Source organism: Streptomyces lavendofoliae, from assembly GCF_014649735.1.
In the GTDB taxonomy this organism is placed as follows: Bacteria; Actinomycetota; Actinomycetes; order Streptomycetales; family Streptomycetaceae; genus Streptomyces; species Streptomyces lavendofoliae.
The window spans coordinates 286,498-343,312 of the sequence record NZ_BMTP01000008.1; the positions used below are offsets into that span (position 1 = coordinate 286,498).

Genomic DNA, 56,815 nt, shown 5'->3' on the forward strand with positions numbered 1-56,815 from the left:
GCCCCAGCCCCAGACGCCGACCGGGGCGAGCGCGATGCCGAGGGCGAGCACCGCCCAGGTGCGCATGGCGGCGTGGGTGTGGTCGAGGATCACGGAGGCGACGAGCGAGACGGCGAGCACGGCGGCCCAGTACAGGTGGATGCGGAAGGTGGCCGGGCGGTCGGGGCTCGCCTCGCCGCCCTTGGGGGTGACGACGAAGCGGCCCTGGGTGCGCAGCAGGGCCGAGGACAGCGACTTGAGGTAGATGGGCGCGCAGAGCGCGGACATCGCCATGCCGGCCAGCCCGCCGGAGCCCTCCGGTTCGTGGGGCGAGACGTTGTGGCGCCGGTTCCACAGGTAGAGGCCGATCTGGAGCGCGGCGGCGTCGCTGTAGAGCATCAGCCAGACGGAGGTCGACACCTGGGTGCCGGAGGCGCCGAACCAGAGGAACAGGACGCAGGAGAGGACCCCGAGGAACCAGTTGACGGCGGTCATCGGGTAATAGACGAGCATCAGGGTGTAGTTGAGCAGCCGGCCCGGCGGCAGCCGGAAGAACGCCTTTCCGTACTGCTGGAGGAGGGTCTCGTACGTGCCGCGCGACCAGCGCAGCTGCTGCGTGAAGAAGTCCGTCCAGGAGGCGGGGCCCTCGCCGACGGCGAGGACGTCGGGCGTGTAGACGGAGCGCCAGAGGTGGCCGGTGCGCGGGTTCACGGTGCGGTGCAGCTCGAAACCGGTGGCCATGTCCTCGGTGATGGAGTCGTACAGCCCGCCGATCTGCTTGAGCGCGCGGACGCGTACGACGTTGTTGGTGCCCACGAACATGGGGGCGCGGTAGTGGTTGCCGGCGCGCTGGATGAGGGCGTGGAAGAGGAACTGCTGGGACTCGGCGGCCTTGGTGACGGGCGAGGTGTAGTTGCCGTACACCTGGGGGCCGACGACGAAGGCGACGTCGGGGTCGCGGAAGTAGCCGAGGGTCCGCTCCAGGAAGTTGGGCAGCGGCACGTGGTCGGTGTCGACGGAGGCGAAGAAGTCGTAGTCGTCGCCGTGCATCGCGATCCAGGCGTTGTAGTTGCCGTGCTTGGTCCTGGCCTTGTGGACGCCTTTGGAGCGGTTCCAGGCGGGCACGCCCGCCCGGGTGAAGTGGCGTACGCCGAGCTCCCGGCACAGGGCCTTGGCCCGTTCGTCGTCGCCCTCGTCCAGCAGCCACACGTCCAGCCGTCCGTCGTGCGTGACGCGGACGGCGCCCTCCAGGGTGGCGCGCACCATGGCGAGGGGTTCCTTGCCCGGCACGTAGGTGGTGAGGAAGGCGACACGGGTGCCCTTCTGCGGGACGACCGGCACCGGGTCACGGGCGACCATCGTGGCGTGGGCGATGGAGACCACGTTGATCAGCATGAACAGGCAGATGAGCCCGATCGATATGAGCATCACGGCGTCGAACCTGACGAGCCACCGCTCGCCGCCCTCGCGGTCGGTCCAGTGGGTGGGCCATACGAGGTAGGCCAGCAGGACCGCCGAGAGCAGCGGGGCGAGGGTCATCAGCAGGATGGCGCGTATCCGGTGCGGTTCCCCGGAGAGCAGACTGCGGTACTGGACCTCGTACGGCGCCCGGTCCGGTTCCGTGAGCGGACCGGCGAGACGGCTGTAGGTGTCGTAGTCGTAGCCTTCCGGCCGCACGGTTCCTCCAGCTGTCGAGCAGGTCGCCATACCCCCACGAAAAGGGAGATAGGGCGGCGTGTCGACTGGAGACGTCCGAGCGGGCGTTTTAGCCGGCGCACCGGTTTGGCGACACCGGCGGACCGCGCGGCCACCCGGAGAACCCCCGGCCACGCGGGCCGGGGGCCGTCGTACGCGGGCCGTCAGGCGGAGAGGTGGCGCTCCACCGTCTCCACCTTGGCGGTCAGGCCGTCGGTGACGCCCGGCCGGATGTCGGCCTTCAGGACGAGCGAGACGCGCGGGGCGCGGGCCTCCACGGCGGCGACGGCCCGCCGGACGACGTCCATGACCTCGTCCCACTCGCCCTCGACGGAGGTGAACATCGCGTCGGTGCGGTTCGGCAGTCCCGACTCCCGGACCAGCCGGACCGCGTCGGCGACGTACTCGCCGACCTCCTCGCCGACGCCGAGCGGGGTGACGGAGAAGGCGACGATCACGCGCTCACCGTGCCCTCGCGGCGGGCGCGGGAGGCGATGACGGCGTCGTCCGCGGCACGCCTGAGCTTGCGGTCGGCGTAGAAGCCGCCGAACGGCAGGACGGACAGGACGAAGTAGAGCGCGGCGGTCTTCAGGTCCCACTTGGTGCGGTTCCACGCGTCCGCCCACAGCAGCACGTACAGGACGAACAGCACGCCGTGGATCGCGCCCATGACCGGGACCGCGTTGAACTCCGTCGTGCGCTTCAGCACCGAGCAGACGAGCAGCAGGATGAACGACACGGCCTCCGGCGCGGAGACCAGTCGGAGGCGGTGGAGGGAAGCGGCGGTCTTGATGTCCACGGGGCAGCACCTTCGGCGTCGGTCGGGGTCGACTGTCGCCCGGGCACCGATCTTGTGAATGGATGCACAAGCGACCCGTCCATTGTGACAGGCGGCTTCGCCCGCCCTGTGCCAGGGTCGGGATCCTCCTCGGGGAGCTGTCCGCACCCCCGGCCACCGGATACCGTCGTGGCGTGGCAACGTTCCGACTCCAAGGCACCAAAGTGCTGGCCGTCGACATGACCGGTGACGCCGTCAAGGCGAAGAACGGCTCGATGGTCGCGTACGACGGTCAGATGGCCTTCAAGAAGATGTCCGGCGGCGGCGAGGGGCTGCGCGGGATGGTCACCCGCCGCCTCACCGGCGAGCAGATGGAGATGATGGAGGTGAAGGGGCAGGGCACCTGCTACTTCGCCGACCGCGCCTCCGAGATCAACCTGGTCTCCCTGCACGGCGACAAGCTGTACGTCGAGTCCAGCAACCTGCTCTGCGCCGACGCCGGCCTGCGCACCGGCACCACGTTCACCGGCCTGCGCGGCGGGGCGAGTGGGACCGGCCTGTTCACGACCACCGTCGAGGGCACCGGGCAGGCCGCGATCATGTCGGACGGCCCGGCCGTGGTGCTGCGCGTCACGCCGCAGTACCCGCTGTCGGTCGACCCCGGCGCGTACGTGGCCCACCAGGGCTCCCTCCAGCAGAACCTCCAGTCCGGTGTGACCTTCCGCACACTGATCGGCGAGGGTGGCGGCGAGGCGTTCCAGATCCGGTTCGAGGGCGACGGCCTCGTGTACGTCCAGCCCAGCGAGCGCAACACGGTCGGAGGGGACGTCTGATGTCCCTCCGCGAGGTGAACTCGAAGATGGTCGAGGCGACCGTCTCCCCGGGTCAGAAGATGTTCAGCCAGCGTGGCGCGATGCTGGCGTACCGGGGCGACGTCACTTTCACGCCGAACACGGCGGGTGGCCAGGGCGGCGTGATGTCGATGATCGGCCGCCGCGTCGCCGGTGAAGCGGCCCCGCTCATGACCGTCGAGGGCAGCGGCACCGTCGTGTTCGGGCACGGCGGCCACCACATCCAGGTCATCCGGCTGAGCGGCGACACCCTGTACGTCGAGGCCGACCGCCTGCTCGCCTTCGACGGCACCCTGGAGCAGGGCACCATGTTCATGGGCTCCCAGGGCGGCGTCATGGGCATGGTGCGCGGCCAGGTGACCGGGCAGGGCCTGTTCACCACCACCCTCAAGGGTCACGGCGCGGTCGCCGTGATGGCCCACGGCGGGGTGATCGAGCTGCCCGTCACCCCCGGCCGCCCCGTGCACGTCGATCCGCAGGCGTACGTGGCCCACCACGGCGACGTGCGCAACAAGCTCTCCACCGCGCTCGGCTGGCGCGACATGGTGGGGCGCGGCTCCGGCGAGGCGTTCCAGCTGGAGCTCAGCGGAAGCGGTGCGGTGTACGTCCAGGCGTCGGAGGAGAAGCTGTGAGCACGCCCGTCATCCACGACCCCTCGACCCTGCCGAGCGACGACAACGTCAACGCGTACACCTTCTGCGTGGAGCTGAAGGGCTCCCAGTGGTTCCTGCAGAAGGGCAAGATGATCGCCTACTACGGGCGCATCGACTTCAACGGCATCGGGCACGGCCGCCTGGACCGGCTGGTGCGGACGAGCTTCCACTCGCCGCTCCACGCGAGCGACTGGGTGGTGGCGGAGGGCAGCGGCAAGATGCTGCTCGCGGACCGCGCCTTCGACGTCAACTCGTACGACCTGGACGACGGCAACCTCACCATCCGCGCCGGCAACCTCCTCGCGTACCAGCCGTCGCTGGCCCTGAAGCAGTCCATCGTGCCGGGCTTCCTCACCCTCCTGGGCACGGGGAAGTTCGTGGCCGCGTCGAACGGCCCGGTGGTCTTCATGGAACCGCCCCTGCGGGTGGACCCGCAGGCGCTGGTCGGCTGGGCGGACTGCCCCTCCCCCTGCCACCACTACGACCACGGCTACATGACCGGCGTCATGGGCGGCCTCCGGGCGCTGACCGGGCTCGGCGGGGCGTCGGGCGAGGAGCACCAGTTCGAGTTCGCCGGCGCGGGGACGGTGCTGCTCCAGTCGACGGAGGTGCTGATGGCGGACCCGGGGACGGGCACGGTGCCGCACGAACCGGGCGTTCCTGGGGCGGGATCCGGCCACGGGCAGCAGGGATCCGCACCGCGCCTTCCCGGACAGCTGGGGGACCTCCAGCGTCGCTTCGGGCTGTGAGCGGTAGTCTGCGGAGTGTGACGCCCTCGAACGTCTGCACCCTTGACCCGGTACGGACGCGAGGACGGGGGGCCGGCGTGCCCGGCGTCACCGACCCGAAATCGTCCAGAATTCAACTTCTTAGGTAGAATCCATATATGGAGACCGAGACGGCCACCAACTGGCTGACCGATGCCGAGCAGTGCGCCTGGCGCACCTATCTGGACGTCAACAGGCTGCTGACGTACCAGCTGGAGAAGGACCTCCAGCCATTCGGCCTGACCAACAACGACTACGAGATCCTGGTCAACCTCTCGGAGGCGCCCGACCGCCGCCTCCGCATGAGCGACCTCGCCGCCGCGACACTCCAGTCCAAGAGCCGGCTCTCCCACCAGATCACCCGTATGGAGAACGCGGGCCTGGTCCGCAGGGAGAACTGCGAGTCCGACCGGCGGGGACTGTACGCGGTGCTCACCGAGCAGGGGATGGAGACCATGCAGAAGGTGGCCCCCCACCACGTCGACTCCGTGCGCAAGCACTTCATCGACCTGCTGAGCCCCGAGGCCCTGGACGGCCTGCGCCAGTCCCTGAAACCCATCGCCGAACAGCTCCGGGGCCTGCGCGGCAAACCCTGACGGGCCGCGGCTCACCCGGCCGCCGGCAACCGCAGCTCGAACCGCGCGCCGCCCGACCCCGCACGCCCCACCCGGAGCGTGCCGCCATGACGTACCGCCACGTCACGGGCGATGGCCAGCCCCAGCCCCGCGCCCCCCTCGTCGCGGCTGCGCGCGTCGTCCAGACGGACGAACCGCTCGAAGACGCGCTCCCGCTCGGGCTCCGGCACGCCGGCTCCGTCGTCCTCGACGGCCAGCACGACGTGCCGGCCCTCGCGGCGCACCGTCACGGCCACCGCCGTCTCCGCGTGCCGCTGGGCGTTGTCCAGCAGGTTGCCCAGCACGCGCGCCAGGTGCCCGCGCGAGCCGTCGACCTCGGCCTCCACCGCCTCGACGCGCACCGGCACCCGGTCGCCCGTCCGCTGGGCCACCTCCTGCCGGGTCAGGGCCGCCAGGTCCACCCGCCCGGAGCCGGGCCGCTCCCCCGCGTCCAGCCGCGCCAGCAGCAGCAGGTCCGCCGCGAGCCGCTGCAGCCGTACGGTGTCGGCGACCGCCCCCGGGAGGTCCAGCAGCTCCGGGTGCGCCGCGCCGACCTCCAGCTGGGTGCGCAGGCTCGCGACGGGGCTGCGCAGCTCGTGCGAAGCGTCCGCGACGAACCGCCGCTGCCGCTCCACGCTCGCCTCCAGCACGGCCAGCGTCTCGTTCGTCGTCCGCGCCAGCCGCGCCACCTCGTCGCGCGTCGCCGGCTCCGGGACGCGCCGCGACAGGTCCTCCGACGCCGTGATCGCGGCCATCTCCCGCCGGATGCCCTCGACCGGCCGCAGCGCCCGGCGCGTCACCAGCCACGTCACGCCGCCCACGACGAGCAGCAGCGGCGGCAGCGCGGCCAGCATCGCGCCCCGCACACCCGCGACCGTCGCCTCCTCGGTGGCGAGCGGCGCCCCCGCGTACACGGTCACCCCCGACACCTCGACGGCGGCGAAGCGGTACGTCGCCGTCTCGCCGTCGACCGTGACCTCCCCCGTCGAGTGGTCCACGTCCTCCGACACCTCGCCGCCCCCGGCTCCGCCCGCGACGGCCCTCGTGCCGGGGCTCGACGTCCCCGCGATCCGCTGGACGTCCTCCCCGACGGCGACCACCCGCCCACGGTCGTCGACCACCTGCACCGGGTGCTCCTCGGTGTCGTCGGGCAGGTCGAGCTCGGCGAAGGGCGTGCCGTTGGCGATCTGCGACGCCACCGAGCGTGCCGCCACCTCCGCCTGCAGCCCCGCCTGGTCCACCAGGTTGCCGCGCAGCACCCCCAACAGCGCCACGCCCGCCACCACCAGGGCGAGAGCGACCACGAGCGTGGCTCCCAGCGCGGTCCGCGCGCGTACCGAACTCACCGCCGCTCCAGCCGGTACCCGGCGCCCCGCACCGTCGTGATGACCCCCGGCCCCAGCTTCCGCCGCAGCGCGCTCACGTACACCTCGACGATGTTCGGATCGCCCTCGTAGGCGAAGTCCCACACGTGCTCCAGGACCTCCGACTTCGACACGACCTCCCCCGCCCGGGTGGCCAGCTCCTCCAGCACGGCGAACTCCTTGGTGGTGAGGGCCACCTCCTCCTCCCCCACCCGGACCCGCCGCCCCGCCGTGTCCACGGTGAGCGCCCCCACCCGGAGCACCGGCGACGCGGAGCCCCCGCCGCGCCGCAGCAGCGCCCTGACCCGCGCCAGCAGCACCACGTACGAGAACGGCTTGGTCAGGTAGTCGTCGGCCCCCGTGTCGAGGCCCTCCGCCTCGTCGTACTCGCCGTCCTTCGCGGTGAGCATCAGGATCGGTACGTCGTTCCCGGCGGCCCGCAGCGCGCCGCACACCCGGTAGCCGTTCATCCCCGGCAGCATGATGTCGAGGACGACCAGGTCGTACGCCCCCTCGCCCGCCTGGTGCAGGCCCTCCAGCCCGTCGTGGACGACGTCCACGGCGAACCCCTCGGCCCGCAGGCCGGCCGCCAGCGACAGGGCCAGCCTCTTCTCGTCCTCCACGATCAACAGGCGCATGCGTTCAGGGTCCCAAACGGAAGCTGAAGAACCCTTCAGCCGCCTTCAGCGTGGGTTCAGCGAGCCGTCGGCACCGTGGTGGGCGTACCGAACGCACCATCGCATCGGAGGACCTCCCATGAAGCGCAACCTCATCATCGCCACGATCGCGGCGGCGGCCCTGGCCACGGGCGGCACGGCGGCCGCGTTCGCCACCGCGTCGGAGGACGGCGACGCGCCCGTGAAGGCTCCCGAGGTCACGGCCCGGCAGGCCCTCGACGCGGTCGCCTCCCACGGCACCGTGCTGTCGCTGGACCTGGACGACGACGGCGACGCCAAGCCGGCCTGGGACGTCGAGCTGCTCACCAAGGACGGCAAGACCCAGGACTGGACGGTGGACGCGCGGACGGCGAAGGCGAAGCTGGACGCCTCGGGCGCGTCGGACACCTCGGACGGCTCCGACGACGACTGACGGCCGGGCCCCCGTCCGGCGGCGGCGGCGGGCCCTCCCCGGGGGCCGGCGGCCCGCTCTCCCCAGGCCGGCTGCCGACCGGTGGGGGTGGGGTGGGCCCCTGCGGGCTCACCTCCTCGGGGCCGGCGGCCCCACGGCTGGACGCCCGGCCGGGCCGCACCCCGGCCGGGCCACTGTCACCGGCCCGTCAGGCCCGCCACCAGCTCGTCCGCCGCCGCGTACGGGTCCAGCTCGCCCGCCACGATGCGCTCCGAGAGCGCGTCCAGGCGCCGGTCGCCGTGGAGGTCGCCGATCCGTTCCCGCAGGGCGGTGACCGCGATCGTCTCGACCTCGTGCGCCGCCCGCGCGCGGCGGCGTTCCGCGAGGACGCCCCGTTCCTCCATCCACGCGCGGTGCTTCTCCAGCGCCTCGACGACCTCGTCGACGCCCTCGCCCCGCGCGGCGACCGTCTTCACGATCGGCGGCCGCCAGTCGCCGGGCCCGCGCGACTCACCGAGCCCGAGCATGTGGTTCAGCTCGCGTGCCGTCGCGTCGGCACCGTCCCGGTCGGCCTTGTTGACGACGTACACGTCGCCGATCTCCAGGATGCCCGCCTTCGCCGCCTGGATGCCGTCGCCCATGCCGGGCGCGAGCAGCACCACGGACGTGTCGGCCTGCGAGGCGATCTCGACCTCCGACTGCCCGACGCCGACCGTCTCGACGAGCACCACGTCGCAGCCGGCCGCGTCCAGCACCCGGATGGCCTGGGGGGCGGCCCAGGCCAGCCCGCCCAGGTGTCCCCGGGTCGCCATCGAGCGGATGTACACGCCGGGGTCCGACGCGTGCTCGGACATCCGCACCCGGTCACCGAGCAGCGCGCCGCCGCTGAACGGCGACGACGGGTCGACGGCGAGCACACCGACCCGCTTCCCGGCCCGCCGGTACGCGCTGACCAGCGCCGACGTCGACGTCGACTTGCCGACGCCGGGCGAGCCGGTGAGGCCCACGACGTACGCGCCGCCCGCGAGCGGGGCCAGCGCCGCCATCACCTCACGGAGCTGCGGGGACGCCCCCTCCACGAGCGAGATCAGCCGGGCCACGGCACGCGGCCGGCCCTCCCGTGCCTGGGCGACCAGTGCGGGGACGTCCACCTTCACGTACGTAGCTCCTTACTCGCAGCGAGGATTACTTGCCGTTGCCCGGGACGCGGAGGATCAGCGCGTCGCCCTGACCGCCGCCGCCGCACAGCGCCGCCGCGCCGACCCCGCCGCCGCGCCGCTTGAGCTCCAGCGCCAGGTGGAGGACGACACGGGCGCCGGACATGCCGATCGGGTGCCCGAGCGCGATCGCGCCGCCGTTGACGTTCACCTTTTCCGGGGACACCCCGAGGTCCTTCATTGACTGGACGGCGACGGCCGCGAACGCCTCGTTGATCTCGATCAGGTCGAGGTCGGCGACGTCCAGCCCCTCCTTCTTCAGCGCGTGCCGGATGGCGTTCGACGGCTGGGACTGGAGGGAGTTGTCCGGACCGGCGACGTTGCCGTGGGCGCCGATCTCGGCGATCCAGTCGAGGCCGAGCTCCTCGGCCCTCGCCTTGCTCATCACGACCACGGCGGCGGCGCCGTCGGAGATCTGGGAGGAGGTGCCCGCGGTGATCGTGCCGTCCTTGGCGAAGGCCGGGCGGAGCTTGCCCAGGGACTCGGCCGTGGTCTCGGGCCGGATGCCCTCGTCCTTGCTGAAGACGACCGGCTCGCCCTTGCGCTGCGGGATCTCCACCGGCGTGATCTCCGCCTCGAAGAGGCCGTTCTTCTGCGCGGCGGCGGCCCGCTGGTGGGACAGGGCGGCGATCTCGTCCTGCGCCTCACGGGCGATGCCCAGGCGCGTGTTGTGCTTCTCCGTGGACTCGCCCATGGCGATGTTCTCGAAGGAGTCGGTGAGGCCGTCGTACGCCATGGCGTCGATCATCTCGATCGCACCGTACTTGTAGCCCTCGCGGGACTTGGGCAGCAGGTGCGGCGCGTTGGTCATGGACTCCTGGCCGCCGGCCACGACGACGTCGAACTCGCCGGCGCGGATCAGCTGGTCCGCCAGCGCGATCGCGTCGAGACCCGAGAGACACACCTTGTTGATGGTGAGCGCGGGCACGTTCATGGGGATGCCGGCCTTGACGGCGGCCTGACGGGCGGGGATCTGGCCGGCGCCGGCCTGCAGCACCTGGCCCATGATCACGTACTGCACCTGGTCACCGCCGATGCCGGCCCGGTCCAGCGCGGCCTTGATGGCGAAGCCGCCGAGGTCGGCGCCCGAGAAGGTCTTCAGCGAGCCGAGGAGGCGGCCCATGGGCGTACGCGCGCCCGCGACGATGACTGAGGTGGTACCGGTCGTTCCAGACATGAGGCACGGCCCCTTGGATGTGGGAGTGAACGAGGGTTTACCGCCAATGTACTGAGCGGTACGTGTCCTGGTCACCGGGCAGCCAGTGTGACGGCGCGCACGTTGCGTAACCACCTCCTCCGCGCTGCACTGGTCCCATGCTGACGCGAATCGACCACATCGGGATCGCCTGTTTCGACCTCGACAAGACCGTTGAGTTCTACCGTGCCACGTACGGCTTCGAGGTGTTCCACGAGGAAGTCAACGAGGAGCAGGGAGTCCGCGAGGCCATGCTCAAGATCAACGAGACGTCCGACGGGGGCGCCTCCTACCTCCAGCTCCTGGAGCCCACCCGCGAGGACTCCGCCGTGGGCAAGTGGCTCGCCAAGAACGGCGAGGGCGTGCACCACATCGCCTTCGGCACGGCGGACGTCGACGGGGACGCCGACGCGATCCGTGAAAAGGGTGTGCGGGTTCTGTACGACGAGCCGCGCATCGGCTCCATGGGATCCCGTATCACGTTCCTGCACCCCAAGGACTGTCACGGCGTGCTGACGGAACTGGTGACCTCGGCCGGGACGTCCTCGGTGGAGCACTGACCTCCGGATTCCTGGCCCGGTAGAGTGGGCGGCTCCGGGCCGGGGCCGGATCGGGGCCGTGCCGCGGCGTCGTGGTCGAGCCATTCGATCTGACACCATTCCCCGGGGGGCCGTTCGCCGGCGAACGGTGCTCGTACCAAGAGAGTTGCGACCAGGGGACGGATGGGACCGCGCAGTGCGGGGCTACGAACGCCAGGAGAGCCACCGGGCTGACGACCACCTTTCGCGGTTCGAAGCCGAGATGGACCGGCTGAAGACCGAGCGGGAGAAGGCCGTCCAGCACGCCGAGGACCTCGGTTACCAGGTCGAGGTGTTGCGCGCCAAGCTCCACGAGGCGCGGCGCACCATCGCGTCCCGGCCGGCGTACGACAACGCCGACATCGGCTACCAGGCCGAGCAGTTGCTGCGGAACGCCCAGATCCAGGCGGACCAGTTGCGCTCGGACGCCGAGCGCGAGCTGCGCGAGGCCCGGGCCCAGACGCAGCGGATACTGCAGGAGCACGCCGAGCACCAGGCGCGCCTCCAGGCGGAGTTGCACGCCGAGGCGGTCCAGCGGCGCCAGCGGCTGGACCAGGAGCTCTCCGAGCGCCGCCAGACGGTCGAGGCCCACGTCAACGAGAACGTGGCCTGGGCGGAGCAACTGCGCGCCCGCACCGAGGCGCAGGCCCGCCGCCTGATGGAGGAGTCCCGCGCGGAGGCCGAGCAGGCGCTCGCCGCGGCCCGCGCGGAGGCCACCCGGCTCGCCGAGGAGGCCCGCCGGCGTCTGGGCGCCGAGACCGAGACGGCCCGCGCGGAGGCCGAGGCCATCCTGCTGCGCGCCCGCAGGGACGCCGAGCGGCTGCTGAACGCCGCGTCCACCCAGGCCCAGGAGGCCACCAGCCACGCCGAGCAGCTGCGCAGCGCGACGACCGCCGAGTCGGACCAGGCGCGCCAGCAGGCGGCCGAGCTCAGCCGGGCGGCCGAGCAGCGGATGGCGGAGGCGGAGGAGCGGCTGCGCGAGGCCCGCGCGGAGGCCGACAAGGTCGTGGCGGAGGCCCGCGAGTCGGCTGCCAAGCGGCTGTCGACCGCGGAGTCGGAGACGGAGCAGCGCACCCGTACGGCCAAGGCGGAGATCGCCCGGCTGGTCGCGGAGGCGACCAAGGAGTCCGAAGCGCTCAAGGCGGAGGCCGAGCAGGCGCTGGCGGACGCCCGCGCGGCGGCCGAGAAGCTGGTCGCCGAGGCGTCCGAGAAGGCCCGTACGGCGGCGGCCGAGGACAGTGCCGCCCAGCTCGCCAAGGCGGCCCGGACGGCCGAGGAGGTGCTGTCCAAGGCGTCGGACGACGCGCGGGAGACCACCCGCAAGGCGTCCGAGGAGGCGGAGCGGATCCGCCGCGAGGCGGAGAGCGAGGCGGACCGGCTGCGGTCAGAGGCCCACGACACGGCCGAGCAGCTCAAGGGCGCCGCGAAGGACGACACCAAGGAGTACCGCGCCAAGACGGTCGAACTCCAGGAGGAGGCGCGCCGGCTGCGCGGCGAGGCCGAGCAGCTCCGGGCGGAGGCCATCGCCGAGGGCGAGCGGATCCGGGGCGAGGCGCGGCGCGAGGCGCTCCAGCAGATCGAGGACGCGGCGAAGACCGCCGAGGAACTGCTGACCAAGGCGAAGGCGGACGCCGACGAGCTGCGCACGGCCGCGGCGGCCGAGAGCGAGCGGGCCCGCACGGAGGCGATCGACCGGGCGACGGCCCTGCGCAAGCAGGCCGAGGAGACGCTGGAGCGCACCCGCGCCGAGGCGGAGGAGCTCCGCACCGAGGCCGAGGAGCAGGCCGAGTCGGTGCGGGCCGCGGCCGAGCAGGCCGCCGCCTCGCTGCGCGAGGAGACCGAGCGGGGCATCGCCGCCCGGCAGGCGGAGGCCGCCGAGGAGCTGGCCAGGCTGCACGCGGAGGCGGAGACGCGCCTGTCGGGCGCGGAGCAGGCGCTGGCCGACGCGCGCACCGAGGGCGAGCGGATCCGCCGCGAGGCCGCCGAGGAGAGCGAGCGGCAGCGCGGCGAGGCCGCCGAGCGCATCCGTACGCTCCAGGCGCAGGCCGAGCAGGAGGCGGAGCGGCTGCGCACCGAGGCGGCGTCGGACGCGTCGACGGCCCGCGCGGAGGCGGAGAACGCGGCGGTACGGCTGCGGTCGGAGGCCGCCGCGGAGGCGGAGCGCCTGAAGACGGAGGCCCAGGAGTCGGCCGACCGGGTGCGCGCGGAGGCGGCGGCCGCCGCCGAGCGCGTGACGGCGGAGGCCGCCGAGGAGCTGGCCGCCGCGCGGGAGGAGGCCAACCGGCGCCGCCGCGAGGCGGAGGAGACGCTGGGCGCCGCGCGCGGCGAGGCCGACCAGGAGCGGGAGCGGGCGCGCGAGCAGAGCGAGGAGCTGCTGGCGTCGGCGCGCAAGCGTGTGGAGGAGGCGCAGGCCGAGGCGCAGCGGCTGGTCGAGGAGGCGGACCGGCGGGCGACCGAGATGGTGTCGGCCGCCGAGCAGACCGCTCAGCAGGTGCGGGACGCGGTCGCGGGGTTGCAGGAGCAGGCCGAGGAGGAGATCGCCGGGCTGCGGTCGGCGGCCGAGCACGCGGCGGAGCGGACGCGCGGCGAGGCGCAGGAGGAGGCGGACCGGGTCCGTTCCGACGCGTACGCGGAGCGGGAGCGGGCCGCGGAGGACGCGGGCCGGGTCCGGCAGCGGGCGCAGGAGGAGGCGGACGCCGCCAAGGCGCTCGCGGAGCGCACCATGGCGGACGCCATCTCCGAGTCGGAGCGGCTGAGGAGCGACACGGCCGAGTACGCGCAGCGGATGCGTACGGAGGCGTCGGACTCGCTGGCCGCCGCCGAGCAGGACGCGGCGCGCACCCGTGCGGAGGCCCGCGAGGACGCCAACCGCATCCGGTCGGAGGCGGCGGCGCAGGCGGACCGGCTGGTCGGCGAGGCGACGTCCGAGGCCGAGCGGATGACGGCCGAGGCGGCCGAGCTGCTGGCCATGGCCGAGCAGGACGCGGCGCGGCTGCGGAGCGAGGCCGAGCAGGTCAAGGCGGAGGGCGAGGCGCAGGCCGAGGAGCTGCGGGCGGCTGCCCGGGCGGACGGCGAGAAGGTCCTCGACGAGGCGCGGAAGGCCGCCGACAAGCGACGGGCGGACGCGGCGGCGCAGGCGGACCAGCTGGTCGGCGAGGCGACGGGCGAGGCCGAGCGGATCGGCGCGGAGACCGCCGAGCGGGTGGAGCGGCTGGTCGCGGAGGCGACGGCGGAGGCCGAGCGGCTGCGTGCGGAGGCCGCGGCGGAGGCCGAGCGGCTGGTGGCCGAGGCGACCGGCGAGGCGGAGCGGCTGCGGGCGGAGGCGGCCGAGGCGGTCGGCTCGGCGCAGCAGGCCGCGGACCGCATCCGTACGGAGGCCGAGCGGCTGCGTACGGAGTCGGAGGCGGCGGCCGAGGAGCTGCGCGCCGAGGCGCGGGCCGAGGCGGACCGGGTGGTCGACGAGGCGCGCGAGGCGGCGGCCAAGCGGCGGGCGGACGCGGCCGAACAGGCCGACCAGCTCGTCGCGAAGGCGCAGGAGGAGGCGCTGCGGGCCACCGCCGAGGCGGAGTCGCAGGCCGACACGATGGTGGGCGCGGCGCGCAAGGAGGCGGAGCGGATCGTCGCCGAGGCGACCGTCGAGGGCAACTCGCTGGTGGAGAAGGCCCGTACGGACGCCGATGAGCTGCTGGTCGGGGCGCGGGGCGACGCGACGGCCATAAGGGAGCGGACGGAGGAGCTTCGCCGGCGCACGGAGGCGGAGGTCGAGGAGCTGCACGAGCGGGCCCGCCGCGAGAGCGCCGAGCAGATGAAGTCGGCGGGCGAGCGGGTGGACAAGCTGGTGAAGGCGGCCACCGAGCAGCGGGCCGAGGCGGAGGCCAAGGCGAAGGAGCTGCTGGCGGACGCGAACTCGGAGGCGAGCAAGGTCCGTATCTCGGCGGTGAAGAAGGCGGAGGGGCTGCTCAAGGAGGCGGAGCAGAAGAAGGCGACGCTCACGCGCGAGGCGGAGAAGATCAAGGCGGACGCGGAGCGCGAGGCCGAGAAGATGATCTCCGAGGGGAAGCGGGAGCTGGAGGTGCTGGTGCGCCGCCGGGAGGACATTCAGGCCGAAATCTCCCGTGTCCAGGACGTGCTGGAGGCGTTGGAATCTTTCGAGGCGCCTTCGGGGGGTACCAAGGACGGCGGGGTCAAGGCCACTGCGGCGGCAGGGGTTACCCGTTCGAGTGGCAAGTCAACCGACGAGTAAGCCACTCAAAAGGCTGGACATTCTCCAGTTTGAACGGGCATCCGCTCGAAGACACGCCGTGTGGACCCCTAGGATTCCCCCTAACACCTCACCGGTCTCATTCGACAGGAACCCCATGAGCGACACTTCCTCCCCCTTCGGCTTCGAGCTCGTGCGGCGTGGTTACGACCGCGGTCAGGTGGATGACCGCATTACCAAACTCGTCGCCGACCGAGACAGTGCTCTGGCCCGAATCACCTCTCTGGAAAAGCGCATCGAGGAGCTCCACCTCGAGACGCAGAACGCCCAGGCCCAGGTCAGCGACGCCGAGCCGTCGTACGCCGGTCTCGGTGCCCGCGTCGAGAAGATCCTCCGTCTCGCCGAGGAGGAGGCGAAGGACCTGCGCGAGGAGGCCCGTCGCGCCGCCGAGCAGCACCGCGAGCTCGCCGAGTCGGCCGCGCAGCAGGTGCGCAACGACGCCGAGTCGTTCGCGGCGGAGCGGAAGGCGAAGGCCGAGGACGAGGGCGTCCGGATCGTCGAGAAGGCCCAGGGCGAGGCGAACTCGCTGCGTGCCGAGGCGCAGAAGGACGCGCAGTCCAAGCGTGAGGAGGCGGACGCGCTCTTCGAGGAGACCCGGGCGAAGGCCGCGCAGGCGGCTGCCGACTTCGAGACGAACCTCGCCAAGCGGCGGGAGCAGTCGGAGCGGGACCTGGCGTCGCGTCAGGCGAAGGCGGAGAAGCGTCTCGCCGAGATCGAGCACCGGGCGGAGCAGCTGCGCCTGGAGGCCGAGAAGCTGCGTACGGACGCGGAGCGCCGGGCCCGTCAGACGGTGGAGACGGCACAGCGTCAGGCCGAGGACATCGTGGCGGACGCGAACGCCAAGGCTGATCGTATCCGCAGCGAATCGGAGCGCGAGCTGGCGGCGCTGACGAACCGTCGCGACTCGATCAACGCCCAGCTGACCAACGTCCGCGAGATGCTGGCGACGCTGACCGGTGCGGCCGTGGCCGCGGCGGGTTCGCCGGCGGACGACGAGCCGGTCTCCCGCGGCGTCCCGGCGCAGCAGACCCGCTAGTCGGAGTTCCGGCCGGTCCCGTCGGTACGTCGGTGCCCGCCGGTCTTGCCGGTACGTCGGCCCCGTCGGCTCGTCGGTTCCCGAGGGCCCTGGGGGCCCATGACGCGCATGCCCGGCGGCCGTGCGCGCATGGGTCCCGCAGGGCCCTTCGCGTACACCGGACGCGGGTGTCGGCAGGCCCTGTCATTCCGGTGGCGGGCCGTCCGGGGCGCCCGTAGCGTGGACGGGTGATCGAGCTCGAGGGTCTAACGAAACGTTTCGGTACGAAGATGGCGGTCGACCACCTCTCGTTCCAGGTCCGCCCCGGTGTGGTGACGGGCTTCCTCGGTCCCAACGGCGCGGGCAAGTCGACCACCATGCGGATGGTGCTGGGCCTGGACCACCCGACCGGCGGTTCGGTCCGGATCGACGGCAGGCACTACCGGGAGCTCGACGAGCCGCTGAAGTACATCGGGGCGCTGCTGGAGGCGCGGGGGCTGCACGGCGGGCGGACCGCGTACAACAACCTGCTGTGCCTGGCGCAGTCGAACCGCATTCCGGAGAGCCGGGTCTCCGAGGTGCTGGAGCTGGTGGGGCTCACGGCCGTGGCCAGGAGGAAACCGAAAGGTTTTTCGATGGGCATGGGTCAGCGGCTGGGAATCGCCGCCGCGCTCCTGGGCAATCCGAAGATCCTGATGTTCGACGAACCCGTCAATGGTCTGGACCCCGAGGGAATTCACTGGATCCGCAATCTGATGAAGACCCTGGCCGCCGAAGGGCGGACGATCTTCGTTTCCAGTCATCTGATGAGCGAAATGGCACTGACGGCCGACCACTTGATCGTGATCGGGCAGGGCAGGCTTCTCGCCGACACCTCGATGGCGGATTTCATCCAGCGCAACTCCCGCGCTTTTGTACGGCTGCGCTCCCCGCAGCGGGAGCGGCTGCTCGACGCGCTGCACGGCGCCGGCCTGGCCGCGACCGAGGCCGGGGACGGCGCGCTGGAGGTCGACGGCGCCACCATCGAGGATGTCGGGGACCTGGCGGCCCGCCACGGCATCACCCTGCACGAGCTGAGCGCCCAGCGGGCCTCGCTGGAGGAGGCGTTCATGCGGATGACGGCGGCGTCGGTCGAGTACCACGCGCACTCCGCCACCGGGCCCCAGTGGTCGAAGGAGGTCTGACGATGGCCTCCGCACCCGCGGTCCTCAGGTCGGAGTGGACCAAGATCCGTACCGTCTCCTCCACGGTCTGGACGCTGGCCAGTGCCCTGGTCGTCACCGTCGCCATGGGCGCGGCGCTGTCCGCCCTGGTGCGCGAGACGTTCGACGAGATGCGTCCCGTCGAGCGGGCGACGTTCGACCCGACGGTGGTCAGCTTCTCCGGCATGCTGCTCGGTCAGCTGGCGATGGTGGTGTTCGGCGTCCTGGTGGTCGGTACCGAGTACAGCTCCGGCATGATCCGTACGTCCCTGGCCGCCGTCCCGCAGCGGGCGGCCTTCCTCTTCAGCAAGATCGCGGTGGCCGGGGCACTGGCCCTGCTGGTCGGCCTGGCGACCTCCTTCCTCAGCTTCTTCCTCGGCCAGGCCCTGCTCGGCGAGCACCGCACGACGATCGGCGACGATAACGTGCTGCGCGCGGTCGTCGGCGGCGGACTGTACATGGGGCTGATGGCGGTGTTCTCGATGGGTGTGGCCGCCATGCTGCGCTCGACGGTGCTGTCGCTCGGCATCCTGGTGCCGTTCTTCTTCCTCGTCTCCCAGATCCTGTCGAACGTGCCGAAGGCCAAGGAGGTCGCCGAGTACTTCCCGGACCAGGCGGGCTCCACGATCACGCAGGTCGTCCCCGGCGCCCTGGGCAGCGACCCGGCCCCCTACAGCCCCTGGGGCGGCATGGGCATCATGCTCCTGTGGGTCGCGGCGTCCCTGGTGGGCGGCTACCTGGTGCTGAAGCGGCGGGACGCGTAGGACGTGTCTTTTTGGATCAGGCCGGCACGCGAGCCCGGCAAGATCCGAAAGACACGCCCCCGCGCGGACGGCGTGAAGCTCGACATCACCGGCTTCGACCGCACCGCCGGACACTGCCCCCCGGGGCGCGGGCTCCGCCTCTGGCGACATGGCCGGAACCGTCAAGGGGCGGATACGCTCTTACCTCTTACGGGGGTCCTGCGTCAGCGTGCCGCGGGCCCGACGACGTGACCACCTGTCGATGGGGCTGGAGAATGATCGAGGCAGTCGGCCTGACGAAGCGCTACGGCGCCAAGACGGCCGTGTACAACCTTTCCTTCCAGGTGAGGCCGGGGACGGTGACCGGATTCCTGGGACCGAACGGCTCCGGCAAGTCGACGACGATGCGCATGATCCTCGGGCTGGACCGGCCGACGTCGGGGCACGTGACCATCGGCGGTCACCCCTTCCGGCAGTTGCCGAACGCTCCCCGTCAGGTGGGCGCCCTGCTGGACGCCAAGGCCGTGCACGGCGGGCGCAGCGCGCGCAACCACCTGCTGTCGCTGGCCCAGCTCGCCGGCATCCCGGCCCGCCGGGTGGACGAGGTGCTCGGGGTCGTCGGCCTCCAGGACGTGGCCCGCAAGCGGTCCAGCGGGTTCTCGCTGGGCATGGGGCAGCGACTCGGCATCGCGGCGGCGCTGCTCGGCGACCCGCAGGTGCTGCTGTTCGACGAGCCGGTCAACGGCCTGGACCCCGAGGGCATCCTCTGGGTGCGCAACCTGATGAAGGCGCTCGCCGCCGAGGGGCGGACGGTCTTCGTCTCCTCGCACCTGATGAGCGAGATGGCCCTCACCGCCGAGCACCTGATCGTCATCGGCCGCGGCCAGCTGCTGGCGGACATGAGCGTCAAGGACTTCATCTCGGCGAACTCGGCCGACTTCGCCCGGGTGCGCACCCCGCGGACCGAGCCCGCCCAGCGGGAGAAGCTGATGGGCGTGCTCGCGGAGGCCGGCGGGCAGGTCATGTCCGAGCCGGACGGGGCCCTGCGGGTGACCGGGCTGCCGCTGCCACGGATCAGCGACCTGGCGCACGGCGCCGACGTACGCCTGTGGGAGCTCTCGCCGCACCAGGCGTCGCTGGAGGAGGCGTACATGCGCCTCACCCAGGGCGCCGTGGACTACCGCTCCACGGCGGACCAGCGGGCCGGGCTGATGCAGCAGCCGGACCCGATGGGGTACGCGCCGCCGCCGGTCGTCCCGGAGGTGCCGCAGCAGGGCTGGTACGCCCCGCCGCCGCCCGGACAGAACCCGTACGCGGGCGGCGGGCAGCCCGGCGCGCAGCACCCGGTGGCCCAGCCGCCGCACGTGCCGCAGCCGTACCAGGCCGCCCCCGCCGCCCCCGCCGCCCCCACCGCTCCGCCGGCGGCCCCGGCCGCTCCGCCCGCGCCCGCCGCGGCCCCCGCAGACCTGAGCAAGAGCGAGGACGCCTGATGACCACCGCCCCCTACCAGCAGCATCAGTACACCTCGCCGATCCCGGTGCGCCGCGCGCACCTCGGGGACGCGCTCGCCTCCGAGTGGACCAAGATCCGTTCCGTGCGCTCCACGATGTGGACGCTCGGCGTGATGATCCTGCTCATGGTGGGCGTCGGGCTGCTCAGCGTCGTGGCCATCAACGCGACCGACACCGACCTCGGCGACGAGTCCGTCCTCAGCCTGGGCTTCAACGGCGTGCTGCTCGGCAGCATCTGCGTGGTCACGCTGGGCGTGCTGACCATCTCGTCCGAGTACGGCACGGGCATGATCCGTACGACGCTGACCGCCTGCCCCAGCCGCAGCCGCGTGCTGGCCGCCAAGGCGATCGTCTTCTTCGCGCTCATCCTGCTGGTCACCGCCGTGACCGCCGGCCTGGTCGCGGTCCTGCAGACCGCCCTGGTGGACAGCGGCACCGCGACCGGCGAGGAGTGGCTGCGCGCGACGGTCGGCGCCGGGCTGTTCACCGCCGTCCTCGGACTGCTGGCGCTCGCCGTCGGCGCGCTGGTCCGCCACTCCGCCGGCGCCATCACCATCATGATCGGTGTGATGCTGCTGCCGCTGGTCGCCGGCATCTTCATGTCGTCGCTGCCGAAGGTGCAGGAGTTCCTGTTCCAGTACTCGCTGCCCAGCCTGCTCATCGCCTTCTACAGCGACAGCGGCCTGATCGAGGGCGGCCCGCACGGCTGGACGCCGCTGTGGATCCTGTGCGGCATCACCGCCGTCGCGCTGGCCGGGGCGGCGCTCGCCACGGAGCGGCGCGACGTCTGACCTCCGCCGTCACGCCCCGCACCGGTGGCGGGGTCCCGCCTTCAGCGGCGGGGCGCGTTACGGGACCGCTGCACCTTCGTGGTGCGGCGGTCCCTCGCGTTCCAGCAGGCCTTGTGCCAGTGCCGCCGGTCCTCCACGCCCCCGTACTCGGGCCAGGCGACCACGTGCGGCACACCGCCGGGGATCTCCTGGTCGCAGCCGGGGCAGCGGTACCGCTTCCCGGCCGCGGCGGCGCCCGCCACGTGCCGTACCGACCAGTCCTCGTCCTGCCAGGTCTCGGTGCGGTGGAAGCTCCCGTACCTCTCACCCGGCTCGCCGCTGTTCTCGTTCGGCTTCTCGCCGCCACGGGGGCGGTTGCGGCGCGGTGACACGGAACACCTCACTGGGGCGGACGCGGATATGTGCCCGTCCAGCCTAGAGGCCGCGACTCCGGGTACTCGCGCGGTCCGGTTCGAGTTACCGGAAAATCGCAACAACTTCCCGACCGGCCGTTGCCTTTGGCACCTGCCAGACGTTGTTGCCAGTGAGGGGAGCCGCGTCGGCCGGTCAAGGAGGCATAAGGCGATGCGTGTGGGAACGTTTGTACTGGCGGCGCAATTTCCCGGCCAGGGCCAGGGGGAGACGCTGCACCGCGCGGTGCGGTCGGCGGAGGTGGCCGAGGAGGCCGGACTGGACTCGGTATGGCTGGCCGAGCACCACTTCGTACCGTACGGCGTGTGCCCGTCCGCCGTGACGCTCGCCGCGCTGCTGCTCGGACGCACGCGCCGGATCCGGGTCGGGACGGCCGTCAGTGTACTGCCGGCGACCCACCCCGTGGCGCTGGCCGAGCAGGCTGCGCTGCTGCACATCACCTCCGGCGGGCGGTTCACGCTGGGCGTGGGCCGGGGCGGGCCGTGGGTGGACCTGGAGGTTTTCGGCGCGGGTCTCGCGGCGTACGAGACGGGATTCCCCGAGTCGCTGGACCTGCTGCTGCGCTGGCTGCGCGAGCCGCGCGTCTCGGCGGAGGGTCCGCGCCACCGCTTCCGCGAGGTCGCCGTCGTACCGAGGCCGCAGGAGCTCATCGACGGCGATCCGGTGCCGGAGACGGTCGTCGCCTGCACCTCGGCGCGGAGCGTGCGGCTCGCCGCCGAGCGCTGTCTGCCGATGCTGCTCGGCATGCACTGCGGCGACGAGGAGAAGGCGGACATGGTGACCCTGTGGCGGCGCGAGGCGCTGGCCGCCGGCCACACCCCGGACGCGGTCGCGCGCGCGGCGGACGGCCATGTGTCGGCGGGCGTGGCACAGATCGCGGACCGTACGGCTGACGCGACGGAGGCCCTGGTCAAGGCGATGCCCGGCTGGCTGAAGCAGGGGCTGGACGCCCATGTGACCGTGGACGGCAGGCACCGCGCGATGCGGGACCCGCTCGCCTACACCGAGCTGCTGTGCCGGCTGCACCCGGTGGGCACCCCCCGGTTGGCGGCGGACCGGCTGGCGGCGACCTCGGAGCGTACGGGCATCACGCGCTTCGCGCTGCTCGTCGAGGGCTCGGGCGACGTCGCGGCGACGGAGGAGAACGTACGGCGGCTGGGCGCCGAGGTGGCTCCCCGGCTGGTATGAGGACCACCACCGTGCCGCCGCCCCCGCACCCGTCGCACCCCCCGCGATGCGGAGCGGCAGCACCGGGGCGTGTCTTCCGGATCGTGCCGGGCTCGCGCGCCCCGGTGGCACGCGCGTCCGCGGTGGTGTCGTCGGTCGCCCTCGCCGAGCAGTGGCTCCCTCCTCCCCCTCGCGTCCCCGCGTACCGCGCCGGCTCCCCCACGACGTCGGCCGCGCTCGACCAGGGGACCCCCACGCTGCCGGGCAGCGGGCCGCCTCCTGATCCGGCCCGATCCAAAAGACACGCCAGGGCGTCAGCAGTCGCGCAGGGTCGGCGACTGGTTCAGCAGCTGGGCTCGTACGGAGGTGAAGCGGGCGAGCCGCTCGTCGACCGAGGAGTCCAGCGGGAACACCGCGACGCGGTGGCAGTTCTGGAATGCCAGACGCACGCCGAAGTGCCGCTGGAGCGCACCGCGGATCGCGTCACTCGCCAGTGCGCGCAGCAGCTGGCCGCGCGCCTGCTCGTCCGGCGGCGGCGTCTGGTTGTCGGCGAACGCACCGCCGTCCACCTTCAGCTGGGCCACCAGAGAGCTGATCATCTCCCACGCGTAGGGCAGGGAGGTCCGGACGCAGTCGACGAAGTCGGCTTCGTCGACCTCGCCTCGCTCGGCCTGTTCCAACAGCGCCGGTGAGACGTCGAGCGACATGGGTTCTCCTCTCGCGACCCCGGGGACCGGGGTCTTACGGGCAGGGAGGGAGGACGCCCCCGCACGACACGCTGTGTGCACGAGCGACAACCTCCCGCTTCCACGGTAAGCGCGCTGTCCGGACCGCACCAGGAGATTGGGTGCACAACCGGCCATGGAAGAACGGGAGTTTAGGACCGAATCGCGCGGAAGAGCGTGTGTCTTGTAGCGTTGCCGACCATGCGTCTCGTCATCGCCCGCTGCTCCGTGGACTACGCGGGCCGGCTCACCGCCCACCTGCCCTCCGCACCCCGTCTGATCCTGGTAAAGGCCGACGGCAGCGTGTCCATCCACGCCGACGACCGGGCGTACAAACCGCTCAATTGGATGTCGCCGCCGTGCACCCTCAAGGAGGGTGATGATCGCGTCTGGACCGTGGTGAACAAAGCGGGCGAGAAACTGATCATCACCATGGAGGAAGTCCTCCATGACTCGTCGCACGAACTGGGCGTCGACCCCGGCCTCATCAAGGACGGCGTGGAAGCGCACCTCCAGGAGCTGCTCGCCGACCGGATCGAGACACTCGGCGACGGGTACACGCTCATCCGCCGCGAGTACCCGACCGCCATCGGGCCCGTCGACATCCTCTGCCGCGACGCGGACGGCGCGACGGTCGCCGTGGAGATCAAGCGGCGCGGGGAGATCGACGGCGTGGAGCAGCTCACCCGCTACCTGGAGCTGCTGAACCGCGATCCCCACCTGGCGCCGGTGAAGGGCGTCTTCGCCGCTCAGGAGATCAAGCCGCAGGCGCGGGTGCTGGCGACGGACCGCGGGATCGGGTGCGTGGTGCTGGACTACGACGCGCTGCGCGGCATCGAGGACGACAAGCTGCGGCTGTTCTGAGCCCGTCGCGCGTACGGCCCCGGGACGTCACCGTCCCGGGGCCGCTGCACGTCTCAGGCCGCCGTTCCGCCCGCGGTGGGACCACCGCTCGTGGCCGGGGCGCTCTGGGTGGCCCCGCCCGCCCCGCCCGTGGTGTCGGTGCCGCCGCTGCTGGTGCCGCCGCCGGCCCCGCCCGCGTCGGTCCCGCCGGTGGTGTCCGTCCCCCCGGTGGTGGTGCCTCCGGTGGTGTCCGTGCCGCCCGTGGGGTCGGTGCCCCCCGTGGGGTCGGTGCCCCCGGTGGTGTCCGTGCCGCCCGTGGGGTCCGTGCCGCCCGTCGTCGGGGACGAGGTGCCCCCGGTCGTGGGTGAGCCGGTGCCGCCGGTGGTGGGCGAGGACGTGCCGCCGGTGGTCGGGGAGCCGGTGCCGCCGGTCGTGGGCGAGGTCGTCCCGCCCGTGGTGGCGGACGTGCCGCCGGTGGTCGGGGTGCCGCCGGTGGCGGTGCCCCCGCTCGTGGCGGACGGGTCGCCCGACGGGCTGGACGGGGTGCCCGCCGCACCACTCTCGCCCGGTGCCGACGGGGTGCCGGACCCACCGGAGGTGCCGGAGCCCGGGCCGTACCCGCCGGTGCCGCCGTCGCCGCCGCCGTCACCGGGGTCCCGGGTGGAACCCTGGGCCGGCTCGTCCGCGTCGAGGCCCCCGGCGCCGCCGCTCTCGTCGGCCGACCGGTCGGACGTGACCCGCCGCGAGCCGCCGTTGCCGTCGTCACCGCCCGCGGTCGCCCCGAGGGTCACCACCGTGCCGAGGACGGCCGCGAGGACGGCGCCCGCACCGGCGGCGACCAGATTGCGTCGCGCGCCGCTCAGGATGGTGCGCCGCGTCGTCGCCCCGGACGCGGCGCCGGGGGCGGGGACCCGCGTTCCGCCGGACGGGCCCTGACGGGAGGTGAGCGTCCCGGTCGCACCGCCCGGGCCCGGCGGCAGGGCCGCTGCCCCCGGCGTGCGCGCCAGGGCCGCGGGCACGCCGCCGGGCGGGGACGCCGGCCCCTCGTGCCGCGCCACGGGCGGCTCCTCGCCCGCCACCGCCGGACCGCCCGGCAGCGGCCCGCGCTCGCGGTCCACGACCAGGGCCAGGGCGCGCCGGCCCGCCACCGTGCCGCGCTTGTCGGCGAGCGCGCCACGCATGGCGATCGACGCCTCCAGCTCGGCGCGGGCCCGGTCCAGGTTGCCGGCGCACAGCGCGAGGACGCCCAACTCGTGGTGGAAGTACGCCTCCTCGGCCACCTCGCCCGCGTACCGGGCGGCCTCGGCACCGGCGCGCAGCGCCCGCTCCCAGGCCCCCCAGTGCAGCCCGGCCGCGAAGGCGGGGGCGGCGCTGCGGGCGAGCACGACCGCCGTGTCGGCGTACCCCTCCTCCTCGGTGTCGGACGAGGAAGCGGAGGCGGAGGCGGAGGCGGAGGAACCGGACGCTCCGGAGCCGCCGGTGCCCCCGAAGACGCCCGAGACGTCCGTGGAGCCGGAGGCGGAGCCTGAGCCGGCGCCTCCGCCGGTGTCGGCGGCGGCCTTCACCAGGGCCGTCATCGCGGCCAGGACGGCGTCCGCCTCGGCCACCGCCCGCTCGGGGCTGACCGAGGGGTGCCCGACCCACCAGGCGTAGTGCGCGGCGGCGGTGTGGGCGCGGTCGGCGGCGCCGTCGTCGTAGCCCTCCGCGACGAGCTGCGCCGGCACCCCGGCGGCGAGCCGGTAGCGGGTGCCGACCGGGCTGAGCAGCCCGCAGCGCAGCAGCTCGCCGAGCGCCGCGTCGGCGTGGGTGTCGTTGACGAGCGCCGGCAGGTGCGCCTGGTGCGGTACCTCGCCGCCGAGGGCGACCGCGAAGCGGAGCGTCTCGCGGGCGGCCTCGGAGAGCCGGGAGGCGAGCAGCGGAGCCGGCGCCGCGCCGTCACGGAGGGATGGCAGGGGTGCCTCGCGGACGTCGGTGAAGACGTTGTCCTCGTCGTCGTCCTCGGACGGTCCTGAGTGCAGCTCGTCGCGCTGCCGCAGCAGAGCGCCGGCCTGGACGAAGCGCAGGGGCAGGCCCTCGGACTCGAACCAGAGGTCGCCGGCCCAGTTGGCCTCGTCGTCGGTGAGCGGCCGGTCGACGCCGCGCTCCAGGAGCTCCAGCGCGGAACCGCGGTCCAGTCCGGAGAGGAACACCTCTTCGAGGGGGGACTCGGGGGACGGCGCGGCGACGTCCGGCGTGGCGGCGAGCAGGAAGGCGCACTCGGGGGTGGCGTCGAGGAGCTCGTCCAGCGCGGCGCCGCCGAACTCCAGGTCGTCGAGGACGACGACGGCGCCGATGGCGTGGACGGCGGCCTTGAGCCCGTCGCGGTCGGGGCGGTGGGCCGGCGCGCGGTGGACGGCGGCGAACAGCTCGTGCAGCAGCTCGGTGGGCGTGCGGTGGTGGCCGGAGAGCCGTACCACCCCGTCGGGCGCGAGGCCGGCGCAGTCGGCGGCGACGGCGTCGAGCAGCGCGGTGCGCCCGGACCCGGCCGGGCCGGTCAACCGTACGGAGCGTCCGCGCGACAGCAGCCGGACCAGCCGCTCGCGCTCCTCCTGGCGTTGCAGCAGGGGCAGCGGCGGGGCCGCGGGCCCGGGGGGCACGGGCGGGCCGGCCGTGCGGGCCAGGTCGGCGCGCTCCTCGGGCGTGTGGCGGCCGGGCGTCTCCGGCCGGCGCCCGGGCGGACAGGGCTCGATCTCGCTGCCGTCTATGGGGTTGATGGTGAGCAGGAGGTCGCCCGAGACGAGCTGGGCCGTCCTGGCCGGGCCCGGCGGTGCGCCGCCCTGCCCGGAAGGGGGCGTGGAGCCGCCGTCGCGCGTGGTGCGCGGGCGGCCGTCGCCGTCGCGGTCGTCGTGGCCGAAGTCTTCCGGTCCCCGGGTGATCGGGTCCATGGTGAAAGCCCCCAAAAGCGTGGTGCGCCGAAGCCCCTCCCGGCCTTTCTGCACGCCCGCTGTCGCTTCTGGTCCGGTGCCCGCCGGGTGGGTCCGTCATTCGGCAGGCGACCGAACCCTAGACGTTCGCTCAGTATGAATGAAGAGCCGGGGTGGCACGGCGCCCAAGACGTCACCGTCTTGTGAGGATTGGGTGTCCGGGTGCGGTTTACCGGACCCGTACCGTTACACCCGGGGCAACGTTTCGGCGGCGATGCCGCCTTCGATGGCGAGGATGCGGTGCAGCCGGGTGGCCACCAGCAGGCGCTGCATCTGGGGCGGTACGCCCCGCAGCACCAGCCGGCGGCCGCAGCGGCCCGCTCGCCGGTGGGCGCCCATGATGACTCCCAGGCCGGTGGCGTCCCAGGAGTCGAGGCCGGTCAGGTCCAGTACCAGGTCGCCGGCTCCGTCGTCGACGGCCGAGTGCAGGACCGTACGGGCGTCCGCCGCGCTGCGCACGTCGAGGCGGCCCCCGACGACCAGCTCGGCGTGGTCGCCCCTGATGTGCATATGCGCTCCCCGAGAGTGCGTTGTCGTCACGTCTTTCGTCGTCACGTACTTCTATGCAACAACTGACTGCCTATCCGGCGGACCAGTTGCGCCTTGTAAGCGAACCGATACCGAATTCACCCTGAGGGGTGATGGTGAAGGGGTCGGGACGGCTCAGTGCTTGTAGAAGCCCTGCCCGCTCTTGCGACCGATGTCACCGGCGTCCACCATCCGGCGCATCAGCTCCGGCGGCGCGAACTTCTCGTCCTGCGACTCGGTGTAGATGTTGCTGGTGGCGTGGAGCAGGATGTCCACGCCGGTGAGGTCGGCGGTGGCCAGCGGGCCCATCGCGTGGCCGAAGCCCAGCTTGCAGGCGACGTCGATGTCCTCGGCGGAGGCGACGCCCGATTCGTACAGCTTCGCGGCCTCGACGACCAGGGCGGAGATCAGACGGGTCGTCACGAAGCCGGCGACGTCGCGGTTGACGACGATGCAGGTCTTGCCGACGGACTCGGCGAACTCGCGGGCGGTGGCGAGGGTTTCGTCGCTGGTCTTGTAACCGCGCACCAGTTCGCACAGCTGCATCATCGGGACCGGCGAGAAGAAGTGGGTGCCGACGACGCGCTCCGGGCGCTCCGTCACGGCGGCGATCTTGGTGATCGGGATGGCGGAGGTGTTGGAGGCCAGGACGGCGTCGTCGCGTACGAGCTTGTCGAGCGTACGGAAGATGTCGTGCTTGACGTCCAGCTTCTCGAACACGGCCTCGACGACGATGTCGGCGTCGGCCGCCGCGTCCATGTCGGTGGTCGTGGTGATGCGGGCCAAGGCCGCCTCGGCGTCGGCGGCTTCGAGCCGGCCCTTGGCGACGAACTTGTCGTACGAGGCCTTGATGCCGTCGGTGCCGCGGGTCAGGGCGGCGTCGGTGACGTCGCGCAGCACGACCTCCCAGCCCGCCTGGGCCGAGACCTGCGCGATTCCGGACCCCATGAGTCCGGCCCCGATGACGGCGAGCTTCCTGGCCACGATCTTCCCCTTAACACCCGTTCACGAATCGGCTCTTCGCGGAGGTTAGCGGGCGCGCGCGGCCGTGTGGCGCCGAAGAGATGCGCGTCACGTCTCAGATGACGGACATCACACCGATGCGGCCGGCGCGGTGAGCCGGAGGGCCGCTCGCCGTGAGCGGCGTCACCGCCCGGGCACTCGCTCCGCGTACCGCAGCACCTTCTCGCCGAGGAGATCCTCCATCTCGTCGAGGAGACCGAGGGCCTCGCGGGCGACCTCGGGGATGTCGCGCCCCTCGGCCATCCCGGTGCCGATCCAGGCCATCAGCGTGCCGTGGATCCAGGAGAGCTGACCGGCGACGAGGGTGGGCATCGGGTCGCGGTCCTCGGCGGCGGTCTCCTCGGCGAGGGTCGCCGTGAGGTCGGCGAGGGCTTCCTGCTGGATGGCCCAGAGGCGGGAGCGCAGCGCGTGGGCGTCGGTGATGACGCGCACGAAGTCCGCCCAGCCGGCGAAGAGACCGACGGTGGGCGAGTGGCCGACGACGGCGGCGCGCAGTTCGCGCAGGACGGCGCCGGCGGCGGACTCGCCGGGGCGGCGGCCGCGCACGTAGCGGGAGAGGCGGTCGACGACGTCCTCGCCGCGGTCGAGGAACAGGTCTTCCTTGGCGGGGAAGTAGTTGTACACGGTGTTGACGGAGACGTCGGCGGCCCGTGCGATCTCGGCGATCGTCACCGCGTCGAAGCCGCGCTCCAGGAACAGGCCCGTGGCCACGTCCGAGATGTGCTGCCTGGTCTGCCGCTTCTTGCGCTCTCTCAGTCCCTCGGTCGTCGCCATGCCCTCATCCTAGCTTCGCTGGTGCGGCTGAAAACTTGTAGTCGTTGCAAAATTTCAGAGACTCTGTTTTTCTGGGCGCATGCCCATCATCAGTACGGCCGGACTGGCCCACACCTTCCGCACCCGGGGCGGCCCCGTCGACGCCGTCCGCGGTATCGACCTGACCGTCCGGACGGGCGAGATCCTCGGCTTCCTCGGCCCCAACGGCGCCGGGAAGACCACCACCCTGCGCATGCTCACCACGCTCCTCGCCCCCACCGGCGGCGCCGCCACGGTCGCGGGCTGCGACCTGGTGGGCGACCCCGCCGGCGTACGCCGCAGGATCGGCTACGTCGCCCAGTCCGGCGGCGTCGACCTCTCCGTGTCGGTACGCGAGGAGCTGGTCACCCAGGGCCGGCTCTACCGCCTCTCCCGGGCCGAGGCGGCCGGCCGGGCGGACGAGCTGGCGCACGACCTGGACCTGACCGGGGTGCTGGACCGGCCCTGCGCGGCGCTCTCCGGCGGGCAGCGGCGGCGGCTGGACATCGCCCTGGGGCTCACCCACCGCCCCGAGGTCCTCTTCCTCGACGAACCGACCACCGGCCTCGACCCGGGCAGCCGCGCCGACCTGTGGCGGCTGGTGCGGCGGCTGCGCGACTCGTACGGCACCACCGTCTTCCTCACCACCCACTACCTCGACGAGGCCGACGAACTGTCCGACCGGCTCGTGATCGTCGACAAGGGCGCGGTCGTCGCCGAGGGCACACCGGCCGCGCTCAAGGAGCGGTACGCCGGGTCGGCCGGCGCGTCGCTCCAGGACACCTTCCTCGCCGTCACCGGACGCGGACCCGCGCCCGCCGACCGGGCCCCCACGGCCGTCTAGGAGCCTGCCGTGCTGTTCCACGACATCGCGCTGGTCTTCGGGCGGTACGCCCGCCAGACACTGCGCTCGAAGTTCCAGCTGCTCTTCGGCGTCCTGATGCCGCTGCTGTACCTGCTCTTCTTCGGCCCGCTCCTCACGGGACTGCCGCTCGGCACGGAGGGCGACTCCTGGCAGGTCCTGGTGCCCGGCCTGCTGCTCCAGCTGGGCCTGTTCGGCGCGTCGTTCGCCGGCTTCGCGATCATCATCGAGCAGCAGATGGGCGTCGTCGAGCGGCTGCGGGTCACCCCGGTCAGCCGGCTGGCGCTGCTGCTGGGACGGGTCCTGCGCGACGCCGCGGTCTTCGTCTTCCAGGCCGTGCTGCTGGTGCTGGCCGCCGTGGCGATGGGGCTGCGGGCACCGCTGGGCGGCGTTCTGACCGGGTTCGCGTTCGTCGCCGTCCTGACGGTCGCGCTGGCGTCGCTGTCGTACGCGCTGGCGCTGAGGCTGCCCAGACCGCAGGAGTTCGGGCCGGCCGTCAACGCGGTGGCCATGCCGTCGATGCTGCTGTCCGGCCTGATGCTGCCCATGGCGCTGGCCCCGGCCTGGCTCGACGTCCTGTCGCACCTGATGCCGTTCCGCTACCTGGTGGACGCGGTGCGGGCCGGGTACGTGGGCGACTACGCGGGTCCCGAGATGCTGTACGGGGTGCTGGTCGCCGCCGCCTTCGCGGCCGTCGCGGTGACGGTGGGCACACGGGTGTTCCGGAGGGCCGGCGCGTAACTAGGCTGGCCGCATGGTCAACCTGACGCGCATCTACACCCGCACCGGCGACAAGGGCACGACGGCACTCGGCGACATGAGCCGCACGGCCAAGACGGACCCGCGGATCGCGGCGTACGCCGACGCCAACGAGGCCAACGCGGTCATCGGCACCGCCATCGCCCTGGGCGGCCTCGACGAGGAGGTCGTCAAGGTCCTCGTCCGCGTCCAGAACGACCTGTTCGACGTGGGCGCGGACCTGTCGACGCCGGTCGTGGAGAACCCGCAGTACCCGCCGCTGCGGGTGGAGCAGGGTTACGTCGACAAGCTGGAGGCCGACTGCGACCGGTTCCTGGAGGACCTGGACAAGCTCCGCTCCTTCATCCTCCCGGGCGGCACCCCGGGCGCGGCCCTGCTGCACCAGGCGTGCACGGTCGTGCGGCGGGCCGAGCGCTCGACGTGGGCGGCGCTGGAGGTCCACGGCGACACGATGAACGCCCTGACGGCCACGTACCTCAACCGCCTCTCCGACCTGCTGTTCATCCTGGCCAGGACGGCCAACAAGCAGGTCGGCGACGTGCTGTGGGTGCCGGGCGGGGAGCGCTGAGCCACCCGGCCGCCCGCACGGGCGGCCGCCCGTGCGGGACGCCGCCCGTGCGGGACGCCGCCCGTGCGGGGCGTCAGCGGCGCTCCACCGGGAGCGGGTCCCGGCTCTGCGCCGGGCCTCCCGGGCCTCCCGGGCCTCCCGGGCCTCCCGGGGCTGCCGCGTCCGCCGGGGCCGCCGGGCCCTTCGGCGCCTTTTTCGGCCAGAGCGCGTACGACAGCGCGATCAGCCCGTGGATGCCGGCCGCCCGCCACGCCACGTGCGTCCAGCTCTCCAGCGAACCGGTGCGGGCCGGGTCGTCCACGTACAGGATCGCCAGCCACAGCAGCCCCGTGGCGACCACCGCCCCGACGGCCGTGCCGAGCCAGATCCGGCCCTCGTGGCGGGCGCGCGCCATGCCGTACCGGGGCGGCCCCGCCGGCGGCGGGGCGCCCCCGAGGCGGTGCGCGGCGTGACCGTCGAGCCACTTCACCGTGCGGTGGCCGTGGCCGACGGTGTACCCGATGTACAACGCGGCCAGCCCGTGCTTCATGCTCGGCTCGGCGCCGTTCCTCAGGTCCAGTGCGGTGACGACCAGCAGCACGACCTCCAGCAGCGGCTCGCACAGCAGCAGCGCCGCGCCCGTGCGGGGCATCCGCAGCAGGTAGCGGGCGGCGAGGCCGGCGGCGAGCAGCACCCAGAAGCCGACTTCACAGATGACGATGAGCGCGACGACCACGGCACTCTCCCTTCGGTACCCCTCCAGCCTCCCGGCCGTCGCGGGCCGCCGCGTCGTCGGCGGTGACGAAACGACACTGCATCCTTCGATGTAGTCGGGTTCCGACCGGGCGTCGACGTCCGGGCCCCACCCGGCGTGTTGGATGGACGGGTGACACTTCCCCGTACGCATCGCGACGACGTGCTGATCGCGGCCGCCGGCCTCGCCTGCGGACTGCTGCTGTGGTCGTTCGGGCTGTACACACAGGGGCCGGCCGACAGGCGGCCCGACGGGCCCGTGGTGCTCCTCCCGCTCCTGGCCGTCACCCTGCCCGCGCTGGTGCGGCGCACCATGCCGCGCACGGCGCTGACGGTCGCCACGGTCGCGGTCCTCGCCGACCAGTTCACCCGGGGCAACCTGATGACGGTCGTGATGTTCGCCGACGTCGTCTACGCCGCCGTGGTGTACGGACGCCCCGCCTCCGCCCGGCGGATCCCGGTGACCACCGGGCTGATCACGATCGCGGTGACGCTCGGTTTCCTGGCCTGGTACCGGGACCCGGAGGCGCTGCTGGTCGGCGTGGTGACGGCGCTCCTCACCTTCTTCCCGGCCCTCACCGGCGCCGTGGTCCGCAACCACCGCCAGGCCGCCGACACGGCCCGGCTGCGGGCCGAGCAGACCGCTCTGCTGGCGGAGATGGACCGCCGCGAGGCGGTGATCGCCGAGCGGTCCCGGATGGCCCGCGAACTGCACGACATGGTCGCCAACCACCTGTCGGCCATCGCCATCCACTCCACCGCCGCGCTCTCGCTGGACGACCCGGCGACGTCCCGGGACGCGCTGGGCGTGATCCGCGAGAACAGCGTCGACGGCCTGGCCGAGATGCGCCGTCTGATCGGGCTGCTGCGGGACACCAGCGGCCACGACGAGCCGGCCGCCGCGCCCACCCTCGACGGCCTGGAGGCGCTGGTGCGGCAGGCCGGGGCGAACGGGTCGGCGAGCGGCCTGACGTTCCGCCTGGTGGACGGCCGGTCGCCGGGCGGGGACGTGCCCGCGCCCGTCGAGCTGGCCGCGTACCGCATCGTCCAGGAGTCGCTGACGAACGCGCTCAAGCACGCGGACGCGGGCGCGGTGACCGTCGCGCTGCGCTCCACACCGGGCCACGGCCTGACCGTCGAGGTGACCAGCCCCTTCGGCGCCCGGCGGGGGCCGCGCGCGCCGGGGTCGGGCGCCGGGCTGGTGGGGATGCGGGAGCGGATCGCGCTGCTGGGCGGTGTGTTCGAGGCGGGTCCCGCGCCGGGGTGTCCGGGCGGGCCGGAGAAGATCTGGCGGGTACGGGCGGAGCTGCCCGTGGCGGAGGACGACAAGGAGCCGCAGGCATGAGCGGAACGGAGGCCGTGCGCGTGCGCGTGCTGGTGGCCGAGGACCAGAGCGCGGTGCGCGCCGGGCTGGTCCTGATCCTGCGCAGCGCGCCCGGCATCGAGGTGGTCGGGGAGGCCGGGGACGGTGAGGAGGCGGTGCGCCTCGCGCGGGAGCTGCGGCCCGACCTGGTGCTGATGGATGTGCAGATGCCGCGCCTGGACGGCGTGTCGGCCACCCGTCAGGTGGTGGGCGAGGGCCTCGCGGACGTCCTGGTCCTGACGACGTTCGACCTGGACGAGTACGTCTTCGGCGCGCTGCGCGCCGGAGCGGCCGGCTTCCTGCTGAAGAACACCGAGGCCCGGGACCTCGTCGAGGCGGTGCGCACGGTGGCGCGCGGCGAGGGCCTGATCGCGCCGGCGGTGACGCGCCGGCTGATCGCGGAGTTCGCGGCGCCGGCCCGGCCGGCGCGGGCGCCGGACGCTCCCGGTCCGGCGGTGCTGGACGTGCTGACCCGCCGGGAGCGGGAAGTGCTGTCCTGCCTGGGCGAGGGACTGTCGAACGCGGAGATCGCGACGCGCCTGGAGATGGCGGAGGCGACGGTGAAGACCCATGTGAGCCGCCTGCTGGGGAAGCTTGAGCTGCGCAGCAGGGTGCAAGCGGCGGTGCTGGCGCAGGAATTGGGTGTATGACCGGGAGGCGCACCTGTGGTCTGGACCTATTGACGATTGGTCCAGACCTTCCTACGCTCACGGCGCGCACCTTTCACGGACTCACGGACGCGACCCCCACTTCGTCCGTCCGCAACTTGAGGAGCACCGTTGAGCACTCAAGCACTTCCGCGCAGAACGAGGTTCCGCGCCAGAGCCACGGCCGGACTGACCGCCCTTCTGCTCCCGCTGGCCGCCATGGTCGGCCTCGCCTCCCCCGCCCAGGCCGCGACCTCGGCGACCGCCACGTACACCAAGGCCTCCGACTGGGGCGCCGGTTTCGAGGGCCGGTGGACGGTGAAGAACACCGGCACCACCTCCCTCTCCTCCTGGACCGTCGAGTGGGACTTCCCCTCCGGCACGTCGGTCACCTCCGCCTGGGACGCCACCGTCACCAACAGCGGCACCCACTGGACCGCCAAGAACGTCGGCTGGAACGGCACCCTCGCCCCCGGCGCCTCCGTCTCCTTCGGCTTCAACGGCACCGGCACCGGGTCGCCCACGGGCTGCAAGCTCAACGGCGGCTCGTGCGACGGCGGACCCACCGTCCCCGGTGACACCGCGCCCTCCGCGCCCGGCACCCCGGCGGCGTCCGACATCACCGACACCTCGGTGAAGCTCACCTGGACCGCCGCCACCGACGACAAGGGCGTCAAGAACTACGACGTGCTGCGCGACGGCGCCAAGGTCGCCACGGTCACCGGCCTGACGTACACCGACACCGCCCTGACGGCCGGCACCGACTACTCCTACAGCGTCCAGGCGCGCGACACGGCCGACCAGACCGGTCCGGTCAGCGGTGCCCGCGCCGTACGCACCACCGGCGGCGGCACCGACCCCGGCCCGGGCCCCGGCGCCAAGGTCAACCTCGGCTACTTCACCAACTGGGGCGTCTACGGGCGCAACTACCACGTCAAGAACCTGGTGACGTCCGGATCCGCGCCGAAGATCACGCACATCAACTACGCCTTCGGCAACGTGCAGAACGGCAAGTGCACCATCGGCGACGCCTACGCGGACTACGACAAGGCCTACACCGCCGACCAGTCCGTCGACGGCAAGGCCGACACCTGGGACCAGCCGCTGCGCGGCAACTTCAACCAGCTGCGCAAGCTGAAGGCGCAGTACCCGCACATCAAGGTGCTGTGGTCCTTCGGCGGCTGGACCTGGTCCGGCGGCTTCGGCCAGGCGGTGCAGAACCCGGCCGCCTTCGCCCAGTCGTGCTACGACCTGGTCGAGGACCCGCGCTGGGCCGATGTCTTCGACGGCATCGACCTGGACTGGGAGTACCCCAACGCCTGCGGCCTGTCCTGCGACACCAGCGGCCCGGCGTCCTTCAAGAACATGATGCAGGCCATGCGCGCCAAGTTCGGCGCCAACAACCTCGTCACGGCCGCCGTCACGGCCGACGCCTCCCCCGGCGGCAAGATCGACGCCGCCGACTACGGCGGCGCCGCGCAGTACATCGACTGGTACAACGTGATGACGTACGACTTCTTCGGCGCCTGGGCGGCGAAGGGCCCGACGGCCCCGCACTCCCCGCTGACCTCGTACCCGGGCATCCCGCAGGCGGGCTTCAACTCCGCCGAGGCGATCGCCAGGTTCAAGGCCAAGGGCGTCCCGTCCGCCAAGCTGCTCCTCGGCATCGGGTTCTACGGCCGCGGCTGGACCGGCGTCACGCAGAAGGAGCCGGGCGGCACCGCGACGGGCCCGGCCCAGGGCACGTACGAGCACGGCATCGAGGACTACAAGGTCCTCAAGAACACCTGCCCCGCCAACGGGACGGTCGCGGGCACCGCGTACGCGCACTGCGGCACCAACTGGTGGAGCTACGACACCCCGGCCACCGTCACGTCCAAGATGGGCTGGGCGAAGAGCCAGGGCCTGGGCGGCGCGTTCTTCTGGGAGTTCAGCGGTGACACCGCGAACGGCGAACTGGTCGGCGCGATCAGCAGCGGGCTGAAGTAACCGCACCACGGCGGGGGTGGCGCAGGGTGCCGTCCCCGCCGTACCCGGCCTCGTGACGCACCACGCGGCACTCCGGCCCCAGCACGGCGACCGCTGCCCGGTAGCCGTCACCCGCGTCGAGGTCATGGAGCCGCACCGGAAGGTGCGGCTCCGCCCGCTCCCGCCACTCCAGCAGCGCGGCCGGCGCGTCCGGCGCGCTCACCGTGAGCAGGGCGGGCTCCACCATGAGCCCGTCCCCGGTCGCCTTGAGGACCGCTTCCTTCCGCGCCCAGTAGCGGATGAAACCCCGTGTCCGCTCCCCCGCCGGCAGCCGCTCCAGCTCGGCCCGCTCCACCACCGACAGCGCGAACGCCGACAGCTCCGCGGCCTTCCCCTCGCCGGCGACCTCCTCCACGTCCACACCCACCGGCCCGGCCAGCGACAGCGCCACCGCCACCCGGTCGCCCGAGTGGGACCAGGACAGCTCCAGCGCGGCATCCGCCACCCGGGGCTTGCCGTGCGGCTCCGGCCGGTCGCAGTGCGGGCACTCCTGGGTGTAGCGCACCCGCGACGGCTCGATGCCCAGCTGCGCCGCGACGAGCTGCCGCGCCAGCGCGTGCGCGGTCAGGTACAGGGCGCGGTCCCGGGCCCGGACGAAGGCGTCGTGGCGGGCCCGCTCCCGGTCGTCCAGCAGCTCCAGCAGCGCCGGTACGCTCACGGCGTCGGCGAACCAGACATGGCACTCCCCCGCCGCCACCCGCGGTGTGCCCGCGCTCAGGGCGGGCCGGCCCTCCCCGAGGGCCTCGCCCGGAGGTACCCCCGCCCCGGGGGGCGCCTCACGCTCAGGCGACATTGACCCTTTGCCCGGGAGGCGCCGCCTCCAGCCAGGCGAGGAAGCCGGTGAGCGCGTCCTCGCTCATCGCCAGCTCCAGATGGTGCCCGTGGTGCAGGCAGCCCAGCACCACCGAGTCGGACAGCAGCGCCAGCTCCTCCTCGCCCTCGGGCATCCGGCGCGCCAGCACCTCGATGCCGGAGCGCTCCAGGACACGGCGCGGACGGGGCGCGTAGGAGAAGACGCGGAACCAGGCGACGCGGTCGCCGCTGTAGCGGGCGACGCCGTACACCCAGCCCTTGCCGGAGGGGGCGCCCCCGGCGGAGCGGGAGGCGGCGTCACCGGCGTCCGGGACGTTCCAGCGCAGGCTGCAGTCGAAGGTGCCACCGGAACGCTGGATCAGCCGCCGGCGCAACCCGAACACGAAGAGCCCGATCACCACCAGGGCGACGACCAGGGCGCTCACCAGCAGAGCGAGGAACATCTCCACCGACCTCCTCGCATCGTTCGTTCAACGAAATACAACCTGCACCTGCATCGACCTCAGCCGCGGCACGTTCTGGATGATTCCAGACCGGGCCGCGGCTGAGGGCACAACTGTCGGCGCGGTGCGCTAGCGCACCGCCACCGCGCGGAGGCGGACATCGGCTCGCCGCTCGGCGGCGGCGTCCGACTCGGCCTTCGCGCGCTCCAGCGCGCGCTCGGCGCGCTGGGGGTCGATCTCTTCCGCCAGCTCGACGATCTCCGCGAGCAGCGACAGCTTGTTGTCCGCGAACGTGATGAAACCGCCGTGCACGGCGGCGACGACGGTCCCGCCCTCACTCGTACGGATGGTCACCGGGCCCGACTCCAGCACACCGAGCAGCGGCTGGTGGCCGGGCATGACGCCGATGTCGCCGGACGTGGTGCGCGCGATGACCAGGGTGGCCCCGCCGGACCAGACACTCCGGTCCGCGGCGACCAGCTCGACGTGCAGCTCAGCAGCCAAGGGTGGCTCCTCGGGTCACCACCCGGCGTGTGCCGGGTGTTGGGTCATAAGTCTAATAGGGCGCCCGGCGACGGATCGCCGGGCCCCTCGGGTCATACACGGGAGGCGTACGAAGGGGGGCAGGACGCGTGCCCGCCCCCCTTCACGAGTCACGGGACTCAGGAGACGCCGAGCTCCTTGGCGTTCTTCTTGAGGTCCTCGAGACCACCGCACATGAAGAAGGCCTGCTCGGGGAAGTGGTCGTACTCACCGTCGCAGATCGCGTTGAACGCGGCGATCGACTCGTCGAGCGGCACGTCCGAGCCGTCCACGCCGGTGAACTGCTTGGCGGCGTGGGTGTTCTGGGACAGGAAGCGCTCGACGCGACGGGCACGGTGGACAACGAGCTTGTCCTCCTCGCCCAGCTCGTCGATACCGAGGATCGCGATGATGTCCTGGAGGTCCTTGTACTTCTGCAGGATCCCCTTGACGCGGGTGGCCGCGGCGTAGTGGTCCTCGGAGATGTAGCGCGGGTCCAGGATGCGGGACGTGGAGTCCAGCGGGTCCACGGCCGGGTAGATGCCCTTCTCCGAGATCGGACGGGAGAGAACCGTCGTCGCGTCGAGGTGGGCGAAGGTGGTGGCCGGGGCCGGGTCGGTCAGGTCGTCCGCGGGGACGTAGATCGCCTGCATCGAGGTGATCGAGTGACCACGCGTCGAGGTGATGCGCTCCTGCAGCAGACCCATCTCGTCGGCCAGGTTCGGCTGGTAACCCACCGCGGACGGCATACGGCCGAGCAGGGTGGACACCTCGGAACCGGCCTGGGTGAACCGGAAGATGTTGTCGATGAAGAAGAGCACGTCCTGCTTCTGCACATCGCGGAAGTACTCCGCCATGGTCAGACCGGCCAGGGCGACGCGCAGACGGGTGCCCGGGGGCTCGTCCATCTGGCCGAAGACCAGGGCGGTCTTGTCCAGAACGCCGGACTCCTCCATCTCCGCGATGAGGTCGTTGCCCTCACGGGTACGCTCGCCGACGCCCGCGAAGACGGAGACGCCCTCGTGGAGGTTGGCGACACGCATGATCATTTCCTGGATCAGCACGGTCTTGCCGACACCGGCACCACCGAACAGACCGATCTTTCCACCCTTGACGTACGGGGTGAGAAGGTCGACGACCTTCAGGCCGGTCTCGAACATCTCGGTCTTGGACTCGAGCTGGTCGAAGGCGGGGGCCTTGCGGTGGATCGGCCAGCGCTCACCGACGTTGGCGTTCTCCTCGGGGTGGTTCAGCACCTCACCGAGGGTGTTGAACACCTTGCCCTTGGTGAAGTCGCCGACCGGCACCGAGATGCCGGCGCCCGTGTCGACCACCGTGGCCTGGCGGACCAGACCGTCGGTGGGCTGCATCGAGATGGTGCGGACCAGGCCGTCACCCAGGTGCTGGGCGACCTCCAGGGTCAGCGTCTTCTTCTTGCCGTCCTCGGCCGGGTCGGCAACCTCGACGTGCAGCGCGTTGTAGATCTCCGGCATCGCGTCGACGGGGAACTCCACGTCGACGACCGGGCCGATGACCCGCGCGACGCGGCCCGTCGCCGTGGCCGTCTCAACAGTGGTGGTCATTACTTGTCACTCCCCGCGGTCGCGTCGGCCAGGGCGCTCGCGCCACCGACGATCTCGCTGATTTCCTGGGTGATTTCGGCCTGGCGGGCCGCGTTGGCAAGCCGGGAGAGGCTGTTGATCAGGTCTCCGGCGTTGTCGGTCGCCGACTTCATCGCGCGGCGTCGGGCGGCGTGCTCGGAAGCGGCCGCCTGCAGCAGTGCGTTGTAGATACGGCTCTCGACGTACCGCGGCAGCAGGGCGTCGAGGACGTCCTCGGCCGACGGCTCGAAGTCGAACAGCGGAAGGATGTCGCCCTTGGTCCCGGCCTCTTCCGCGGCCTTGTCCAGGCTGAGCGGGAGCATCCGGTTCTGTACGGGCGTCTGCGTCATCATCGACACGAATTCCGTGAAGACGATGTGCAGCTCGTCGACCCCGCCCTCGGCCGTCTCCGTGGTGACGGCCTCGATGAGGGGTGCGGCGACCTTCTTGGCGTCCGCGTAGCTCGGGCTGTCGGTGAAGCCGGTCCACGACTCCGCGACCTTGCGCTCGCGGAAGCCGTAGTAGGCGACACCCTTGCGGCCGACGATGTACGTGTCGACCTCCTTGCCCTCGCCGCGCAGTCGCCCGGTGAGCTGGTCCGCCGCCTTGATGGCGTTGGACGAGTAGCCGCCGGCCAGACCGCGGTCGCTCGTGATGAGCAGGACCGCGGCCCGCGTCGGGGTGTCCGTCTCGGTGGTCAGCGGGTGGTTGGTGTTCGACCCGGTGGCCACCGCGGTGACCGCGCGGGTGAGCTCGGTCGCGTACGGCGTCGAGGCCGCCACCTTGCGCTGCGCCTTGACGATGCGCGAGGCGGCGATCATCTCCATCGCCTTGGTGATCTTCTTGGTCGCCGTGACGGATTTGATGCGACGCTTGTAGACCCGGAGCTGCGCTCCCATGAGTCAGGTCCCTTCCGTCGTCACTTCGAGACGTTGGCGGCGGCCGGGGCGTCCTCGGCCAGCAGCTTCCCGTCCGAGGTCTCGAACTGCCTCTTGAAGGCGGCGATGGCGTCGGCGACGGCCGTGAGGGTGTCGTCCGACATCTTCGCGCCCTCGCGGATCGAGGTCATCAGCCCCTTGTGCTCGCGGTGCAGGAACTCCAGCAGCTCGGATTCGAAGCGGCGGATGTCCGCGACCGGGACGTCGTCCATCTTGCCCGTGGTGCCGGCCCAGACGGAGACGACCTGGTTCTCGGTCGCCATCGGCTGGTACTGGGGCTGCTTCAGCAGCTCGACCATGCGCTTGCCGCGCTCCAGCGAAGCCTTCGACGCGGCGTCCAGGTCGGAACCGAAGGCGGCGAACGCCTCCAGCTCGCGGAACTGGGCGAGGTCCACGCGCAGACGGCCGGAGACCTGGCGCATCGCCTTGTGCTGGGCGGAGCCACCGACACGGGAGACCGAGATACCGACGTTCAGGGCCGGGCGCTGACCGGCGTTGAACAGGTCGGACTCCAGGAAGCACTGGCCGTCGGTGATGGAGATGACGTTGGTCGGGATGAACGCCGACACGTCGTTGGCCTTGGTCTCGACGATCGGCAGACCCGTCATCGAACCGGCGCCCATGTCGTCGGAGAGCTTGGCGCAGCGCTCCAGCAGACGCGAGTGCAGGTAGAAGACGTCACCCGGGTAGGCCTCGCGGCCCGGCGGGCGGCGCAGCAGCAGGGAGACGGCACGGTAGGCGTCGGCCTGCTTCGACAGGTCGTCGAAGATGATCAGGACGTGCTTGCCCTGGTACATCCAGTGCTGACCGATGGCGGAGCCGGTGTAGGGCGCCAGGTACTTGAAGCCGGCCGGGTCGGACGCCGGGGCGGCGACGATGGTCGTGTACTCCAGGGCACCGGCCTCCTCCAGCGCGCCGCGCACGGACGCGATGGTGGAGCCCTTCTGGCCGATGGCGACGTAGATGCAGCGGACCTGCTTCTTCGGGTCGCCCGAGCGCCAGTTGTCGCGCTGGTTGATGATCGTGTCGACGGCCAGGGCGGTCTTGCCGGTCTGGCGGTCACCGATGATCAGCTGGCGCTGGCCACGGCCGATCGGGGTCATGGCGTCGACGGCCTTGTAGCCGGTCTCCATCGGCTCGTGCACCGACTTGCGCTGCATGACCGTGGGTGCCTGCAGTTCGAGGGCGCGGCGGCCCTCGGTCGCGATCTCGCCGAGACCGTCGATCGGGTTGCCGAGCGGGTCGACGACCCGGCCCAGGTAGCCCTCGCCGACAGCGACGGACAGGACCTCGCCGGTGCGGGTGACCGACTGGCCCTCCTCGATGCCGCTGAACTCACCGAGGACAATGGCACCGATCTCGCGCTCCTCGAGGTTGAGGGCGAGGCCGAGGGTGCCGTCCTCGAACTTCAGCAGCTCGTTCGCCATGGCCGAGGGGAGACCCTCGACCTTCGCGATGCCGTCGCCGGCAAGGCTGACCGTACCGACCTCCTCGCGCGAGGCCGCGTCCGGCTTGTACGACTGGACAAAGTTCTCCAGCGCGTCCCGGATCTCCTCCGGCCGGATCGTGAGCTCCGCCATCTGGGTTCCCTGCTCTCCTTGTTGGGCCCGAAGTATCTTTGGGGGATCTGGGGGCTCCCCCCAGAACTTCTGCATCCTCTGCACGGCCCAACCGGGCCGTAGGTAACGCTTCTTTGTTGGTGCTGGTCAGCCGGCGAGTCGCCGGGCCGCCTCGTCGAGGCGGTTGGCGACGGTGCCGTTGACGACCTCGTCGCCGACCCGCACCGAGATCCCGCCGAGGACCGTGGGGTCCACGTCCAGGTTCAGGTGCATCTGGCGGCCGTAGAGCTTGGCCAGCGCGGCGCCGAGGCGCTGCTTCTGCTGGTCGCTCAGCGGCACCGCCGAGGTGACGACCGCGACCATCCGGTCCCGGCGCGCCGCGGCGAGCTTGGACAGGGACTCGAGTCCCGCTTCCAGGCTACGTCCCCGGGGCTGGGTCACGAGACGCACGATCAGTCGCTCGGTGGCCGGGTCGGCCTTGCCGCCGAGCAGGCTGCGCAGCAGCTCGCTCTTGGCGGAGCCGGTGGCCGCCTTGTCGGTCAGCGCGGCCCGCAGCCCGGTGCTGGACGAGACGATCCGGCCGAACCGGAACAGCTCGTCCTCCACGCCGTCGAGCACGCCGGCCCGCTGCGCCGCGGTGAGGTCCGCGGTGTTCGCCAGCTCCTCGAGGGAGTCGACGAGGTCACGCGAGTACGACCAGCGGGACCGCACCATGCCGGAGACCAGGTCGACGGCTTCCCCGCCCACCTGACCGCTCAGCAGTCGCGTGGCGAGCGCGGCCTTGGCCTCGCCGGCCTGCGCCGGGTCGGTCAGGACCCGACGCAGCGACACCTCGCGGTCGAGCAGCGCGGTAACGGCGGCCAGCTCACCGGCGAGCTTCGCCGCGTCGACCGACGTGTTGTCGGTCAGCGCGTCGAGGCGCTCGCGCGCGGCAGCCAGTGCCTCGCGGCTCGCTCCGTTCATCGGGCGGCCTCGGCCTTCTCCTCGAGCTCGTCGAGGAAGCGGTCGATGGTGCGGCTCTGGCGGGCGACGTCCTCGAGGGACTCGCCGACCAGCTTGCCGGCCAGGTCGGTGGCGAGCTTGCCCACGTCCTGGCGCAGCGCGATCGCCGCGGCCTTGCGGTCGGCCTCGATCTGGGCGTGGCCGGCCGCGATGATCTCCTCGCGCTGGCGCTGGCCTTCCGCCTTCATCTCCTGGATGATCGCGGTGCCCTGCTCCTGCGCCTCCTGACGCAGCCGCGCGGCCTCGTGGCGGGCCTCGGCGAGCTGAGCCTTGTACTGCTCCAGCACACTCTGGGCCTCGATCTTGGCCGCCTCGGCCTCCTCGATACCGCCCTCGATCGCCTCGCGGCGCTGCTCCAGAACCTTGTTGATGTTCGGGAGGAGCTTCTTGGCGAGGAAGCCGAAGACGATGGCGAAGGCGATCAGGCCGATGACGAGCTCGTCGAGATGCGGGAGCAGAGGATTCTGAGGCTCCTCCGCCGCCGCAAGGAACAGAGCGTTCACATCAGTGCCTTCCGTGAAAGGGGTTGGGCTGTCGGTCCGGCTTACTTGTAGACGAAGCCCATGACGATGCCGATGAGGGCGAGCGCCTCACAGAAGGCGAAACCCATGATCTGGTTGGTACGGATCAGGCCGGCCGCCTCGGGCTGGCGCGCGAGGGCCTGGGTGCCGTTACCGAAGATGATGCCGACGCCGACGCCGGGGCCGATCGCGGCCAGACCGTAGCCGATGGAGGCGACGTTTCCGTTGACAGCGGCGAGAGTCTCGAGAGCGGACATGCCGGTTCTTCCTTCTCTTTCAAGGACCCGGTGGGGGTTGGCCACCGGACGTCTGTTGGTAGGGGGTTGGGCTGGGCCGAGGCCCGCTCAGTGGTGCTCGGAGAGCGCGCCCTGGACGTAGCTGCTGGCCAGGAGCACGAAGACGTACGCCTGAACGGCCTGGATGAAGAGCTCGAAGGCCGTCATGATGATGACCATGACGAACGAGGCGCCGGCGTAGACGAAACCGAGGCCGTTCATCAGGTACCAGGTCGCCAGGGAGAACATGACGATCAGCAGGTGGCCCGCGAACATGTTCGCGAAGAGTCGCACCGCGTGCGTGAACGGCCGGATGATCAGGTTCGAGAAGAACTCGAGCACCATGATCAGCGGCAGGATCGCGCCGAGGGACTTGTCGTAGCCGAGGATGTTCTTCCAGCCGCCGACGAAGCCGTGCTTCTTGAAGGTCAGACCGACCCACATCACGTACACGATGGCGGCGAGGCCGGCCGGGAACGCGATCAGCGAGGTGACCGGGAACTGGGCGAGCGGAATGATCGACCAGAGGTTCATGATCCAGACGAAGAAGAACAGCGACACCATGAAGGGGACGTACTTCTCGCCGTCCTTCTTGCCGATGATCTCGTAGACGATGCCGCGGCGCACGAAGTCGTACCCGGCCTCACCGACCATCTGAAGCTTGCCCGGGACGAGCTTCGGCTTCGCGAAGGCCGCCCAGAAGAACGCGACGATCGCGATCGATCCGAGCAGGGCCAGCAGCATCGGCTTCGTGAACTCGAAGCTGCCGATGGTGGCGATGGGCTCGTACAGGAAGGTGTGGAGGCCCGGTGCCGGAAAGCCACATCCCTCGATGAAGAGGTGACAGCTCGGGTCGAAGGCAAGCGTCTGGTCAGCACTCACCGCGGGCTCCTTCAGCGTGGCGCATAGGTACGGCAACCTCGTTGTGTCGGCGCGGCACGCAGCCGCGGGTCGGCACTGGACTGGTCTTACGGATGGGGGGGCGGCGGTTCGGCATCGAGCCTCGCGCTGGAACAGGCGTCAGCTCGGATGGCCGCGCCCGCAGTGCCGCAGTTGGCACCGGACGATAGCAGCAACGCGAACGAGCATTTATCCCGGCCCTACCCCTCACGTCGACTGCCCCGTCTTGTGGGACTTCGCGTCCTTGTCGGACGAGGGCTCGACGTAAAGGATCTTGGCCTTCATGTAGGCGCGGGCCTGCGCGGCGACCCAGACGACGGTCGCCGCGAGCAGTGTGAAGGCGAACGCCTTGAAGTCGAACAGCGTGGTGTTCTTGAGCACGGCGAGGAAGATGAAGAGCAGCAGCAACTGGGCCGTGTAGAGCATCAGCCCCATGGCCTGGAAGAGCTGGGGCAGCGACCTCGCGGTCCGCTGGAGCACCACCAGGCCCACCCCCATGAAGAGGACGACCACGAGCGTCCCGACGACCGCGCCGATCGCCCCCTTGCCACCGACGACCACACCGCTGACGACGGTCGCGAGCGCGCCGACGGCAAGGGTGGGTACGGCGGTCTGCAGGAGGGTGCGGACGTCATTGGACGGCATGGCGGCATCTCCGCTTGCTGGTGGGGGCAGTGGTGTCGTCATGGACGAGCGTAAGCCCGGTCCGAGGCGTGCTCTCGGGGTCCGAGGAACCGTCGCACTACGGTCCTTCGGCTCTGTCGCCGGGTCTCGTGAACGGTATCACAAACTATTTGATGAGGTCTTTACCCAGAGGTGTGCTGACTCTCACACATGAGAGTGACCCTGCGCGTGTGTGCAGGACAGCGGGATGGTTTGTCTGCTAATGGACCGATCCCGCAGCTTCGTCAACCGCGCGTTCCGGCCTTCCGCCGGTCGTGGAGCTCGGGACGGGCGCTGAGGGCGGTCGCGCCGTTGACCCCCGCCGGGACCGGTGCGCGCTCCTCCGCCCCGTACGAGGGCGACGCCTCCGGCTCCGGCGCCTCGGGCCGCGCCGCGCGGCGGCGGTAGCGCGGCGGGACGAACGACTCCGCCCAGCGCGGGGCCCGGGGCGTGAACCTCGGCAGCAGCAGGAGCACCAGGCCGATGGCGCTCAGCGCCACGATCACCAGCACGATCCACATCGACGCCGAGTGCACCGAGTACGCCAGCGTCCCGAAGGCGATCAGCGCCGACCAGAAGTACATGATCAGCACCGCCCGGCTGTGCGAGTGGCCGATCTCCAGCAACCGGTGGTGCAGGTGCCCGCGGTCGGCGGCGAACGGCGACTGGCCGTTCCACGTACGGCGCACGATCGCCAGCACCAGGTCGGCCACCGGGATCGCGATGATCGTCAGCGGCAGCAGCAGCGGGATGAAGACCGGGAGCGCGGCGTGCGTGGCCTCACGGGTCGAGCCCTCGAAGATCTTCAGGGCGTCCGGGTCGACCTGACCGGTGATCGAGATGGCCGACGCGGCCAGCACCAGGCCGATGAGCATCGAGCCGGAGTCGCCCATGAAGATGCGCGCCGGGTGCATGTTGTGCGGCAGGAAGCCCAGGCACATGCCCATCAGGATCACCGCGAACAGCGTCGCCGGGGCGGCGGCCTCGATCGTGAAGCCGTACCAGATCCGGTACGCGTACAGGAAGAACGCCGCGGCGGCGATGCACACCATGCCGGCGGCCAGGCCGTCCAGGCCGTCGACGAAGTTGACGGCGTTGATGGTGATGACGACCAGGGCGACCGTCAGGAGCGTGCCCTGCCACTGCGTCAGCGCCACCGTGCCGATACCCGGGATGGGCAGCCACAGGATCGTCAGACCCTGCATGACCATCACACCGGCGGCGATCATCTGGCCGCCGAGCTTGATCAGGGCGTCGATCTCGAACTTGTCGTCCAGGACGCCGATCAGCCAGATCAGGGCGGCGCCGGAGAGCAGCGCGCGCGGCTCGTTGGACAGCTCGAAGACGCTGTTGAGGTTCGGCAGGTGGTCCGCGACCAGCAGGCCCGCGCACAGCCCGAAGAACATGGCGATGCCGCCGAGCCTCGGTGTCGGTTCTCGGTGCACGTCGCGGGCCCGGATCTCCGGCATCGCTCCGGCCGCGATGGCGAACTTCCGGACCGGTCCGGTGAGCAGATAGGTCACCGCGGCCGTGACACAGAGCGTCAGCAGGTAATCACGCACGGGCTGCCCCACAGGAATCGCTGGCCATCTCAGCCCCACACCCTAGCTCTGCCGTCCCCATGGTTGAGGACACACGGGTGCCGCCGGCGGTTGCACAGGGGTCCTTCTACCCCCGATACGGTGGATATCGGCCGACCAGTTCACGCACCTCGGCACGCGCCTTTCCGGCCGCGTCGGGATCGTCCCGCAGCGCCGCCGTGAAGAGGGCGGCGATCCGCTCCATGTCCGCGGCGCCCATTCCCTGGGTCGTCACGGCGGCCGTGCCGAGGCGGATGCCGCGCCCGTCCCCGTACGGGAGCGCGCAGGTGTCCAGGACGATGCCGGCGGCCGCGAGACGGGCCCTGGCGGTCCGCCCGTCGACGCCCAGGGGCGCCGGGTCGGCGGTGATCAGGTGGGTGTCGGTGCCGCCGGTGGTGATGAGGAGACCCGCGCGGGCGAGCGCGGCGGCGAGCGCCCGCGCGTTGGCCACCACCTGCCGGGTGTACGCCGCGAACCCGGGTGACGCCGCCTCCCCGAGGGCCACCGCCTTGGCGGCGATCGTGTGCATCTGGGCGCCGCCCTGCGTGAACGGGGACACCGCCCGGTCGATGCGCTCGGCCAGCTCGCCGCCGCACAGCAGCATGCCGCCGCGCGGGCCGCGCAGCACCTTGTGCGTGGTCGCGCACACGACGTCGGCGTACGGCACCGGGCTGGGCGCGGACCCGCCGGCCACCAGCCCCATGGGATGGGCCGCGTCGGCGATGAGGCAGGCCCCCACCTCGTCGGCGATCTCGCGGAACGCGGCGTAGTCGATGTGCCGGGGGTACGAGATCGAGCCACAGACGATCGCCTTCGGGCGGTGCTCGTGCGCCAGGACCCGGACCTGCTCGTGGTCGATGAGCCCGGACTCGGCGTCCACGCCGTACGGGACGAAGTCGAACCAGCGGCCGGAGAAGTTGGCCGGCGACCCGTGCGTGAGGTGCCCACCGTGGGCCAGGCCCATCGCCAGCACCGTGTCCCCGGGGCGCAGCAGCGCCGCGTAGGCGGCGAGGACGGCCGAGGAGCCGGAGTGCGCCTGGACGTTCGCGTGCTCGGCCCCGAACAGCGCCGTGGCCCGCTGGACGGCGATCCGCTCGGCGGCGTCCGCGTACTCGCAGCCGCCGTGGTACCGGGCGCCGGGATACCCCTCGGCGTACTTGTTGGCGAGCGGCGACCCCAGCGCGGCCAGCACGGCGGGCGAGACGAAGTTCTCGGCGGCGATCAGCTGGAGGCTGTCGGCCTGCCGCCGCCCCTCCCCCGCGAGCACGTCGGCGATCTCGGGGTCCTGCCGTCGCAGGACGTCGGCATCCGCCCCGTGCGCGTTCGGCTCGCGCAGGTCGGCGGCAGCAGCGGTGACCGGCATCAGTGGCTCCAGGCGTGGGCGGGCCCCGTCACACCCAATGTAGGCCCGCCTCCGGCTCCCCGCCGGACGGGAGCGCCCGTGAGGGGCACGCCCTCGGGCCGCGGGGACGCCGGGGTCGGGGTGCCGGGGCAGCGGGGCGCGCGGCGCGGGCCGTGACCGGCGGTCCGGCGGCCCGGGCGGTCAGCGGCGCGTGGGGACGCCCGTCAGGGCCGTGACCACCGGGTCCAGCGCCTGCTGGATCTCGTCGCCGATGGAGCGGAAGAACGTGATGGGGGCGCCGTACGGATCGTTGACCTCGTCCGCCTCCGCGCTGGGGGCCAGGAGCCAGCCGCGCAGGGCGGCGGCGGCGCGCACCAGGGCGCGGGCGCGCTCGACCATGCCGTCGCCGAGCGGGTCCGGCAGGGTGGCCGGATCTATCGCCCGGACGAGCCGGGTGAACTCCTTGAGGGTGAACGTGCGCAGGCCCGCCGAATGGCCCATCGAGATGACCTGGGCGCGGTGGTCACGGGTCGCCGTCAGCACCAGGTCGGCGCGGATGACGTGCTCGTCGAGCAGCTCGCGCCCCACGAAGCCGCTCGCGTCCGCGCCGAAGTCGGCGAGCACGATCTCGGCGTTGGCCTCCATGGGGGCGCCCTCGTGGCCCCAGGTGCCGGCGCTCTCCACGATCAGGCCGCCGCCCAGCGGGTCGCCCAGGCGGTCGCACAGGGCATGGCGGGTCAGCCGCTCGGTGATCGGCGAGCGGCAGACGTTGCCGGTGCTGACGTGGAGGATCCGGAACGACGGGTCCGTGCCTATGCCACGCCCCTCAGGGGCGGTCAATTGGCCACCTCGAGGTCGGGTACCACCTTGCGCAGCTCGTCCACGGACAGCGCGCCCGCGCGCAGCAGGACGGGGACCTTGCCGGTGACGTCGACGATCGACGACGGGACGATGCCCGGGGTCGGGCCCCCGTCGAGGTACACCGACACGGAGTCGCCGAGCATGCCCTGCGCGGCGTCGCAGTCCTCCGGCGCCGGGTGGCCGGTCAGGTTGGCCGAGGAGACCGCCATCGGGCCGACCTCGGTGAGCAGCTCGATGGCGACCGGGTGCAGCGGCATCCGGATCGCGACCGTGCCGCGGCTGTCGCCGAGGTCCCACTGGAGGGACGGCTGGTGCCGGGCGACCAGCGTCAGGGCGCCGGGCCAGAAGGCGTCGACGAGCTCCCACGCCTGCTCGGAGAAGTCCGTGACCAGGCCGTGCAGGGTGTTCGGGGAACCGATCAGGACGGGGGTGGGCATGTTGCGGCCCCGGCCCTTGGCCTCCAGCAGGTCCGCGACGGCCTCCGCGCCGAAGGCGTCCGCCCCGATCCCGTACACGGTGTCGGTGGGCAGCACGACGAGCTCGCCGCGGCGGACGGCGGACGCGGCCTCACGCAGGCCGGTCGTGCGGTCGGTCGCGTCGTTGCAGTCGTATCGCCGTGCCATCAGCCGGCCTCCTCGTACACGTGCTTCGTCATGGGGTCGCCTTGCGCGCGGTCGCGAAGCGCGGGCGGTTGTTCAGGTCGGGGTGGTCGGCGGCGTCCGCCCAGCCCGCCTCCTCGTTGAAGATCCACGGCACCTGGCCGCCCTGGGTGTCGGCGTGCTCGACGACGACGAGGCCGCCGGGGCGCAGCAGCCGGTGGGCGGTGCGCTCGATGCCGCGGATGGTGTCCAGGCCGTCCTCGCCGGAGAACAGCGCCATCTCCGGGTCGTGGTCGCGGGCCTCGGGCGCGACGTACTCCCACTCGGTGAGGGGGATGTACGGGGGGTTGGAGATGACCAGGTCGACCTGGCCGTCGAGTTCCGGGAGGGCCGTCAGGGCGTCGCCCTGGTGGACGGTGACCCTGGACCCCTCGGCGTTCTTCCGCGTCCACACCAGGGCGTCCTCGGACAGCTCCACGGCGTGCACGCGGGAGCGCGGCACCTCCTGGGCCATGGCGAGCGCGATGGCGCCGGAACCGGAGCACAGGTCGACGATCAGCGGCTCGACGACGTCCATCGCCCGTACGGCGTCTATGGCCCATCCGACGACCGACTCGGTCTCGGGGCGCGGCACGAAGACTCCGGGACCCACCTGGAGCTCCAGGTAGCGGAAGAACGCCCGCCCGGTGATGTGCTGGAGCGGCTCGCGGGCCTCGCGGCGGGCGATCGCCTCCCAGTAGCGGGCGTCGAAGTCGGCGTCCTTGACGTTGTGCAGCTCGCCCCGCTTGACGCCGTGCACGAACGCGGCGAGCTCCTCCGCGTCGAAGCGCGGGGACGGTACGCCGGCGTCGGCCAGCCGCTGGGTGGCCTGGGCCACCTCGGCAAGCAGCACACTGCGGGGGCTTGGGGGTCGCCCCCCAAAATGTTGCTGCACGCTGGTCCTCCGAGCTGAGCGGGTGTGCGGGTGTGGCGGGTGCGGGTTACTGGGCGGCGGCGAGCTTCGCGGCGGAGTCGGCGTCGACACACGCCTGGATCACCGCGTCGAGCTCCCCGTCGAGCACCTGGTCCAAGTTGTACGCCTTGAAGCCGACCCGGTGGTCCGAGATCCGGTTCTCCGGGAAGTTGTACGTCCGGATCTTCTCGGACCGGTCGACGGTGCGCACCTGGCTGCGGCGCGCGTCGGCGGCGTTCTTCTCGGCCTCCTCCTGCGCGGCGGCCAGCAGCCGGGAGCGCAGGATGCGCATGGCCTGCTCCTTGTTCTGGAGCTGGCTCTTCTCGTTCTGGCAGGAGGCGACGATGCCGGTCGGCAGGTGGGTGATGCGTACGGCGGAGTCGGTGGTGTTGACGGACTGGCCGCCGGGCCCGGAGGACCGGTAGACGTCGATGCGCAGGTCGTTGGCGTGGATCTCGACGTCGATCTCCTCGGCCTCGGGCGTCACGAGGACACCGGCGGCGGAGGTGTGGATACGGCCCTGCGACTCGGTGGCGGGCACGCGCTGCACGCGGTGCACCCCGCCCTCGTACTTCAGGCGCGCCCAGACGCCCTGGCCGGGCTCGGTGGCGCCCTGGCCGCCCTTGGTCTTCACGGCGACCTGGACGTCCTTGTAGCCGCCCAGCTCGGACTCGGTGGCGTCGATGATCTCGGTCTTCCAGCCGACGCGCTCGGCGTACCGCAGGTACATGCGCAGCAGGTCGCCGGCGAACAGGGCGGACTCGTCGCCGCCGGCGCCCGCCTTGATCTCCAGGATGACGTCCTTGTCGTCACTGGGGTCGCGCGGGACGAGCAGCAGCCGCAGCTTGTCGGTCAGCTCCTCGCGCTGCTTCTCCAGCTCCTTGACCTCGGCGGCGAAGTCGGGGTCGACCTGCGCGTACTCGCGGGCGGTCTCGATGTCCTCGCCGGTCTGCTTCCAGGAGCGGTACGTGCCGACGATCGGGGTCAGCTCGGCGTAGCGCTTGTTGAGCTTGCGGGCGTTGGCCTGGTCGGCGTGGACCGAAGGGTCGGCAAGCTTCTTCTCGAGATCGGCGTGCTCGCCGATCAGTTCCTCGACCGCCTCGAACATCGGGGGCTCCTGGTTTTCGCGAAAGGGCTGCTGTGGAAGACGGCAAAGCGCCGGTCCCGGCCGCCCCGACGCGTGGGGCGGCCGGAGACCGGCGCAGTGGCTCGCTACTTGGAGGAGCCGGCAGCCTTCTTGCCGAAGCGGGCCTCGAAGCGGGCCACACGGCCACCGGTGTCGAGGATCTTCTGCTTGCCCGTGTAGAACGGGTGGCACTCGGAGCAGACCTCGGCACGGATGTTGCCGCTCTGGATCGTGCTACGGGTGGTGAACGACGCGCCACAGGTGCAGCTGACCTGCGTCTCGACGTACTCGGGGTGGATGTCGCGCTTCAAGGTGTCTCCTAGTTTCGGGAGGGCGCCGGGTCGCCCGCGCGGGATGCGCGTGCGTGAACCGGGGCCGACGTACCAGTCTGCCAGGACCGGCCGTATCTCCCAAAACCGGGGTGCGGCCGGATCTATTCCGGGCCCCCGTGCCCCTGCTTCACGACCCCGTCGGCCCGGCCCTTGGCGGTGTCCTCGGTGGCGGACGCGGGGATCGGCAGGTCGGCCCTGAGGGCCGTCCACACCTGCTGGGACTGCGCCTGGAGCGGTATCACGCGGTTGAGGTCGGCCGGGTCGTACCGCACCGGCAGGGTGATCATCTCGACGTCGTCCGCGCCGAGCTTCTCGAGGCCGCCGGCGAAGTCGGCGAGCTCCTTGACGGAGTCCAGCTCGGAGTCGGGTCTGATGGCCTTGGTGGCGGTGTCGGCGAGGCCCCACAGCTTCTTCGGGCTGGTGAAGACGCCGACGCTCCTGGCCTGCTCGATGAACGCCTTCATGAACGCCTGCTGGAGCTGTATGCGCCCCAGGTCGCTGCCGTCGCCGACGCCCTTGCGGGTGCGGACGAGCCCGAGGGCCTGTTCGCCGGTGAGGGTGTGCGGGCCGGCGGCCAGGTCGAGGTGGCTGCTCGAATCCTTGATCGGCTCGGTGGTGGTGATCTCCACGCCGCCGAGTTCGTCGATCAGCTTCTTGAAGCCGGTGAAGTCCACCTCGACGTAGTGGTCCATGCGGATGCCGGACATCTTCTCGACGGTCTTCACCGCGCACGCCGGGCCGCCGACCTCGTACGCCGTGTTGAACATGGCCTTGCGCTGCCCGGGTACGGCCGCGCCGGCCCGGTCGGTGCAGTCGGGGCGCTCGATGATCGTGTCACGCGGTACGGAGACGACGCTCGCCTTCTTGTGGCCCTCGTACACGTGAAGGATCATCGCGGTGTCGGAGCGGGCGGCGCCCTCGTCCCTGCCGTACTCGCCGTTGGCGCCGGCCCGGGTGTCGGAGCCCAGGACCAGGATGTCCAGGGAGCCGTTGTCGACGTCGCGCGGACGGTCGTCGTCGCGCAGCTGGGCGTTGATGTCGACGCTGTCGATGTTGCCGTTGAGGGCGGCGTACACGTACCCGAGCCCGCACCCGCCGGCCAGCACCAGCCCGGCGGCGGACCACGCGGCGACGGTGACCGCCCGGCGGCCCTTGCCGCGTTCCACGCGGCGGCGTCCGGTGGCGCGTATTCGGCTGCTCCTGCTGCCCTGCTCGGCCATGTTCTCCTCAGTCCTCGCTGATGCCGCTACCCCCAGCGGTGGTGATCAGGCACGCTTCGGCCTGTCAGACGGGGAAGCGGCACAAAGGGTTGCACGGCCGGCCGAGCGGTCCCCGGGAACGCACTGTGCCCACCGCGCGGGTGCGCGGTGGGCACAGATCGTGGTTCACCTGCGGTTTCCGCAGGGCCGGGGCGCTGGGGCGGCTCACCGGCGAGCCGCCCCGGACGTGGCGAACATCGCACGCTTCCCGGCCCCCGGGACGGCGGTCAGCCGAACAGGTTGTACGCCTGCCAGCCGGTACCGAAGTCCTTGCGGGCGAGGAAGCCGCCCTTGCCGTTGCCCGGGTACAGCCACAGCTTGCCGGCCGTGTCGCGGGCCAGGACGTCGGCGACGCCGTCGCTGTTGACGTCACCGGTGGTGACGAGGGCGTTCATGGACCCGAAGGCGGCGACCAGCACGGGCGCGGACCACGGCTTGGTGGCGACGCCGGTGCCCTTGTAGAGGTAGGTCTTGCCGTCAGAGGCGCGGGCGAAGATGTCGGCCTTGCCGTCGTTGGTGAAGTCACCGTGACCGCGGACCATCGTGTACTTGCCCCAGCCGGTGCCGACGGTGACGGGAGCGTTGAAGCCGCCGTTGCCGCGGCCCGGGTAGATCCGCATGGTGCCGGCGGAGTCGACCGCGACCACGTCGGGCAGCTCGTCACCGGTGACGTCGCCGGGGGCGACGACCGCCTTGTGCTTGCCCCAGCCCTTGGCGACGAGCTTGGACTGCCACTCGCCGAGCGCCGGGACCCAGTGGTCCCAGTACACGTCGCCGTTGTAGCGGTTGAGCATGTCCTCGTTGTCATCACGGTCGAGGTCCGTCTGGAGCGCCAGGGTGTAGCCGCCGAAGTACCCCATGTCGAAGGTACGGCTCAGCGAGGTGACCTTCGAGTTCCAGCCGAACAGCGTGGAGTCCGAGGTGCGGCGGGAGAGCAGGTCGGCCGCGTGGTCGTTGTTCCAGTTGGCGTCGTCGACGCGGGCCTGGAGAGACGCGGAGTACGTGGAGACCTTCGCGTACACGCCGTACTTGCCGGCGGCGGAGCAGTTCTCGTCGCCCCACGACACGATGCCGACGAGCCGGCCGCTGACGACGAGCGGGCCACCGGAGTCACCGTTGCAGGTGGTCTCGCTGGTCTCGTCGCTGCCGGTCGGCGCGGCGCCCGCGCAGAGCATGTGGCCCCTGATGAAACCGTCCGGGTAGGCGGCGGCGCAGTTGGTGTCCGAGACGATGTCGGCGTCGGCGACCTTCAGCGTGGGCGAACCGCTGTTGGGCTCGGTGGAGCTGGTGCGGCCCCAGCCGTACACCTTGCCGTCCAGGCCCGCCTGGTACAGCGCGCCGTCGGTCGGCTGCGCGAGCGGCAGCGGCCTGGCGGTGGTGGGCGAGGTCAGCGTGAGGACGGCCACGTCCCCGTCGAGGGTGTACGGGCTGTACGACGGGTGGTTCCACTGGCGGTAGGCGCCGAAGACGGTGCCACCGTGGAAGTCCCAGCTGCCGTCGGCGTTCTCGGTGGGCACCTTGTCGGTGCCGGTGATGACCGCGCCGTCCTCGTACCACTTGATGCCCTTGACGCAGTGCGCCGCGGTGGCGATCTTCGTCGGGGCGATCACCACGCCGCCGCAGAAGTAGCCCGCGCCGGTGCTGTCGCTGAAGTGGAGCTGCGCCATCCAGGGCGCGGCCGAGATGGTGGTCTGCGCGCCGCCGATTATGCGCGCGCTGGGCGCGCTGTCGGTGCCGCTGTCGGACGCCGCGGCGTCGGGCTGCTTGACCAGGGATCGCTCGCTGGTGGCGTCGCCCTTCATCGCCTTGATGGTGCGCTGACGAAGCTCCTGCTTCGACGGCTCGGCGGGCTTCTGCGTGTCCATGGTGATCCGCGGCGCCTCGCCGGCCTCCGCGGAGTCCGAACCGGTGACCGCGATGCCCGCTCCCACGAGGGCGACGACCGCGGCGGCGGCCGGCAGCGCCAGTGTCATACGGCGCCGGTGACGGCCGCCGCGCGTGCGTATCTGCACTAGGTAAACCCCTTGGGTCGACCCGGCGCAGCGCGACCGCCGCGCCGGAAGAAATCCATGACGGTGGCGGGGCTCGGCTGGTACGCGGGCAGTGAGCCGGAAAACCCCCCTGGCCTCGGCTCGGACTGCGCGGCGAGATCCCCCCACGTCGATGCGACGATGCTACGCCTGTCAAGTACTGGTTGACCAGCGGCAGGTGAGAAATTCGTGAAAGCGAGACCGCCCCGTCACCGGAGTGACGGGGCGGTCCGTTATGTCCTGCTGATGCGACGTCAGTCGTTGCCGTTGCCGGACGACGGGGTCGTCTTCTGGATCTGGAGCAGGAACTCGGCGTTCGACTTCGTCTGCTTCATCTTGTCGAGCAGCAGCTCGATCGCCTGCTGCTGGTCGAGCGCGTGCAGCACCCGGCGCAGCTTCCAGACGATGGCGAGCTCGTCGCTGCCCAGCAGGATCTCCTCCTTGCGGGTGCCGGACGCGTCGACGTCCACCGCCGGGAAGATGCGCTTGTCGGCGAGCTTCCGGTCGAGCTTGAGCTCCATGTTGCCGGTGCCCTTGAACTCCTCGAAGATCACCTCGTCCATGCGCGAGCCGGTGTCGACCAGCGCGGTGGCCAGGATGGTCAGCGAGCCGCCGTCCTCGATGTTGCGCGCGGCACCGAAGAAGCGCTTCGGCGGGTAGAGCGCGGTCGAGTCGACACCACCGGACAGGATGCGGCCGGAGGCGGGCGCCGCGAGGTTGTACGCGCGGCCCAGGCGGGTGATGGAGTCCAGCAGGACGACCACGTCGTGACCCAGCTCGACGAGACGCTTGGCGCGCTCGATGGCCAGCTCGGCGACGGTGGTGTGGTCCTCGGCGGGACGGTCGAAGGTCGAGGAGATGACCTCGCCCTTCACCGACCGCTGCATGTCGGTGACCTCTTCCGGACGCTCGTCGACGAGGACGACCATCAGGTGGCACTCGGGGTTGTTCGTGGTGATCGCGTTGGCGACCGCCTGCATGATCATGGTCTTGCCGGTCTTCGGCGGGGCCACGATCAGGCCTCGCTGGCCCTTGCCGATCGGCGACACGAGGTCGATGATCCGCGTGGTCAGCACACCCGGGTCGGTCTCCAGACGGAGGCGGTCCTGGGGGTAGAGCGGGGTCAGCTTGTTGAACTCGGGACGGCCCCGGCCGGAGTCGGCGGCCATGCCGTTGGCCGAGTCCAGACGGACCAGCGCGTTGAACTTCTCGCGGCGCTCGCCCTCCTTCGGCTGGCGTACGGCACCGGTGATGTGGTCGCCCTTGCGCAGGCCGTTCTTGCGGACCTGGGCGAGGGAGACGTACACGTCGTTGGGGCCCGGCAGGTAGCCGGAGGTCCGGATGAACGCGTAGTTGTCGAGGATGTCCAGGATGCCCGCGACGGGGATCAGGACGTCGTCCTCGGAGACCTGCGGCTCGGGGGCCGCGAACTCGTCACGGCCACGGCGGCCACGGCGGTCGCGGTAGCGGCCGCGGCGCCCGCGGCGACCGCCGGCCTCGTCGTCGTAGTCGTCCTGCGGACCGGCCTGGCCGCCCTGCTGGCCGCCCTGGCGCTGCTGGCGCTGGCCGCCCTGCTGGTCGTCGCCCTTGCCGCCGCGGTCACGCTGGCGGTCGCGCTGACGCTCGCGGCGGTCACCGCGGTCGCCGCGTTCACCGCGGTCGCGCTGGCGGTCGCGGCGGTTGCCCTCGGCGGTGTCGGCGGACGCGTCGGCCTTCGCCTCCGGCTGCCCGTCACCCCTGGTGTCGGTCCTGGCCTCGGTACGCACGTCCGCGCGGACCTCGGTGCGCACGTCGCCCTCGGGGC

General features: G+C 71.9%; 55 protein-coding genes (2 of these 55 running past the window's edge). 20 read left to right on the forward strand and 35 right to left on the reverse strand.

Annotated elements, in window-relative coordinates; genetic code table 11:
* The 3 genes from IE109_RS17635 to IE109_RS17645 form a co-directional block, all read right to left on the reverse strand.
* Positions 1–1,656, reverse strand: partial view of a glycosyltransferase family 2 protein gene (locus tag IE109_RS17635; RefSeq protein WP_189551837.1) — the 5' portion only. 141 nt of this gene lie to the left of the window's left edge; 1,656 of the gene's 1,797 nt are visible here — the first part of the coding sequence; it begins with the start codon at positions 1,654–1,656; its stop codon lies beyond the left edge, outside the window.
* A gap of 182 nt (positions 1,657–1,838) precedes the next feature.
* Positions 1,839–2,132, reverse strand: a complete 294-nt coding sequence (locus IE109_RS17640) for an MTH1187 family thiamine-binding protein (RefSeq protein WP_189551838.1) — start codon at positions 2,130–2,132, stop codon at positions 1,839–1,841.
* The gene (locus tag IE109_RS17645) at positions 2,129–2,473 is read right to left on the reverse strand and encodes a DUF3817 domain-containing protein (protein WP_189551839.1); all 345 of its coding nucleotides are present in this window, start codon (positions 2,471–2,473) and stop codon (positions 2,129–2,131) included. The genes IE109_RS17640 and IE109_RS17645 overlap by 4 nt, the downstream gene beginning before the upstream one ends.
* A 173-nt stretch (positions 2,474–2,646) precedes the next feature.
* Between IE109_RS17645 and IE109_RS17650 the strand changes: the two genes are divergently transcribed.
* The 4 genes from IE109_RS17650 (at position 2,647) to IE109_RS17665 (ending at position 5,319) form a co-directional block, all read left to right on the forward strand.
* Entirely contained in the window at positions 2,647–3,285 is a 639-nt protein-coding gene (locus IE109_RS17650; RefSeq protein WP_189551840.1) for an AIM24 family protein, read from the forward strand.
* Complete coding sequence (locus tag IE109_RS17655; protein WP_189551841.1) at positions 3,285–3,935, forward strand: AIM24 family protein; 651 nt, start codon at positions 3,285–3,287, stop codon at positions 3,933–3,935. Before IE109_RS17650 ends, IE109_RS17655 begins: the two co-directional genes overlap by 1 nt.
* Complete coding sequence (locus IE109_RS17660; protein ID WP_189551842.1) at positions 3,932–4,705, forward strand: AIM24 family protein; 774 nt, start codon at positions 3,932–3,934, stop codon at positions 4,703–4,705. The genes IE109_RS17655 and IE109_RS17660 overlap by 4 nt, the downstream gene beginning before the upstream one ends.
* A gap of 137 nt (positions 4,706–4,842) precedes the next feature.
* Positions 4,843–5,319: a MarR family winged helix-turn-helix transcriptional regulator gene (locus IE109_RS17665; RefSeq protein WP_064071800.1), complete on the forward strand. Its 477-nt coding sequence runs from the start codon at positions 4,843–4,845 to the stop codon at positions 5,317–5,319.
* 11 nt (positions 5,320–5,330) lie between these two features.
* Here IE109_RS17665 and IE109_RS17670 read toward each other — a convergent pair whose 3' ends face one another.
* Together IE109_RS17670 and IE109_RS17675 are read right to left on the reverse strand one after the other, a co-directional pair.
* Entirely contained in the window at positions 5,331–6,683 is a 1,353-nt protein-coding gene (locus IE109_RS17670; protein WP_189551843.1) for a sensor histidine kinase, read from the reverse strand.
* A complete protein-coding gene (locus IE109_RS17675; RefSeq protein ID WP_189551844.1) occupies positions 6,680–7,339 on the reverse strand; it encodes a response regulator transcription factor in 660 nt (219 codons plus the stop codon). The genes IE109_RS17670 and IE109_RS17675 overlap by 4 nt, the downstream gene beginning before the upstream one ends.
* 118 nt (positions 7,340–7,457) lie before the next feature.
* Between IE109_RS17675 and IE109_RS17680 the strand changes: the two genes are divergently transcribed.
* On the forward strand, positions 7,458–7,790 hold the full coding sequence (locus IE109_RS17680; RefSeq protein ID WP_189551845.1) for a PepSY domain-containing protein: 333 nt from the start codon (positions 7,458–7,460) through the stop codon (positions 7,788–7,790).
* Positions 7,791–7,966: 176 nt separating this feature from the next.
* Here the strand turns inward: IE109_RS17680 and meaB are convergent, their stop codons facing one another.
* Both meaB and IE109_RS17690 read right to left on the reverse strand, forming a co-directional pair.
* The gene (gene meaB / locus IE109_RS17685) at positions 7,967–8,926 is read right to left on the reverse strand and encodes a methylmalonyl Co-A mutase-associated GTPase MeaB (RefSeq protein ID WP_064071804.1); all 960 of its coding nucleotides are present in this window, start codon (positions 8,924–8,926) and stop codon (positions 7,967–7,969) included.
* Positions 8,927–8,954: 28 nt separating this feature from the next.
* Positions 8,955–10,163: an acetyl-CoA C-acetyltransferase gene (locus IE109_RS17690; RefSeq protein ID WP_189551846.1), complete on the reverse strand. Its 1,209-nt coding sequence runs from the start codon at positions 10,161–10,163 to the stop codon at positions 8,955–8,957.
* 137 nt (positions 10,164–10,300) lie between these two features.
* Here IE109_RS17690 and mce point away from each other — a divergent pair, with 137 nt between their 5' ends.
* The 7 genes from mce (at position 10,301) to IE109_RS17725 (ending at position 20,282) form a co-directional block, all read left to right on the forward strand.
* The gene (gene mce, locus IE109_RS17695; RefSeq protein WP_189551847.1) at positions 10,301–10,741 is read left to right on the forward strand and encodes a methylmalonyl-CoA epimerase; all 441 of its coding nucleotides are present in this window, start codon (positions 10,301–10,303) and stop codon (positions 10,739–10,741) included.
* Between the two features lie 175 nt (positions 10,742–10,916).
* Entirely contained in the window at positions 10,917–15,002 is a 4,086-nt protein-coding gene (gene scy / locus IE109_RS17700; RefSeq protein ID WP_189551848.1) for a polarized growth protein Scy, read from the forward strand.
* 115 nt (positions 15,003–15,117) lie between these two features.
* On the forward strand, positions 15,118–16,056 hold the full coding sequence (locus IE109_RS17705) for a coiled-coil domain-containing protein (RefSeq protein ID WP_064071808.1): 939 nt from the start codon (positions 15,118–15,120) through the stop codon (positions 16,054–16,056).
* Positions 16,057–16,283: 227 nt separating this feature from the next.
* Positions 16,284–17,219, forward strand: a complete 936-nt coding sequence (locus IE109_RS17710) for an ABC transporter ATP-binding protein (protein ID WP_189551849.1) — start codon at positions 16,284–16,286, stop codon at positions 17,217–17,219.
* Between the two features lie 2 nt (positions 17,220–17,221).
* Positions 17,222–18,001: an ABC transporter permease gene (locus IE109_RS17715; RefSeq protein ID WP_189551850.1), complete on the forward strand. Its 780-nt coding sequence runs from the start codon at positions 17,222–17,224 to the stop codon at positions 17,999–18,001.
* Between the two features lie 254 nt (positions 18,002–18,255).
* Positions 18,256–19,470, forward strand: coding sequence for an ABC transporter ATP-binding protein (locus IE109_RS17720; protein WP_189551851.1), 1,215 nt, complete (start codon positions 18,256–18,258; stop codon positions 19,468–19,470).
* Positions 19,470–20,282 carry a DUF2705 family protein gene (locus IE109_RS17725; RefSeq protein ID WP_189551852.1) on the forward strand — a complete coding sequence of 271 codons (813 nt, stop codon included), beginning with the start codon at positions 19,470–19,472 and terminating at the stop codon, positions 20,280–20,282. The genes IE109_RS17720 and IE109_RS17725 overlap by 1 nt, the downstream gene beginning before the upstream one ends.
* Positions 20,283–20,323: 41 nt before the next feature.
* On the opposite strand, the gene IE109_RS17730 is transcribed toward IE109_RS17725, so the two are convergent.
* Positions 20,324–20,653, reverse strand: coding sequence for an Rv1322 family protein (locus tag IE109_RS17730; protein ID WP_189551853.1), 330 nt, complete (start codon positions 20,651–20,653; stop codon positions 20,324–20,326).
* A 193-nt stretch (positions 20,654–20,846) separates the two neighbouring features.
* Between IE109_RS17730 and IE109_RS17735 the strand changes: the two genes are divergently transcribed.
* Positions 20,847–21,881: an LLM class flavin-dependent oxidoreductase gene (locus tag IE109_RS17735; RefSeq protein WP_189551854.1), complete on the forward strand. Its 1,035-nt coding sequence runs from the start codon at positions 20,847–20,849 to the stop codon at positions 21,879–21,881.
* A 293-nt stretch (positions 21,882–22,174) separates the two neighbouring features.
* Here IE109_RS17735 and IE109_RS17740 read toward each other — a convergent pair whose 3' ends face one another.
* The gene (locus IE109_RS17740; protein ID WP_064071815.1) at positions 22,175–22,567 is read right to left on the reverse strand and encodes an SCO5389 family protein; all 393 of its coding nucleotides are present in this window, start codon (positions 22,565–22,567) and stop codon (positions 22,175–22,177) included.
* Between the two features lie 219 nt (positions 22,568–22,786).
* On the opposite strand from IE109_RS17740, the gene nucS reads away from it, so the two are divergent.
* Positions 22,787–23,449, forward strand: coding sequence for an endonuclease NucS (gene nucS, locus IE109_RS17745; protein WP_064071816.1), 663 nt, complete (start codon positions 22,787–22,789; stop codon positions 23,447–23,449).
* A 53-nt stretch (positions 23,450–23,502) separates the two neighbouring features.
* Here nucS and IE109_RS17750 read toward each other — a convergent pair whose 3' ends face one another.
* The 4 genes from IE109_RS17750 to IE109_RS17765 all read right to left on the reverse strand — a co-directional run bounded on the left by IE109_RS17750 (position 23,503) and on the right by IE109_RS17765 (position 28,716).
* Positions 23,503–26,352: an ATP-binding protein gene (locus IE109_RS17750; RefSeq protein WP_189551855.1), complete on the reverse strand. Its 2,850-nt coding sequence runs from the start codon at positions 26,350–26,352 to the stop codon at positions 23,503–23,505.
* A gap of 225 nt (positions 26,353–26,577) precedes the next feature.
* Entirely contained in the window at positions 26,578–26,901 is a 324-nt protein-coding gene (locus tag IE109_RS17755; RefSeq protein WP_031073773.1) for an STAS domain-containing protein, read from the reverse strand.
* Positions 26,902–27,054: 153 nt separating this feature from the next.
* Entirely contained in the window at positions 27,055–27,903 is an 849-nt protein-coding gene (locus IE109_RS17760) for a 3-hydroxyacyl-CoA dehydrogenase family protein (protein WP_189551856.1), read from the reverse strand.
* 162 nt (positions 27,904–28,065) lie between these two features.
* Positions 28,066–28,716 carry a TetR/AcrR family transcriptional regulator gene (locus tag IE109_RS17765; protein ID WP_189551857.1) on the reverse strand — a complete coding sequence of 217 codons (651 nt, stop codon included), beginning with the start codon at positions 28,714–28,716 and terminating at the stop codon, positions 28,066–28,068.
* Positions 28,717–28,795: 79 nt separating this feature from the next.
* Between IE109_RS17765 and IE109_RS17770 the strand changes: the two genes are divergently transcribed.
* Genes IE109_RS17770 through IE109_RS17780 form a run of 3 tightly spaced genes read left to right on the forward strand, consistent with a single transcriptional unit; the run spans position 28,796 to position 30,923 of the window.
* Positions 28,796–29,578 (forward strand): ABC transporter ATP-binding protein, encoded by a 783-nt coding sequence (locus tag IE109_RS17770; protein ID WP_189551858.1) that lies wholly within the window; start codon positions 28,796–28,798, stop codon positions 29,576–29,578.
* A gap of 9 nt (positions 29,579–29,587) precedes the next feature.
* Positions 29,588–30,337, forward strand: coding sequence for an ABC transporter permease (locus tag IE109_RS17775; protein ID WP_189551859.1), 750 nt, complete (start codon positions 29,588–29,590; stop codon positions 30,335–30,337).
* Positions 30,338–30,350: 13 nt separating this feature from the next.
* Positions 30,351–30,923: a cob(I)yrinic acid a,c-diamide adenosyltransferase gene (locus tag IE109_RS17780; protein ID WP_189551860.1), complete on the forward strand. Its 573-nt coding sequence runs from the start codon at positions 30,351–30,353 to the stop codon at positions 30,921–30,923.
* Positions 30,924–30,996: 73 nt separating this feature from the next.
* Here the strand turns inward: IE109_RS17780 and IE109_RS17785 are convergent, their stop codons facing one another.
* A complete protein-coding gene (locus tag IE109_RS17785; RefSeq protein WP_229891176.1) occupies positions 30,997–31,638 on the reverse strand; it encodes a hypothetical protein in 642 nt (213 codons plus the stop codon).
* A 150-nt stretch (positions 31,639–31,788) separates the two neighbouring features.
* Between IE109_RS17785 and IE109_RS17790 the strand changes: the two genes are divergently transcribed.
* From IE109_RS17790 to IE109_RS17800, 3 genes are all read left to right on the forward strand, one after another.
* Positions 31,789–33,000 (forward strand): sensor histidine kinase, encoded by a 1,212-nt coding sequence (locus IE109_RS17790; protein WP_189551861.1) that lies wholly within the window; start codon positions 31,789–31,791, stop codon positions 32,998–33,000.
* Complete coding sequence (locus IE109_RS17795; protein WP_189551862.1) at positions 32,997–33,668, forward strand: response regulator; 672 nt, start codon at positions 32,997–32,999, stop codon at positions 33,666–33,668. The genes IE109_RS17790 and IE109_RS17795 overlap by 4 nt, the downstream gene beginning before the upstream one ends.
* Before the next feature lie 129 nt (positions 33,669–33,797).
* Entirely contained in the window at positions 33,798–35,654 is a 1,857-nt protein-coding gene (locus IE109_RS17800; protein ID WP_189551863.1) for a glycoside hydrolase family 18 chitinase, read from the forward strand.
* Here the strand turns inward: IE109_RS17800 and IE109_RS17805 are convergent.
* From IE109_RS17805 to rho, 21 genes are all read right to left on the reverse strand, one after another.
* Complete coding sequence (locus IE109_RS17805; RefSeq protein ID WP_229891178.1) at positions 35,635–36,351, reverse strand: 4'-phosphopantetheinyl transferase family protein; 717 nt, start codon at positions 36,349–36,351, stop codon at positions 35,635–35,637. The two genes, IE109_RS17800 and IE109_RS17805, sit on opposite strands and share 20 nt — an antisense overlap.
* A gap of 124 nt (positions 36,352–36,475) precedes the next feature.
* Positions 36,476–36,949 carry a DUF2550 domain-containing protein gene (locus tag IE109_RS17810; protein ID WP_189551865.1) on the reverse strand — a complete coding sequence of 158 codons (474 nt, stop codon included), beginning with the start codon at positions 36,947–36,949 and terminating at the stop codon, positions 36,476–36,478.
* A 129-nt stretch (positions 36,950–37,078) separates the two neighbouring features.
* A complete protein-coding gene (locus tag IE109_RS17815; RefSeq protein WP_189551866.1) occupies positions 37,079–37,453 on the reverse strand; it encodes a F0F1 ATP synthase subunit epsilon in 375 nt (124 codons plus the stop codon).
* A gap of 158 nt (positions 37,454–37,611) precedes the next feature.
* Positions 37,612–39,054 carry a F0F1 ATP synthase subunit beta gene (atpD, locus tag IE109_RS17820; protein WP_189551867.1) on the reverse strand — a complete coding sequence of 481 codons (1,443 nt, stop codon included), beginning with the start codon at positions 39,052–39,054 and terminating at the stop codon, positions 37,612–37,614.
* Positions 39,054–39,971, reverse strand: coding sequence for a F0F1 ATP synthase subunit gamma (locus tag IE109_RS17825; protein ID WP_189551868.1), 918 nt, complete (start codon positions 39,969–39,971; stop codon positions 39,054–39,056). The genes atpD and IE109_RS17825 overlap by 1 nt, the downstream gene beginning before the upstream one ends.
* 20 nt (positions 39,972–39,991) lie before the next feature.
* On the reverse strand, positions 39,992–41,590 hold the full coding sequence (atpA, locus tag IE109_RS17830) for a F0F1 ATP synthase subunit alpha (RefSeq protein WP_189551869.1): 1,599 nt from the start codon (positions 41,588–41,590) through the stop codon (positions 39,992–39,994).
* A gap of 126 nt (positions 41,591–41,716) precedes the next feature.
* On the reverse strand, positions 41,717–42,532 hold the full coding sequence (locus tag IE109_RS17835) for a F0F1 ATP synthase subunit delta (RefSeq protein ID WP_189551870.1): 816 nt from the start codon (positions 42,530–42,532) through the stop codon (positions 41,717–41,719).
* The gene (locus IE109_RS17840) at positions 42,529–43,074 is read right to left on the reverse strand and encodes a F0F1 ATP synthase subunit B (protein ID WP_189551871.1); all 546 of its coding nucleotides are present in this window, start codon (positions 43,072–43,074) and stop codon (positions 42,529–42,531) included. Before IE109_RS17840 ends, IE109_RS17835 begins: the two co-directional genes overlap by 4 nt.
* Positions 43,075–43,115: 41 nt before the next feature.
* Positions 43,116–43,349: an ATP synthase F0 subunit C gene (gene atpE / locus IE109_RS17845; protein WP_010474382.1), complete on the reverse strand. Its 234-nt coding sequence runs from the start codon at positions 43,347–43,349 to the stop codon at positions 43,116–43,118.
* A gap of 87 nt (positions 43,350–43,436) precedes the next feature.
* The gene (gene atpB / locus IE109_RS17850) at positions 43,437–44,249 is read right to left on the reverse strand and encodes a F0F1 ATP synthase subunit A (protein ID WP_189551872.1); all 813 of its coding nucleotides are present in this window, start codon (positions 44,247–44,249) and stop codon (positions 43,437–43,439) included.
* Positions 44,250–44,474: 225 nt separating this feature from the next.
* Complete coding sequence (locus tag IE109_RS17855) at positions 44,475–44,912, reverse strand: Cg1360 family ATP-synthase-associated protein (protein WP_189551873.1); 438 nt, start codon at positions 44,910–44,912, stop codon at positions 44,475–44,477.
* A gap of 263 nt (positions 44,913–45,175) precedes the next feature.
* Positions 45,176–46,492: an MraY family glycosyltransferase gene (locus IE109_RS17860; protein ID WP_189551874.1), complete on the reverse strand. Its 1,317-nt coding sequence runs from the start codon at positions 46,490–46,492 to the stop codon at positions 45,176–45,178.
* 106 nt (positions 46,493–46,598) lie between these two features.
* Positions 46,599–47,873 carry a serine hydroxymethyltransferase gene (gene glyA / locus IE109_RS17865; protein ID WP_189551875.1) on the reverse strand — a complete coding sequence of 425 codons (1,275 nt, stop codon included), beginning with the start codon at positions 47,871–47,873 and terminating at the stop codon, positions 46,599–46,601.
* Positions 47,874–48,053: 180 nt separating this feature from the next.
* Complete coding sequence (locus IE109_RS17870; protein WP_189551876.1) at positions 48,054–48,692, reverse strand: arsenate reductase/protein-tyrosine-phosphatase family protein; 639 nt, start codon at positions 48,690–48,692, stop codon at positions 48,054–48,056.
* Positions 48,689–49,336, reverse strand: coding sequence for an L-threonylcarbamoyladenylate synthase (locus IE109_RS17875; RefSeq protein WP_189551877.1), 648 nt, complete (start codon positions 49,334–49,336; stop codon positions 48,689–48,691). The genes IE109_RS17870 and IE109_RS17875 overlap by 4 nt, the downstream gene beginning before the upstream one ends.
* Before the next feature lie 28 nt (positions 49,337–49,364).
* Positions 49,365–50,246, reverse strand: coding sequence for a peptide chain release factor N(5)-glutamine methyltransferase (gene prmC, locus IE109_RS17880; protein WP_179166411.1), 882 nt, complete (start codon positions 50,244–50,246; stop codon positions 49,365–49,367).
* A 46-nt stretch (positions 50,247–50,292) separates the two neighbouring features.
* Positions 50,293–51,372, reverse strand: a complete 1,080-nt coding sequence (gene prfA, locus IE109_RS17885; protein WP_189551878.1) for a peptide chain release factor 1 — start codon at positions 51,370–51,372, stop codon at positions 50,293–50,295.
* 104 nt (positions 51,373–51,476) lie between these two features.
* Positions 51,477–51,701, reverse strand: coding sequence for a 50S ribosomal protein L31 (gene rpmE, locus IE109_RS17890; protein WP_189551879.1), 225 nt, complete (start codon positions 51,699–51,701; stop codon positions 51,477–51,479).
* A 122-nt stretch (positions 51,702–51,823) separates the two neighbouring features.
* Positions 51,824–52,942: an LCP family protein gene (locus tag IE109_RS17895; protein ID WP_189551880.1), complete on the reverse strand. Its 1,119-nt coding sequence runs from the start codon at positions 52,940–52,942 to the stop codon at positions 51,824–51,826.
* A gap of 266 nt (positions 52,943–53,208) precedes the next feature.
* Entirely contained in the window at positions 53,209–54,954 is a 1,746-nt protein-coding gene (locus tag IE109_RS17900; protein ID WP_189551881.1) for a trypsin-like serine protease, read from the reverse strand.
* Positions 54,955–55,265: 311 nt separating this feature from the next.
* Positions 55,266–56,815: the 3' portion of a transcription termination factor Rho gene (gene rho, locus IE109_RS17905; protein WP_189551882.1), read on the reverse strand. 541 nt of this gene lie beyond the right edge of the window; 1,550 of the gene's 2,091 nt are visible here — the last part of the coding sequence; its start codon lies off the right edge, out of view — the gene reads right to left on this strand; the stop codon is at positions 55,266–55,268.

Excerpts from the sequence above, each read along its gene's own strand:
- IE109_RS17735 (WP_189551854.1), top strand. The coding sequence starts at position 20,847 with ATGCGTGTGGGAACGTTTGTACTGGCGGCGCAATTTCCCGGCCAGGGC.
- atpD (WP_189551867.1), bottom strand. The coding sequence starts at position 39,054 with ATGACCACCACTGTTGAGACGGCCACGGCGACGGGCCGCGTCGCGCGG.
- IE109_RS17655 (WP_189551841.1), top strand. The coding sequence starts at position 3,285 with ATGTCCCTCCGCGAGGTGAACTCGAAGATGGTCGAGGCGACCGTCTCC.
- IE109_RS17895 (WP_189551880.1), bottom strand. The coding sequence starts at position 52,942 with ATGGCCGAGCAGGGCAGCAGGAGCAGCCGAATACGCGCCACCGGACGC.
- prfA (WP_189551878.1), bottom strand. The coding sequence starts at position 51,372 with ATGTTCGAGGCGGTCGAGGAACTGATCGGCGAGCACGCCGATCTCGAG.
- atpE (WP_010474382.1), bottom strand. The coding sequence starts at position 43,349 with ATGTCCGCTCTCGAGACTCTCGCCGCTGTCAACGGAAACGTCGCCTCC.
- IE109_RS17835 (WP_189551870.1), bottom strand. The coding sequence starts at position 42,532 with ATGAACGGAGCGAGCCGCGAGGCACTGGCTGCCGCGCGCGAGCGCCTC.
- IE109_RS17780 (WP_189551860.1), top strand. The coding sequence starts at position 30,351 with ATGGTCAACCTGACGCGCATCTACACCCGCACCGGCGACAAGGGCACG.
- IE109_RS17665 (WP_064071800.1), top strand. The coding sequence starts at position 4,843 with ATGGAGACCGAGACGGCCACCAACTGGCTGACCGATGCCGAGCAGTGC.
- IE109_RS17740 (WP_064071815.1), bottom strand. The coding sequence starts at position 22,567 with ATGTCGCTCGACGTCTCACCGGCGCTGTTGGAACAGGCCGAGCGAGGC.
- IE109_RS17750 (WP_189551855.1), bottom strand. The coding sequence starts at position 26,352 with ATGGACCCGATCACCCGGGGACCGGAAGACTTCGGCCACGACGACCGC.
- IE109_RS17675 (WP_189551844.1), bottom strand. The coding sequence starts at position 7,339 with ATGCGCCTGTTGATCGTGGAGGACGAGAAGAGGCTGGCCCTGTCGCTG.
- atpA (WP_189551869.1), bottom strand. The coding sequence starts at position 41,590 with ATGGCGGAGCTCACGATCCGGCCGGAGGAGATCCGGGACGCGCTGGAG.
- IE109_RS17715 (WP_189551850.1), top strand. The coding sequence starts at position 17,222 with ATGGCCTCCGCACCCGCGGTCCTCAGGTCGGAGTGGACCAAGATCCGT.
- IE109_RS17825 (WP_189551868.1), bottom strand. The coding sequence starts at position 39,971 with ATGGGAGCGCAGCTCCGGGTCTACAAGCGTCGCATCAAATCCGTCACG.
- IE109_RS17690 (WP_189551846.1), bottom strand. The coding sequence starts at position 10,163 with ATGTCTGGAACGACCGGTACCACCTCAGTCATCGTCGCGGGCGCGCGT.
- IE109_RS17875 (WP_189551877.1), bottom strand. The coding sequence starts at position 49,336 with ATGGCACGGCGATACGACTGCAACGACGCGACCGACCGCACGACCGGC.
- IE109_RS17765 (WP_189551857.1), bottom strand. The coding sequence starts at position 28,716 with ATGGCGACGACCGAGGGACTGAGAGAGCGCAAGAAGCGGCAGACCAGG.
- IE109_RS17755 (WP_031073773.1), bottom strand. The coding sequence starts at position 26,901 with ATGCACATCAGGGGCGACCACGCCGAGCTGGTCGTCGGGGGCCGCCTC.
- IE109_RS17900 (WP_189551881.1), bottom strand. The coding sequence starts at position 54,954 with ATGACACTGGCGCTGCCGGCCGCCGCCGCGGTCGTCGCCCTCGTGGGA.
- IE109_RS17795 (WP_189551862.1), top strand. The coding sequence starts at position 32,997 with ATGAGCGGAACGGAGGCCGTGCGCGTGCGCGTGCTGGTGGCCGAGGAC.
- nucS (WP_064071816.1), top strand. The coding sequence starts at position 22,787 with ATGCGTCTCGTCATCGCCCGCTGCTCCGTGGACTACGCGGGCCGGCTC.
- IE109_RS17855 (WP_189551873.1), bottom strand. The coding sequence starts at position 44,912 with ATGCCGTCCAATGACGTCCGCACCCTCCTGCAGACCGCCGTACCCACC.
- IE109_RS17720 (WP_189551851.1), top strand. The coding sequence starts at position 18,256 with ATGATCGAGGCAGTCGGCCTGACGAAGCGCTACGGCGCCAAGACGGCC.
- IE109_RS17705 (WP_064071808.1), top strand. The coding sequence starts at position 15,118 with ATGAGCGACACTTCCTCCCCCTTCGGCTTCGAGCTCGTGCGGCGTGGT.
- glyA (WP_189551875.1), bottom strand. The coding sequence starts at position 47,873 with ATGCCGGTCACCGCTGCTGCCGCCGACCTGCGCGAGCCGAACGCGCAC.
- IE109_RS17770 (WP_189551858.1), top strand. The coding sequence starts at position 28,796 with ATGCCCATCATCAGTACGGCCGGACTGGCCCACACCTTCCGCACCCGG.
- IE109_RS17725 (WP_189551852.1), top strand. The coding sequence starts at position 19,470 with ATGACCACCGCCCCCTACCAGCAGCATCAGTACACCTCGCCGATCCCG.
- IE109_RS17680 (WP_189551845.1), top strand. The coding sequence starts at position 7,458 with ATGAAGCGCAACCTCATCATCGCCACGATCGCGGCGGCGGCCCTGGCC.
- IE109_RS17810 (WP_189551865.1), bottom strand. The coding sequence starts at position 36,949 with ATGTTCCTCGCTCTGCTGGTGAGCGCCCTGGTCGTCGCCCTGGTGGTG.
- mce (WP_189551847.1), top strand. The coding sequence starts at position 10,301 with ATGCTGACGCGAATCGACCACATCGGGATCGCCTGTTTCGACCTCGAC.